The 56,837-nt window shown below is 64.1% G+C and carries 51 protein-coding genes, 1 pseudogene and 1 riboswitch (1 of these 53 only partly in view); of the genes and pseudogenes, 33 read left to right on the top strand and 19 right to left on the bottom strand.

What is annotated here, in order from left to right; all coding sequences use genetic code 11:
* Both FCK22_RS02720 and FCK22_RS02715 read right to left on the bottom strand, forming a co-directional pair.
* Positions 1 to 555, bottom strand: the 5' portion of a protein-coding gene (locus FCK22_RS02720; protein ID WP_067266199.1) for a pirin family protein. The gene continues 357 nt to the left of window position 1, outside the view; the window shows 555 of its 912 coding nt (coding positions 1-555); it begins with the start codon at positions 553 to 555; the stop codon falls past the left edge of the window.
* Between the two features lie 94 nt (positions 556 to 649).
* A complete protein-coding gene (locus FCK22_RS02715) occupies positions 650 to 2,023 on the bottom strand; it encodes an L-serine ammonia-lyase (RefSeq protein WP_067266230.1) in 1,374 nt (457 codons plus the stop codon).
* A 253-nt stretch (positions 2,024 to 2,276) separates the two neighbouring features.
* On the opposite strand from FCK22_RS02715, the gene rpiA reads away from it, so the two are divergent.
* From rpiA to FCK22_RS02685, 6 genes are all read left to right on the top strand, one after another.
* Positions 2,277 to 3,065, top strand: coding sequence for a ribose-5-phosphate isomerase RpiA (gene rpiA, locus FCK22_RS02710; RefSeq protein WP_067266197.1), 789 nt, complete (start codon positions 2,277 to 2,279; stop codon positions 3,063 to 3,065).
* 90 nt (positions 3,066 to 3,155) lie between these two features.
* Positions 3,156 to 4,535 (top strand): glutathione-disulfide reductase, encoded by a 1,380-nt coding sequence (gorA, locus tag FCK22_RS02705; RefSeq protein WP_067266195.1) that lies wholly within the window; start codon positions 3,156 to 3,158, stop codon positions 4,533 to 4,535.
* A 68-nt stretch (positions 4,536 to 4,603) separates the two neighbouring features.
* Positions 4,604 to 5,806 (top strand): FtsH protease activity modulator HflK, encoded by a 1,203-nt coding sequence (gene hflK, locus FCK22_RS02700; RefSeq protein WP_197470940.1) that lies wholly within the window; start codon positions 4,604 to 4,606, stop codon positions 5,804 to 5,806.
* Complete coding sequence (locus FCK22_RS02695) at positions 5,806 to 6,870, top strand: protease modulator HflC (RefSeq protein ID WP_067266193.1); 1,065 nt, start codon at positions 5,806 to 5,808, stop codon at positions 6,868 to 6,870. Before hflK ends, FCK22_RS02695 begins: the two co-directional genes overlap by 1 nt.
* Positions 6,867 to 7,061, top strand: a complete 195-nt coding sequence (locus FCK22_RS02690) for a DUF2065 domain-containing protein (RefSeq protein WP_067266191.1) — start codon at positions 6,867 to 6,869, stop codon at positions 7,059 to 7,061. Before FCK22_RS02695 ends, FCK22_RS02690 begins: the two co-directional genes overlap by 4 nt.
* A gap of 184 nt (positions 7,062 to 7,245) precedes the next feature.
* Complete coding sequence (locus FCK22_RS02685) at positions 7,246 to 8,730, top strand: Do family serine endopeptidase (RefSeq protein WP_067266190.1); 1,485 nt, start codon at positions 7,246 to 7,248, stop codon at positions 8,728 to 8,730.
* Between the two features lie 53 nt (positions 8,731 to 8,783).
* On the opposite strand, the gene FCK22_RS02680 is transcribed toward FCK22_RS02685, so the two are convergent.
* Entirely contained in the window at positions 8,784 to 9,290 is a 507-nt protein-coding gene (locus tag FCK22_RS02680) for a peptidoglycan-binding domain-containing protein (RefSeq protein WP_136720186.1), read from the bottom strand.
* A 211-nt stretch (positions 9,291 to 9,501) separates the two neighbouring features.
* Here FCK22_RS02680 and FCK22_RS02675 point away from each other — a divergent pair, with 211 nt between their 5' ends.
* Together FCK22_RS02675 and FCK22_RS02670 are read left to right on the top strand one after the other, a co-directional pair.
* The gene (locus FCK22_RS02675) at positions 9,502 to 9,825 is read left to right on the top strand and encodes a 2Fe-2S iron-sulfur cluster-binding protein (protein ID WP_067266186.1); all 324 of its coding nucleotides are present in this window, start codon (positions 9,502 to 9,504) and stop codon (positions 9,823 to 9,825) included.
* Complete coding sequence (locus tag FCK22_RS02670) at positions 9,825 to 10,520, top strand: VCBS repeat-containing protein (protein WP_067266183.1); 696 nt, start codon at positions 9,825 to 9,827, stop codon at positions 10,518 to 10,520. Before FCK22_RS02675 ends, FCK22_RS02670 begins: the two co-directional genes overlap by 1 nt.
* Positions 10,521 to 10,554: 34 nt before the next feature.
* Here the strand turns inward: FCK22_RS02670 and purD are convergent, their stop codons facing one another.
* Positions 10,555 to 11,820, bottom strand: coding sequence for a phosphoribosylamine--glycine ligase (gene purD / locus FCK22_RS02665; protein ID WP_067266180.1), 1,266 nt, complete (start codon positions 11,818 to 11,820; stop codon positions 10,555 to 10,557).
* Between the two features lie 70 nt (positions 11,821 to 11,890).
* Here purD and xseA point away from each other — a divergent pair.
* Positions 11,891 to 13,454: pseudogene (gene xseA, locus FCK22_RS02660) on the top strand (exodeoxyribonuclease VII large subunit).
* Positions 13,455 to 13,460: 6 nt separating this feature from the next.
* Here xseA and FCK22_RS02655 read toward each other — a convergent pair.
* Both FCK22_RS02655 and FCK22_RS02650 read right to left on the bottom strand, forming a co-directional pair.
* A complete protein-coding gene (locus FCK22_RS02655) occupies positions 13,461 to 13,850 on the bottom strand; it encodes a hypothetical protein (RefSeq protein ID WP_067266225.1) in 390 nt (129 codons plus the stop codon).
* Between the two features lie 41 nt (positions 13,851 to 13,891).
* Positions 13,892 to 14,893, bottom strand: coding sequence for an alkane 1-monooxygenase (locus tag FCK22_RS02650; RefSeq protein WP_067266175.1), 1,002 nt, complete (start codon positions 14,891 to 14,893; stop codon positions 13,892 to 13,894).
* Between the two features lie 160 nt (positions 14,894 to 15,053).
* Between FCK22_RS02650 and FCK22_RS02645 the strand changes: the two genes are divergently transcribed.
* Both FCK22_RS02645 and ftsY read left to right on the top strand, forming a co-directional pair.
* Complete coding sequence (locus FCK22_RS02645) at positions 15,054 to 16,766, top strand: NAD(P)H-dependent oxidoreductase subunit E (RefSeq protein ID WP_067266172.1); 1,713 nt, start codon at positions 15,054 to 15,056, stop codon at positions 16,764 to 16,766.
* A gap of 94 nt (positions 16,767 to 16,860) precedes the next feature.
* Positions 16,861 to 18,216: a signal recognition particle-docking protein FtsY gene (gene ftsY, locus FCK22_RS02640; protein ID WP_067266222.1), complete on the top strand. Its 1,356-nt coding sequence runs from the start codon at positions 16,861 to 16,863 to the stop codon at positions 18,214 to 18,216.
* A gap of 33 nt (positions 18,217 to 18,249) precedes the next feature.
* Here ftsY and FCK22_RS02635 read toward each other — a convergent pair whose 3' ends face one another.
* Complete coding sequence (locus FCK22_RS02635; RefSeq protein WP_067266169.1) at positions 18,250 to 18,735, bottom strand: MgtC/SapB family protein; 486 nt, start codon at positions 18,733 to 18,735, stop codon at positions 18,250 to 18,252.
* 63 nt (positions 18,736 to 18,798) lie between these two features.
* On the opposite strand from FCK22_RS02635, the gene FCK22_RS02630 reads away from it, so the two are divergent.
* The 7 genes from FCK22_RS02630 to FCK22_RS02605 all read left to right on the top strand — a co-directional run bounded on the left by FCK22_RS02630 (position 18,799) and on the right by FCK22_RS02605 (position 24,875).
* Entirely contained in the window at positions 18,799 to 19,701 is a 903-nt protein-coding gene (locus FCK22_RS02630; protein WP_067266166.1) for a DMT family transporter, read from the top strand.
* A gap of 10 nt (positions 19,702 to 19,711) precedes the next feature.
* The gene (locus tag FCK22_RS02625) at positions 19,712 to 20,317 is read left to right on the top strand and encodes an inner membrane-spanning protein YciB (RefSeq protein ID WP_136720184.1); all 606 of its coding nucleotides are present in this window, start codon (positions 19,712 to 19,714) and stop codon (positions 20,315 to 20,317) included.
* 62 nt (positions 20,318 to 20,379) lie between these two features.
* A riboswitch (SAM riboswitch) is annotated at positions 20,380 to 20,456 on the top strand.
* Positions 20,457 to 20,521: 65 nt separating this feature from the next.
* On the top strand, positions 20,522 to 21,712 hold the full coding sequence (gene metZ, locus FCK22_RS02620) for an O-succinylhomoserine sulfhydrylase (protein ID WP_067262840.1): 1,191 nt from the start codon (positions 20,522 to 20,524) through the stop codon (positions 21,710 to 21,712).
* 77 nt (positions 21,713 to 21,789) lie between these two features.
* The gene (gene folE2 / locus FCK22_RS02615; RefSeq protein WP_067262842.1) at positions 21,790 to 22,881 is read left to right on the top strand and encodes a GTP cyclohydrolase FolE2; all 1,092 of its coding nucleotides are present in this window, start codon (positions 21,790 to 21,792) and stop codon (positions 22,879 to 22,881) included.
* Positions 22,882 to 22,968: 87 nt separating this feature from the next.
* Positions 22,969 to 23,100: a hypothetical protein gene (locus FCK22_RS19535; RefSeq protein WP_269451586.1), complete on the top strand. Its 132-nt coding sequence runs from the start codon at positions 22,969 to 22,971 to the stop codon at positions 23,098 to 23,100.
* Positions 23,097 to 23,345 (top strand): hypothetical protein, encoded by a 249-nt coding sequence (locus FCK22_RS02610; RefSeq protein WP_067262845.1) that lies wholly within the window; start codon positions 23,097 to 23,099, stop codon positions 23,343 to 23,345. The genes FCK22_RS19535 and FCK22_RS02610 overlap by 4 nt, the downstream gene beginning before the upstream one ends.
* 81 nt (positions 23,346 to 23,426) lie before the next feature.
* A complete protein-coding gene (locus FCK22_RS02605; protein ID WP_067262848.1) occupies positions 23,427 to 24,875 on the top strand; it encodes a TrkH family potassium uptake protein in 1,449 nt (482 codons plus the stop codon).
* A gap of 66 nt (positions 24,876 to 24,941) precedes the next feature.
* Here FCK22_RS02605 and FCK22_RS02600 read toward each other — a convergent pair whose 3' ends face one another.
* Positions 24,942 to 26,792, bottom strand: coding sequence for a serine protease (locus tag FCK22_RS02600; RefSeq protein ID WP_136720182.1), 1,851 nt, complete (start codon positions 26,790 to 26,792; stop codon positions 24,942 to 24,944).
* Between the two features lie 155 nt (positions 26,793 to 26,947).
* Here FCK22_RS02600 and FCK22_RS02595 point away from each other — a divergent pair, with 155 nt between their 5' ends.
* The 9 genes from FCK22_RS02595 (at position 26,948) to glmM (ending at position 38,256) form a co-directional block, all read left to right on the top strand.
* Entirely contained in the window at positions 26,948 to 27,895 is a 948-nt protein-coding gene (locus FCK22_RS02595; RefSeq protein WP_067262615.1) for a glycine--tRNA ligase subunit alpha, read from the top strand.
* Positions 27,892 to 28,407, top strand: a complete 516-nt coding sequence (locus tag FCK22_RS02590; protein WP_067262612.1) for a DUF6446 family protein — start codon at positions 27,892 to 27,894, stop codon at positions 28,405 to 28,407. The genes FCK22_RS02595 and FCK22_RS02590 overlap by 4 nt, the downstream gene beginning before the upstream one ends.
* 81 nt (positions 28,408 to 28,488) lie before the next feature.
* Positions 28,489 to 29,304, top strand: coding sequence for a DUF1206 domain-containing protein (locus FCK22_RS02585; RefSeq protein ID WP_067262598.1), 816 nt, complete (start codon positions 28,489 to 28,491; stop codon positions 29,302 to 29,304).
* A 92-nt stretch (positions 29,305 to 29,396) separates the two neighbouring features.
* Positions 29,397 to 31,484 (top strand): glycine--tRNA ligase subunit beta, encoded by a 2,088-nt coding sequence (glyS, locus tag FCK22_RS02580; RefSeq protein WP_136720181.1) that lies wholly within the window; start codon positions 29,397 to 29,399, stop codon positions 31,482 to 31,484.
* Positions 31,485 to 31,558: 74 nt separating this feature from the next.
* Positions 31,559 to 34,096 (top strand): pyruvate, phosphate dikinase, encoded by a 2,538-nt coding sequence (gene ppdK, locus FCK22_RS02575; RefSeq protein ID WP_067262596.1) that lies wholly within the window; start codon positions 31,559 to 31,561, stop codon positions 34,094 to 34,096.
* Between the two features lie 129 nt (positions 34,097 to 34,225).
* On the top strand, positions 34,226 to 34,867 hold the full coding sequence (locus FCK22_RS02570) for a cell wall hydrolase (protein WP_067262593.1): 642 nt from the start codon (positions 34,226 to 34,228) through the stop codon (positions 34,865 to 34,867).
* A 106-nt stretch (positions 34,868 to 34,973) separates the two neighbouring features.
* Entirely contained in the window at positions 34,974 to 35,900 is a 927-nt protein-coding gene (locus FCK22_RS02565; protein ID WP_067262590.1) for a dihydroneopterin aldolase, read from the top strand.
* A complete protein-coding gene (folP, locus tag FCK22_RS02560; RefSeq protein ID WP_136720179.1) occupies positions 35,900 to 36,913 on the top strand; it encodes a dihydropteroate synthase in 1,014 nt (337 codons plus the stop codon). Before FCK22_RS02565 ends, folP begins: the two co-directional genes overlap by 1 nt.
* Positions 36,910 to 38,256 (top strand): phosphoglucosamine mutase, encoded by a 1,347-nt coding sequence (gene glmM / locus FCK22_RS02555; protein ID WP_067262694.1) that lies wholly within the window; start codon positions 36,910 to 36,912, stop codon positions 38,254 to 38,256. The genes folP and glmM overlap by 4 nt, the downstream gene beginning before the upstream one ends.
* A gap of 6 nt (positions 38,257 to 38,262) precedes the next feature.
* On the opposite strand, the gene FCK22_RS02550 is transcribed toward glmM, so the two are convergent.
* Together FCK22_RS02550 and ilvC are read right to left on the bottom strand one after the other, a co-directional pair.
* Positions 38,263 to 39,183, bottom strand: a complete 921-nt coding sequence (locus FCK22_RS02550; protein WP_067262692.1) for a DMT family transporter — start codon at positions 39,181 to 39,183, stop codon at positions 38,263 to 38,265.
* Between the two features lie 76 nt (positions 39,184 to 39,259).
* Positions 39,260 to 40,282, bottom strand: coding sequence for a ketol-acid reductoisomerase (gene ilvC, locus FCK22_RS02545; RefSeq protein WP_067262689.1), 1,023 nt, complete (start codon positions 40,280 to 40,282; stop codon positions 39,260 to 39,262).
* Positions 40,283 to 40,416: 134 nt separating this feature from the next.
* Between ilvC and FCK22_RS02540 the strand changes: the two genes are divergently transcribed.
* The 3 genes from FCK22_RS02540 to FCK22_RS02530 all read left to right on the top strand — a co-directional run bounded on the left by FCK22_RS02540 (position 40,417) and on the right by FCK22_RS02530 (position 42,511).
* On the top strand, positions 40,417 to 40,872 hold the full coding sequence (locus tag FCK22_RS02540) for an Lrp/AsnC family transcriptional regulator (protein WP_067262686.1): 456 nt from the start codon (positions 40,417 to 40,419) through the stop codon (positions 40,870 to 40,872).
* Entirely contained in the window at positions 40,869 to 41,324 is a 456-nt protein-coding gene (locus tag FCK22_RS02535) for an Lrp/AsnC family transcriptional regulator (RefSeq protein ID WP_067262685.1), read from the top strand. The genes FCK22_RS02540 and FCK22_RS02535 overlap by 4 nt, the downstream gene beginning before the upstream one ends.
* Positions 41,325 to 41,386: 62 nt before the next feature.
* Complete coding sequence (locus tag FCK22_RS02530; RefSeq protein ID WP_067262682.1) at positions 41,387 to 42,511, top strand: aminotransferase class V-fold PLP-dependent enzyme; 1,125 nt, start codon at positions 41,387 to 41,389, stop codon at positions 42,509 to 42,511.
* An 18-nt stretch (positions 42,512 to 42,529) separates the two neighbouring features.
* On the opposite strand, the gene FCK22_RS02525 is transcribed toward FCK22_RS02530, so the two are convergent.
* Both FCK22_RS02525 and FCK22_RS02520 read right to left on the bottom strand, forming a co-directional pair.
* A complete protein-coding gene (locus tag FCK22_RS02525) occupies positions 42,530 to 43,729 on the bottom strand; it encodes a UbiH/UbiF family hydroxylase (RefSeq protein WP_067262672.1) in 1,200 nt (399 codons plus the stop codon).
* A complete protein-coding gene (locus tag FCK22_RS02520) occupies positions 43,729 to 44,376 on the bottom strand; it encodes a pyrimidine 5'-nucleotidase (protein ID WP_067262695.1) in 648 nt (215 codons plus the stop codon). The genes FCK22_RS02525 and FCK22_RS02520 overlap by 1 nt, the downstream gene beginning before the upstream one ends.
* A 101-nt stretch (positions 44,377 to 44,477) precedes the next feature.
* Between FCK22_RS02520 and FCK22_RS02515 the strand changes: the two genes are divergently transcribed.
* Complete coding sequence (locus tag FCK22_RS02515) at positions 44,478 to 45,131, top strand: GntR family transcriptional regulator (protein ID WP_067262669.1); 654 nt, start codon at positions 44,478 to 44,480, stop codon at positions 45,129 to 45,131.
* Here the strand turns inward: FCK22_RS02515 and FCK22_RS02510 are convergent.
* Together FCK22_RS02510 and carA are read right to left on the bottom strand one after the other, a co-directional pair.
* Entirely contained in the window at positions 45,082 to 47,025 is a 1,944-nt protein-coding gene (locus tag FCK22_RS02510) for a glycosyltransferase (RefSeq protein WP_067262666.1), read from the bottom strand. The two genes, FCK22_RS02515 and FCK22_RS02510, sit on opposite strands and share 50 nt — an antisense overlap.
* 93 nt (positions 47,026 to 47,118) lie before the next feature.
* The gene (carA, locus tag FCK22_RS02505; RefSeq protein ID WP_067262663.1) at positions 47,119 to 48,279 is read right to left on the bottom strand and encodes a glutamine-hydrolyzing carbamoyl-phosphate synthase small subunit; all 1,161 of its coding nucleotides are present in this window, start codon (positions 48,277 to 48,279) and stop codon (positions 47,119 to 47,121) included.
* 194 nt (positions 48,280 to 48,473) lie between these two features.
* On the opposite strand from carA, the gene FCK22_RS02500 reads away from it, so the two are divergent.
* The gene (locus FCK22_RS02500) at positions 48,474 to 48,932 is read left to right on the top strand and encodes a GatB/YqeY domain-containing protein (RefSeq protein ID WP_067262660.1); all 459 of its coding nucleotides are present in this window, start codon (positions 48,474 to 48,476) and stop codon (positions 48,930 to 48,932) included.
* A 68-nt stretch (positions 48,933 to 49,000) separates the two neighbouring features.
* On the opposite strand, the gene FCK22_RS02495 is transcribed toward FCK22_RS02500, so the two are convergent.
* The 5 genes from FCK22_RS02495 to FCK22_RS02475 all read right to left on the bottom strand — a co-directional run bounded on the left by FCK22_RS02495 (position 49,001) and on the right by FCK22_RS02475 (position 55,543).
* Positions 49,001 to 49,483: a DUF2244 domain-containing protein gene (locus tag FCK22_RS02495; protein ID WP_067262658.1), complete on the bottom strand. Its 483-nt coding sequence runs from the start codon at positions 49,481 to 49,483 to the stop codon at positions 49,001 to 49,003.
* A gap of 79 nt (positions 49,484 to 49,562) precedes the next feature.
* Positions 49,563 to 49,937 carry a VOC family protein gene (locus FCK22_RS02490; protein ID WP_067262656.1) on the bottom strand — a complete coding sequence of 125 codons (375 nt, stop codon included), beginning with the start codon at positions 49,935 to 49,937 and terminating at the stop codon, positions 49,563 to 49,565.
* Between the two features lie 49 nt (positions 49,938 to 49,986).
* A complete protein-coding gene (locus FCK22_RS02485; RefSeq protein ID WP_067262654.1) occupies positions 49,987 to 53,427 on the bottom strand; it encodes a pyruvate carboxylase in 3,441 nt (1,146 codons plus the stop codon).
* A gap of 101 nt (positions 53,428 to 53,528) precedes the next feature.
* Entirely contained in the window at positions 53,529 to 54,677 is a 1,149-nt protein-coding gene (locus FCK22_RS02480) for an alpha-hydroxy acid oxidase (RefSeq protein WP_067262651.1), read from the bottom strand.
* Between the two features lie 92 nt (positions 54,678 to 54,769).
* Complete coding sequence (locus FCK22_RS02475; protein ID WP_067262648.1) at positions 54,770 to 55,543, bottom strand: hypothetical protein; 774 nt, start codon at positions 55,541 to 55,543, stop codon at positions 54,770 to 54,772.
* 194 nt (positions 55,544 to 55,737) lie between these two features.
* On the opposite strand from FCK22_RS02475, the gene FCK22_RS02470 reads away from it, so the two are divergent.
* The coding region (locus FCK22_RS02470; protein ID WP_169306050.1) for a UvrD-helicase domain-containing protein at positions 55,738 to 56,837 on the top strand (1,100 nt) is incomplete at its 3' end.

Raw genomic sequence — 56,837 nt, 5'->3', positions numbered from 1 at the left:
GCCTGCAGGCACGAAGATATCCAGATACTGCGGATCGGCGGCGATGCCGTCGACGGGGCCGCGTTTGCCCCAGAACTCGCCGGTGATGATCTTGACCCTCGTGCCGTCGTCATCGGTCACCACCGGGATCTCGGCGGATTTCATATCCTGATAGCGCGGCGCGGTCATCTTCTGGGCCGAGGGCAGGTTGCCCCAAAGCTGGAAGCCGTGCATCTGCCCCTTGTCGTTCCCGCGCGGCATTTCTTGGTGCAGGATGCCCGATCCGGCGGTCATCCACTGCACGTCGCCCGCGTTCAGATCACCGGTATTGCCGAGCGAATCCGCATGGGCCACGGTCCCTTCGAGCACATAGGTGATCGTCTCGATCCCGCGGTGCGGGTGCCAAGGGAAGCCTTTCTCAAAGTCGCGCGGATGCTCGTTGCGGAAGTCGTCGAACAGCAGAAAGGGGTCAAGCTCCGACGGGTCGTGGAAGCCGAAAGCGCGGTGTAGTTTCACCCCGGCGCCTTCCATCGTGGGCGTGGCGCGGCGGGTTTCCAATGTGGGTCTGAGGGACATGATGCTCTCCTTTGCAGTTGCTCGGAAGATAGGGGGCGGCGGTCACCTCAACAATTGGCCCCGGCGAACGGGGCCTGTGCAAATTTGCGCAGCTTCAGCAATTTGGCACGTTCACCGCCAACCCTCCGAGGGAGGTTTCCTTGTATTTCTCGCTCATGTCCGCGCCGGTCTGGCGCATGGTCTCAATACAGGCATCAAGCGGCACAAGATGCGTGCCGTCGCCGCGCAGCGCCAGAGAGGCCGCCGAGACCGCTTTGATCGCGCCCAAGCCGTTGCGCTCGATACAAGGCACCTGCACCAGCCCTTTCACCGGGTCGCAGGTCATGCCGAGGTGATGCTCCAGCGCGATCTCGGCGGCGTTTTCGATCTGCTGCGGGGTGCCGCCCATCACGGCGCAGAGCCCGGCGGCGGACATGGCGGCGGCGCTGCCGACTTCGGCCTGACAGCCTGCTTCGGCGCCTGAGATCGAGGCGTTGTATTTCACCAGCCCGCCAATCGCGGCGGCGGTGAGCAGGAAGTCTTCGATATGCGCCTCTGACGCGCCGGGGACATGGTCGAGGTAATAGCGCAAGGTCGCCGGCATCACACCTGCGGCCCCGTTGGTCGGCGCGGTCACGACCTGCCCGCCTGCGGCGTTCTCCTCGTTGACGGCCATGGCGTAGACGCTCATCCAATCGTTGATCGTATGCGGGGCGGATTGGTTCTGTCCGCGCTCGGCCATCAGCGCGTCGTAGATGCCCTTGGCGCGGCGTTTCACCTGCAACCCGCCGGGCAGGGTGCCTTCGGAGGTCAGCCCCCGGTCTATGCAGTCGCGCATGACCTGCCACAGCCGTTTCGACCCGGCGCGCAGGTTCTCGGCCCCGCCGCGCGCCTCTTCATTGGCGCGTTTCATGCCTGCGATGGTTTTGCCAGATTTGGCCGACATCTCAAGCATTTCTGCGGCGGACTTGAAGGGGAAGGGCACCGGCGCGCCCTCGTCGGTGTCCTTGCCTGCCGCGAGTTCCTTTTCGGTCATCACGAAGCCGCCGCCGATGGAATAATAGGTCTCGCGTAAGGTTACGTCGCCTTGGGCATCGGTGGCCATCAGCATCATGCCGTTGGCATGGCCCGCAAGCTTGGTGTCGTAGTCAAAGATCATGTCGCGCTCAGGGTCGAAGCGCAGTTCGGGCAGACCGTCGACGCTGATGCGGCGGGTTTGTTTGATCTCTTCCAGCACCTTTTCGGCGGCATCTGCGTCATAGTCCTCGGGCGTGAACCCGGCGAGGCCGAGGATCGTGGCGCGGTCGGTCGCATGGCCGACGCCGGTAAAGGCGAGGCTGCCGTGCAGCGAGGCGCGCAGCCCGGCGAATTGGAAGGGTGATGCGCGCATCTGGTCAAGGAAACGCCCCGCCGCCACCATCGGCCCCATGGTATGCGAAGACGAGGGGCCGATGCCCACTTTGAACATGTCGAAGACCGAAAGAAACATCAGGTGGCGGACCCTTTTATGGTTGCGGGTGGCGGGCGCGGTGGGACGGGTATCGCCCAGACCTTTGGCGCATTGCAAGCGACCTAGGCCCGATCCAACCATTTCCCGCCGCCCCGTGGCGCGCCGAAAGCGACAGGCCGTGCGCTCTGCCCGTCCTGTCGGCGTGCGGCACCGCCAAAAACCGCCGACTTGCCCCTCGCACCCTATGCCAATTCGCCCTATAACGCGGCAAACGCCTGCAAGGGAGTACCCGATGTCCGGAGACCTATCACCGATCGACAAGGCCAAATTCGTGGCCGCGAAACGGGCGTGCGAATTCGTGGAAGACGGGATGCGCGTGGGGCTTGGCACCGGATCGACGGCGGCGTGGCTGGTGCGCTGTCTGGGCGAGATGGTGCGCGACGATGGGCTGCGGATCAAAGGCGTGCCGACCTCCTCGCGCACCGCGCAACTGGCGCGGGATGTGGGGATCGAGGTGATCTCTCTCGATGAGGCGAAATGGCTCGACCTGACGATTGACGGGGCGGATGAATTCGACGGTGACCTGAACCTCATCAAGGGCGGCGGCGGGGCCTTGCTGCAAGAAAAGATCGTGGCGACGGCCAGTGACCAGATGGTCGTGATCGCCGATATCGGCAAAGAGGTGCATCATCTGGGGGCATTCCCCCTGCCGATCGAGGTGATTCCCTTTGGCTGGCAGACCACGCAGGCGCTGGTCGAAGAGACGCTGATCTCGATGGATGTGCTGGGCCAAAGCTCGACCCTGCGGATGAATGGCGAGGTGCCTTTTATCACCGACGAGGGGAACTATATCCTAGACCTGCGGCTGGGGCGCATCGGCAACGCACGGCAATTGGCGCTGGTGCTGAACCAGATGCCCGGTGTGGTGGAAAACGGCCTGTTCATAGATATCTGTGACGCGGTTGTGATCGGTTACGGGGATGGCAGGGTCGAGGTGCGCGACATAAATGAAGGCACCGTGGCGACCGACCGTTTGGAATTCGTCGAGACCGACAACCTGTTTTCCGACCTGAGCGATTAACGCCCACAAAGCGAGACACGCGCGACCCCGCGCAACACCGAAATATGCGCGATCCCGCGCAAGACCCAAAACGACTAAGAGAGGCGCCAAATGGCCAAGAATGAATTCGATTACGACCTGTTTGTCATCGGTGGCGGCTCGGGCGGTGTGCGCGCGGCGCGTGTCGCGGCGGGCGAACATGACGCCAAGGTCGGTCTGGCCGAGGAAGACCGCTATGGCGGGACCTGCGTGATCCGGGGCTGCGTGCCCAAAAAGCTGATGGTCTTCGCCTCGGGCTATGCCGATGTGGTGGATGAGGCGAAATGCTTTGGCTGGGATCTCAAGGCCGGGCCGTTTGACTGGCATGACTTCAAAGGCCGTCTGAATACTGAGTTGGACCGCCTCGAAGGCGTCTATCGCAAGCTTCTGAAGAACTCCGGCGTTGACACATTCGACGCCCGCGCGCGGATCAAGGACCCCCATACCGTGGCCCTGTCCGACGGCACCGAGAAGACCGCGAAACACATCCTCATCGCCAGCGGTGGTCGCCCCGTGCGCCCCGAGATCGAGAATGCGGAACTGGGGCTGGTCTCTGACGATCTGTTCCATCTGGAGAAGCTGCCCAAGTCGATCCTGATCATCGGCGGCGGCTATATCGCCTGTGAATTCGCCTGTATCCTCAACGGTTTGGGTGTCGAGGTGACGCAATACTACCGCGGCGCGCAGATTCTGCGCGGCTTTGACGACGAAGCCCGCGGCATGGTGGCCGAGATGATGCAGGAAAAGGGGATCGACCTGCATTTGGGCACCAACATTCTGGAGATGACGCCCAGCCACGAAGACGGCAGCGGCCCGATGAAGGTCAAGCCGACCAACGGCACCGAAAAGATGTTCGACCAAGTGCTCTTTGCCACGGGCCGTCGCCCGAACAGCGATGACATGGGGCTGGAAGACCTGGGCGTGAAACTGGGCCGCAGCGGTGAGATTGAGGTGGATGAATACAGCCAGACCGCGGTGCCTTCCGTCTATGCCATCGGCGACGTGACCAACCGCATCAACCTCACGCCCGTGGCGATCCGCGAGGGCATGGCCTTTGTCGAGACCGTCTTTGGCGGCAATCCGACGCCGGTAGATCATGATCTGGTGCCTTCGGCGATCTTCACCCAGCCCGAGATGGGCACCGTGGGGCTGAGCGAGGAGGCCGCGCGGGAGGCGGGGCCGATTGAGGTCTATGCGACCTCCTTCAAACCGATGCAGGGCGCTTTTGCGGGCAAGGCCGACCGGGTGCTGATGAAGCTCATCGTCTGCGCCGAGACGCGGGTGGTGCTGGGCTGTCATATCGTCGCACCCAACGCGGGCGAATTGATCCAGATGGTCGGCATCGCGGTCAAGATGGGCGCCACGAAAGAGCAGTTCGACGCCACATGCGCGGTGCACCCGACCATGTCCGAAGAACTGGTGACGATGCGTAATCCGACCCGCACGGCTTGAATATCACGCGAAAGCGTACAATTTTTGGAACGATAGGCCGCATGGGCGGCCCAGAGGGGAACATATCAATGGCAGGAAATTCGCAAGGCCCCTGGGGGGGCGGCGGAGGCGGCAACCGGGGCAACGGCGGAGACCGGGGCAACGACGGGCCGCAGGGGCCACGCGGGCAGGGCGGTGACCGCCCCCAGATGCCCGAGATCGACGATCTGGTGCGCAAGGGGCAAGAGCAGCTGCGCGTCTTGATGGGGGGGCGTGGCGACGACCGGGGCAATGGCACCGGCGGCGGCGGTCGCGGCTCTGGCGGGCCGGGCGTGACACGTTCGACCCTTGGCATCGCGCTTTTGGCCGGTGTGGCGCTTTGGGGCTTCGCCAGCTTCTACACCGTGCGGCCCGAACAGCAGTCGATCGAACTGTTCTTGGGTGAATTTTCCGGCATCGGCACCGAGGGTCTGAACTTTGCCCCATGGCCGCTGGTCACGGCCGAGGTGTTTGACGTCACCACCAACCGCACCGAAGAGTTGGGCGTGCGGCGCGGCGGCGGCGGCAACGAAGGCTTGATGCTGACCACGGACGAGAACATCGTCGACATCGACTTCCAAGTGGTCTGGAACATCAAGAACGCGCGCGACTTCAAATTTTCGCTGCGCGATCCCGAAGCCTCGGTTCGGGCGATCTCGGAATCCGCCATGCGCGAAGTCATCGCGCAATCCGAACTGGCGCCGATCCTCAACCGGGATCGTGGCGCGGTGGCGGATCGGGTGAAGGAGCTGATCCAAAACACCCTCGACAACCGCAATACCGGCATCAACGTGCTGCGTGTCAACGTGAACAAGGTTGACCCGCCCAGCCAGACTGTGCAGGTCACCGACGCCAATGGCAACACGACGACCCAGTCGGTCGTCGATGCCTTCCGCGACGTGCAAGCCGCCGAGCAGGAGCGTGACCGGGTCGAGCGCCAGGCCGACGCCTATGCCAACCGCCGCACCGCCGAGGCACGCGGTGAATCCGCGCAGCTTCTGGAAGCCGCCGAAGGTTACCGCGCCCGCGTCGTGAACGACGCGGTGGGTGAGGCCAGCCGCTTTGAAGCCGTCTTGGAAGAATACCGCAACGCGCCGGATGTGACGCGCAAACGTCTGTATCTTGAGACCATGGAAAAGGTGCTGGGCGACGTGGATAAGGTCATCCTCGAAAACGGCAGCGGCCAAGGTGGGCAGGGCGTCGTTCCCTATCTGCCACTCAATGAATTGCGGCGCGGCGGAGGGTCGAACTGATGCGGAAAACAAGTCTTATCATCCCCATCGTGGTGATCGCCATCGTGGGCATCCTGTCGGCTGTCTTTGTGGTGGACGAGCGCGAGAAGGCGCTGGTGCTGCGTTTCGGCCAGATCAAACAGGTCCGCAACGAGCCGGGCATCGGGTTCAAAGTCCCGCTTTTGGATGAGGTCGTGCGCTACGAAGACCGCATCTTGTCGCTGGAAACCCCGGTGATCGAAGTCACCCCCGCCGATGACCGGCGCCTTGAGATCGACGCCTTCGTGCTCTACCGCATCGACGATATGGTGCAGTACCGGCAAGCTTTGGGTGCGGGCGGTGAACGTCAGGCCGAAAGCGAGATGGGCGGCATCATGGAAAGCCAAATCCGTGCCGTGCTCGGCTCGCAGGGCGTGACATCCAACACCATCCTGTCGCCCGAACGGGCCGACCTGATGGAGCAGATCCGTGTCCGCGCCGATGCCCGCGCGCAGGCGCTTGGCCTCAAGGTGGTGGATGTGCGTCTGCGTCAGACAAACCTGCCCGAGCAGAACTTCGACGCGACCCTGCAACGGATGATCGCCGAGCGTGAGCGTGAAGCGACCGACGAACGCGCCCGTGGCCGCGAAGCCGCGCAGCGTGTCATCGCCCTTGCTGATCGTACCTACGAAGAGATCCTCTCGGAGGCCCGTCGTGACGCGCGGATCATCGAAGGCGAGGCGGACGCTCAGCGGAACAACATCTTCGCGCAGGCCTATGGCAAGGATCAGGAATTCTTTGAATTCTACCGCTCGCTCAGCGCCTATGAGCAGGCTTTGCAGGGGCAGAACTCCACCATGGTGATGTCGCCGGATAGTGAGTTCTTTAACTATCTGCGGTCGGACCGCAGCGCCACGACCTCGGTCGATGCGATTGCACCGCCGCAGAGCCCTGCCGCCGATGCGCCCGCGGCTGAGCCAGCGCCGGAGGCAGATAACGCTGCGGCAGAGGATACGCAGGAGGAGGCTGCCCCCGCGGCCCCCGCCACGCCAGCCCCCGCCGCACCGGAGGCTGAGACAGATCTGCCAGCGGCGCTGGAAGAATGACGCTGGTTCTACTGGCTCTAGGGTCGGTTCTGATTTTCGAGGGGCTGGTGTACGCACTGGCCCCTTCGTTTTTGGAACAGATGCTCGAAATGCTCCGCCGCATCCCTGAGGCCGCGCTGCGCCAGCTTGGCGCGCTGGCGGTGGTGGCCGGGTTGATCTTGGTTTGGCTCGCCTTTCAACTGGGGTTGTGACGCCGCGCGGGCGGGGTGAATCGGCGTCCGTTTTGGCCACGACCTCGCAGGCCGGGGTCGCAAATCGTCACACTCCCACCCGTTGAAATGCCCGTGATCGGCCCCATCTTTGCTGTTGCAGCGCGTCCTTTCGGAATGCACTCTGCCCACGTTGGCAACAACAGGAACAATCAGGAGACGATGAATGCAGGCCAAGGCGGTTTCCCTGTCCACAACAGCACAACACACCCACTGGATGCGAGCGATGGCAATGGGGGTGATGGCGCTGACCCTCCTGATCCTGCAAGCCAGCATGGCGCTGGCCAAACCCGAAAGCCTCGCCCCGCTGGCCGAGAAAATTAGCCCTTCGGTGGTCAATATCACCACCTCTACCACGGTTGAGGGCCGCACCGGGCCGCAGGGCATCGTGCCCGAAGGCTCGCCCTTCGAAGACTTCTTTCGCGAGTTTCAGGACCGCAACAATGGTGAGGGCAACCGGCCCCGCCGTTCCTCGGCCCTTGGCTCGGGTTTCGTGATTTCCGAAGATGGCTATGTGGTGACCAACAATCACGTCATCGAAAGCGCGGATGAGATCACCATCGAATTCTTCTCGGGCGAGGAATTGGTCGCCGAGGTCATCGGCACCGACCCCAAGACTGACATCGCGCTTTTGAAGGTCGAAGCGGACGCGCCGCTGCCCTTCGTCTCTTTCGGTGACAGCAACGCCGCGCGGGTGGGGGACTGGGTGATTGCCATGGGCAACCCGCTCGGGCAGGGCTTTTCGGTCTCGGCTGGCATCGTGTCAGCGCGCAACCGGGCGCTGTCGGGCACCTATGACGATTACATTCAGACCGACGCCGCGATCAACCGCGGCAACTCCGGCGGGCCGCTGTTCAACATGGATGGCGAGGTGATCGGCGTGAACACCGCGATCCTGTCGCCCAACGGCGGCTCCATCGGCATCGGTTTTTCGATGGCGTCGAATGTCGTCACCCGCGTGATTGACCAATTGCAGGAATATGGCGAGACCCGCCGCGGCTGGCTGGGCGTGCGCATTCAGGACGTGACCGATGACGTGGCCGATGCCATGGACCTCAAGAAAGCCGTCGGCGCCCTGATCACCGATGTGCCGGAGGGGCCTGCGCGTGAGGCGGGGCTCAAAACCGGCGACGTGATCAAATCCTTCGACGGTGTCGAAGTGGTCGATACCCGTGGTCTTGTCCGTCAGGTGGGCAACAGCCCCGTGGGTGCGACGGTGCGCGTGACCGTGCTGCGTGACGGCAAGACCCAGACCATCAAGGTCGTACTTGGCCGCCGCGAAGAGGCCGATGGCGCGGTTCCCGACGGTATGGATGACAACGCCGATGAGGGGGCCGAGGTCGAGCCGCAGTCGACCATGCTGATGGGCCTGACCCTGATGCCGCTGACAGACGAGCTGCGCGCGGAACTCGGGGCCGATGACGATATGACCGGCCTTGCCGTAACGGATGTGGATCAAACATCGGAGGCCTTCGAGAAGGGCCTGCGCATGGGCGATATCATCACCGAAGCGGGGCAGGAGCAGGTGTCGACCATTGCCGATCTCGAAGCCCGGATCGCCGCGGCGAAAGAGGCGGGCCGCCGCTCTCTGCTGCTGCTGGTGCGCCGGGGCGGCGACCCGCGCTTTGTGGCGCTGTCATTGGCGGAGTGATCTGCCGTAACGGTTTGGAAGGGCGCCTGCGGGCGCCCTTTTGCGTTACAGGGTCAGCCGTTTTGTCGAGGCACCGCCACAAGTCCAAGCGCCCGTGCCGTGCTCAGCGACAGAACCTCGCTGTTCGGCCCCTGCCGAGCCTGATAGCGTCGAACCGCCGCCCGTGTCGCTTTGTCCATCTCGCCAGTGATTGGCCCCGCGTAAAACCCCCGCGCCTCGAGTGCCCGTTGCAGGCTGCTGTTGAACTCGGGCGTCAGCACGTCGGGGCAGGGGGTTTCGAACCAGTTGTCGACCCGTGCGCGCACGATCTCTTGCCGGGTTTCTGTCTTATAGACGGGCGGTTTGGCGATGCTGCCATCGGGGTTCATCTTGGCCGGGGTCACTTCGACCTGTTCGGTCACCGTCTCAATCACCGCAGGGCTGACCGTGCGGCCCCAGCAGCTTCCCTCCGGCGCGCCTGCGGGGCCGTTGCGGGTGGCCTCTAGCACCCCCGGCTCGGGGCGGGGCGTGGCCGGTGCCGCCGTCTCGCAACCCGTCAAGGCCGCGACGGCCAGCAGCAAAGCGGCGCAGCGCCGCGCGGTTCTGGGGGGGGAGGGGCTGTGTCATGCCGGTCTCTCGGGCTCGCCTGTTGTTCGGGGGGCAGACTAGCGGGATGCGTGGGCCTTGCCCACCGCAATGTCGGGCCCGCCGTGACCTTGCGAAAAGGGGGCTGGAACCGGCTGCCATAGCCCGTTAAACAAGGCCGAACTTTTAGGACGAAAGGGCATCATCATGGCCAAAATCACCTATGTCGAACACTCCGGCACCGAACATGTGGTCGAGGTGGCCAATGGTCTCACCGTCATGGAAGGCGCGCGGGACAATAACATTCCCGGCATCGAAGCCGACTGTGGCGGGGCCTGCGCTTGCTCCACCTGCCATGTCTATGTCGATCCGGCTTGGGCCGAGAAGCTGCCGCCGATGGACGACATGGAAGAAGACATGCTCGACTTCGCCTTCGAGCCCGATCCCGCGCGTTCGCGTCTGACCTGCCAGATCAAGGTCACCGATGCGCTGGACGGTCTGCGCGTGCAGATGCCGGAAAAGCAAATCTGATGCGGGGGATCGGCGCGGCACTGCTGGCGCTGATCGCAACAGATGCGGCGGCGGAGACCATCACCGCCGCGCATTACATCGCGCCCACCGGGCGCTACGCCCATGGCATTCTTGGCGACGCGCTGGAATGGGGCGGCTTGCAGGTCTCTCTGGCAAATGGCGGTGCGCGGCGCTTCCATCTGCCGCGCGACCATGTTTTCGAAGATATCGCCCCCCGGCTGGTGGATGTGACCGGCGATGGCGCGCCCGAGGTTCTGGTGATCGAGACGGACGTGAGCCGCGGCGCGGCGCTGGCGATTTACGGTCCCGAGGGCAAGATCACCGAGACCCCGCATATCGGCCAAAGCAACCGGTGGCTCGCCCCCATAGGTGCCGCCGACCTAGATGGCGATGGCGCTGTCGAGATCGCCTATGTCGACCGGCCCCATCTGGCGCGGGTGCTGCGGGTCTGGCGCTTTGCCGATGGGCGGCTCAGCGAAATTGCACAGATGACGGGGCTGACCAATCACCGCATCGGAGAGCGGCATATCTCAGGCGGTTTGCGCGATTGCGGTGCAGGGCCGGAGATGGTGCTGGCGGATGCCGATTGGGAACGTGTAGTGGGGGTGCGCCTGACAGGCGGGCAGCTTGCACGGCGCGATATCGGCCCCTTTGCGGGGGCCGAGAGCTTTGCCAAGGCGCTGGCCTGTGAATGAGGGGCGGCTGCGGCTCTGGTAGAGCCGCCATCCGTCAGCTCAGCGCGCGCCAGCCGATGTCGCGGCGGCAGAACCCTTCGGGCCATTCGATCCCATCGACCATCGCATAGGCACGCTCTTGCGCCTCGGCCAGCGTGGCCCCGCGTGCGGTGACATTCAGCACCCGCCCACCATTGGCCAAGATCGCCCCGTCCTGCGCCTTGGTGCCCGCGTGGAACACCATATTGGCGCTATCCTCGGGCAGGGCGGAGAGGCCCTTGATCTCGCTGCCCTTTTCATAGTCACCGGGGTAGCCTTTGGCGGCCATCACCACGGTCAGCGCGTGATCTTCGGCCCAGGTCACCTGCATATCGGCCAGCGCGCCCTTTGCGCAGGCCTGCATCAGATCAAAAGCCTGCGCGCCGAGGCGCATCATCAGCACCTGGCACTCCGGGTCGCCGAAACGGACATTGTATTCCACCAGCCGCGGCTGGCCGTCCTTGATCATCAAGCCGGCATAGAGCACGCCCTGATAGGGCATTCCGCGCTTGGCCATCTCGGCCATGCAGGGGCGGATGATCTCATTCAGCGCGCGTTCGGCGATCTCGTCGCTCAGCACCGGGGCGGGGGAATAGGCGCCCATGCCGCCGGTGTTGGGGCCGCTGTCGCCTTCGCCGACCCGCTTGTGGTCTTGGGCCGTGCCGATGGGCAGCACCGTCTCCCCGTCGCAGAGCACGAAGAAAGACGCCTCTTCGCCTTCCATGAACTCTTCGATCACGACCTCGGCACCCGCCTCGCCAAAGGCACCGTCAAACATCTCATCCACGGCGGCCAACGCTTCGGCGTCACTCATGGCGATGATGACACCCTTGCCTGCCGCCAGACCGTCGGCCTTGATCACGATGGGCGCACCTTGCTTTTCGACATAGGCGCGGGCGCTGGCGGCGTCGGTGAAATGGCCATAGCCCGCCGTGGGGGCCGCGCAGGCGTCGCAGATTTCCTTGGTGAAGGCTTTGGAAGCCTCCAGCGCCGCCGCTGCTTTGGAGGGGCCAAAGACATCGAAACCCGCCGCGCGCAGATCGTCGCCCACACCCGCGGCGAGGGGCGCTTCGGGGCCGATGACGACGAAATCGATGTTATTGCCCTCGCAGAAGGCCACAACCGCCGCGCCATCCATGATGTCGAGCTTGGCGCATTGCGCGATGGCGGCGATGCCCGCGTTCCCCGGTGCCACGATCAGCTTGTCGCATTTGGGGTTCTGCATAACCGCCCAAGCAAGTGAATGTTCGCGGCCACCGCTGCCGAGGATCAGGATATTCATGCCGCGCACTCCCTTGGACTTCGTTGCTCCGCGTTCTAAGCTGGGGGGCCCACAGACACAAGGTGCACAGATGGATCTGTTCGACGACCCCGCCCCCGGTGACAACAGCCCCGAATTCACGGTGACCGAGCTTTCGGGCGCGATTAAACGGGTGATCGAGGGGGAGTTCGGCCATGTGCGGATTCGCGGTGAAGTGGGCCGCGTCAGCCGCCCGCGTTCGGGCCATGTCTATCTCGACCTCAAGGATGACCGCTCGGTCATCTCGGGCGTGATCTGGAAAGGCGTGACCGCACGGCTTGAGACCCAGCCCGAAGAGGGGATGGAGGTCATCGCCACCGGGCGCATCACCACCTTTGGCGGGCAGTCGAAATACCAAATCGTCATCGAGGACATCAAACCGGCGGGCATGGGCGCGCTGATGGCGCTGTTGGAGAAACGCAAGGCGGCGCTGGCGGCAGAGGGGCTGTTCGCCCCCGAACGCAAACGCCCGCTGCCCTATCTGCCCGAGATTATCGGCGTTGTGACATCGCCCTCGGGGGCCGTGATCCGTGACATTCTGCACCGGCTGCGGGATCGTTTCCCGCGCAAGGTGCTGGTCTGGCCGGTCGCCGTTCAGGGCGCGAAATGCGCGCCCGAGGTGGTGCGCGCCATCCAAGGGTTCAACCGGCTCACCCCCGGTGGCGCGTTGCCCCGGCCCGAGTTGATCATCGTGGCCCGTGGCGGTGGCTCGGTCGAAGACCTTTGGGGCTTCAACGAGGAAAGCGTCGCCCGCGCGGCGGCAGCCTCGGACATTCCGCTGATCTCTGCCGTGGGGCATGAGACGGACACGACGCTGATCGACTTCGTCTCGGACAAACGCGCGCCCACGCCGACGGCGGCGGCGGAATTGGCGGTGCCGGTGCGGCATGAGCTGGCGGCATGGCTGGAGGGGCAGGGCGCGAGGATGCGTCAGGCGCTGAGCCAAGGGCTGACCCGTCGCAGCCAGCGGATGCGGGATCTGGCGCGGGCCTTGCCCCGGGCCGACACGCTGCTGGAGGGGCCGCGCCAGCGCCTTGATCGCGGGGGGGGAGAAACTGGCCCCCGCGCTGATCGCAGGCGTCCAAGGCCGCCGCGTCAAGCTGGCCGATATGTCAGGCGCTCTGCGCCCCGGCACCCTGCGCCGCCAGTTGGAGGCGGATCGTCAGCGTCTGGCGCAGCTCTCGGCACGGCTCGACCCGGCGTGGCAACGCAATTTGGCCGGGCAACGCGAACGGCTGGCCGCGCGGATTGACCGGTTCCACCCCGAGGTGCTGCACCGCCAAATCCTCCGCCGCCGCGAGCGGTTGGTCGATCGCACACAAACCTTCCGCCCCGAGGTTCTGCGCCGCGACCTGTCGCGCCAAGACCAACGGTTGAAAGAGGTGCTGGCCCGGCTGGCGCGCGCAGGCCGCGCCGATCAGGACCGCCGCCGCCGCCAGATCGACGCGATGGGCCGCACGCTCGGCACGCTCGGCTACCGCGAAACGCTGGCCCGTGGTTTCGCCGTGGTGCGGGGCGACGGTGATGTGGTGACCAGTGCGGAGGCTGCCAAGAAGGCGGCGCATCTGGAGATCGAATTCGCCGACGGTCGCTTGCCGGTCAAAGGCGAGGGCTGAACTGGCCTAGACCCCGACCTCCGGCCCAAGGCACAGCAGCGGCTCGGTCATTTCCCTCGCCTCATAAAGCGCGGTCTCGGTCGGGTCATTCTCGAACCGTGCGACCAGCCCGGTCGGGTTTTCGCTAAAGCTCCAGCATTGCGGGGCGGGGTCGTCTTCGTAGACAAAGCAGATCAGCCCATCGGCCTCATACCAGCGCCCCTCTTTGCAATGGCCATCGAGGAAGGACCACTGCACGCGCCGGTTCTCGCGATAGATTTCCGCCCCATAGGGCGCGCCGGACTGGCCGAAATAGAGCGTCTTGCCTTCCGTATAGGCTTCGAACTCCGCCGCCGACATCTCGGCCAAGGCAGGCAGTGGAAGGAAGGCGCAGATCAGGGCGAAGGCATGTCTCATGCCACCAGCCTGCCAGAAGCCCGCGCCCCGCGCCAGTGGGGTCAGCGCCGATGCCACCGCGCCACGCGCCGGTCCATCATCCGCCGCCAAAGCGGGGGAACGAGGGCAATCACCGCCATCACGGGCAGGGAATAGGGCAGTTTCGGCATATCATGGGTCACTTCCAGCGCCGGGAAGGCGCGGGCGGGGCGCATGTGGTGGTCCGAATGGCGCGGGGCGTTCAGCATCATCGCGGCGGAGTACCATTTGGGCGCGTTCCAACTGTGCTGCGGGCGCATCGGCTCGAACCGGCCATCGGGGCGCTGCTCTCGTCGCAGCCCATAGTGCTGCACATAGTCCGACAGCAGCAGTTGCATCTGCGCATAGGCCGCCAGCCCGATATAGGCGAGCAGCCCGTCGACCCCGCCTAGCAGCAGCGCCGTGAGCAGCGCCAGCGCCGCGCCAGTGAGGTAGAGCACGTAAGGGTGCAACCCTTTCGCCCCCGTCTTGCGCGCCCGCTGCGCGCTGTCGGCCTGCCACCCCGCGCGAAACTCCCCCCAGCTTGCGCTCAGCAGAAACCGCCAGAACCCCATGCCCTTGGGCGCGGAGTTGGGGTCAGCCGGGGTGGCGGCGGCGGGATGATGCACCCGCAGATGGGCCGAGACGTGGTGCCCGTGCAGCAGCGAGATATAGATCGCCGTGCCAATCCGCCGGGGCAGGCGGCGGCGGGCGTGGATCAACTCATGGGCGTTGGAATTGCTGATCTGGCCCAGAAACAGGCCAAGGGCGGCAAAGATCAGGGCGCGGTCCAGCCCCTCAAGATGCGGGGCTGCGCCAATCGCCCAGACCCCGAGCGGCAGCAGCAGGAAATGCGCGGCGGCCAAGGTCAGCGTCAGGGCGCGGCCCGAGCTGTCGGAAAGGCGCAGCGCGCGGCCCAACCGGTCCATAAAGGCCACATGCACCGTGATCGACAACAGCGCCAGCACGGGCCAGACCCCGCCCCAGAGGGCGGCCGCGGCGATCAGCACCGCCGGTGTCAGACTTGCGATCACATACCACAGCATGCGTTTTCCCCTGCGACCCCACGCCAATCGGCTCGGCCCCCGTATTCTGCCCGCCGCAGGGGCCGTGCACAACGCAAACACCCGCGCGATTGTCGCTTTTTGATCGCGCCTAGGGCTTTGGATTTGTTACCAAGGCGGAAAGCAAGGCGGGGGGAGAGACATGGCGCTGGACGATCACGGCAAGGCTGCGGCGGGGGAGCCGCGAAAGGGCGTTTGGAAATCCGGCAAGGGCAAGGGGCGGCATCACCCCAAGGGGCGGCAGTTGGAGGATACGGCGTGGGAGGAGGTCCGCGCGCTGTTGGGCAACCGCCCGCGCGCCCGCGATCTGCTGATCGAGTTTCTGCATCTGATCCAAGACCGCTTTGGCCACCTGTCGGCCGCGCATCTGCGCGCCTTGGCCGAAGAGATGCGCCTGTCGATGGCCGAGGTCTATGAGGTCGCCAGTTTTTACGCCCATTTCGACGTGGTGAAAGAGGGCGAGACCCCGCCGCCCGCGCTGACCATCCGCGTCTGCGATTCGCTGTCTTGCGAGCTGGCCGGGGCGCAGGCGTTAAAAACCGCGTTGGAGGAGGGGTTGGACCCGACCGAAGTGCGCGTGTTGCGCGCGCCCTGCATGGGGCGCTGCGACACGGCGCCGGTGCTGGAACTGGGGCATAACCATATCGACCACGCGACGCCCGAGAAAGTTCTTGCGGCCATTGGCGCCGGAGATACCCATGCCCACCTGCCTGGCTATGAAACTTACGAAACCTACGCGGCATCAGGGGGTTACAACGCGCTGTTGAACCTGCGTCAGGGGGGCGATTGGGAAGCGGTGCAGGAGCAATTGTTGCAGGCTGGGCTGCGCGGCCTTGGTGGGGCTGGTTTCCCCTCGGGCAAGAAATGGGGCTTCGTGCGCGGCAATCCCGGCCCGCGCTATCTGGCGGTGAATGGCGATGAGGGCGAGCCGGGCACCTTCAAGGACCGCTGGTATCTCGAACGCAGGCCGCATCTCTTCCTCGAAGGGATGCTGATCGCCGCTTGGGCGGTGGAGGCGGAGAAAGTCTTTCTCTACATGCGCGACGAATACCCGGCGGTGCTGGAGATCCTGCGCCGTGAGATTGGCGCTCTGGAAGGTGCGGGCCTCATTACGCCCGGCTATGTCGATCTGCGCCGCGGGGCGGGCGCCTATATCTGCGGCGAGGAAAGCGCCATGATCGAAAGCATCGAAGGCAAGCGCGGATTGCCGCGCCACCGCCCGCCCTATGTGGCGCAGGTCGGTGTCTTTGGCCGCCCGACTTTGGTGCATAACGTGGAGACTCTGCATTGGATCGCCCGCATTTGCCGCGAGGGGCCGCAGGTGTTGAATGGGGTCGAAAAGAATGGCCGCAAGGGGCTGCGGAGCTATTCCGTTTCGGGCCGTGTGGCGCGCCCGGGGATGTATCTGCTGCCCGCAGGCTCGACCATCACCGATATCATCGCCTCGGCGGGGGGCATGGCAGAGGGCCATCTGTTCAAAGCCTATCAACCGGGTGGGCCGTCCTCGGGGCTGTTGCCCGCGTCGATGGCGGATCTGCCGTTGGACTTTGACACGTTGCAGCCACATGGGTCTTTCATCGGCTCGGCGGCGGTGGTCGTCCTGTCGGAACACGACAGCGCGCGGGCCGCCGCCCTCAACATGCTGCGGTTTTTCGAGGATGAAAGCTGTGGCCAATGCACGCCCTGCCGGGTCGGCTGTGAAAAGGCGGTGAAGCTGATGCAGGAGGACCGCTGGGACCAAGACCTGCTGGAGGCGTTGTCGACCGCCATGGTCGATGCCTCGATCTGCGGGCTGGGGCAGGCGGCGCCGAACCCGATCCGGCTGGTGATGCAGCATTTCCCCGATGAAATCTGACCTCGCCCCTCCCGGCGGGCTTGATCTGCCCGGGCGCCCTTCCATCTGCGCGGGCAAGCCTATAGATCAAGACGAAACTGCATGGGAGACGCCGATGGCCTTCTTCACGAAGCTCAAGGACCGCTTGTTCAAATCCTCGTCTAAACTCGACGAGGGGTTGGAGGCAATCGTCAGCGATGGCGGAGAGGCGGAGGCCGAAGCGGCCCCCGTGGATGCGGTGATGGACCAGCCCGGCGCGGCCTCTGACGTGATGCCCGACGGGCAGGAGGACAGCGGCCCGATGTTGGCGGCAGAGCGGGAGGCGGCGGAAGAGCCGACCCCCGCGCCTGAACCCGCCCCGGAACCCGAGACGCTCCCAGAACCCGAGCCGCAGCCTGCGCCTGAACCGCAGCCCGAACCGTCTGAGCCCCAGCCGGACCCCAGACCCGCGCAGGACCCCCCCGCCGCTGACCCCGAGCCTGCACCGACCCCGGAGGAAGTTCCCGCGGCGACCGACCTGCGCCAAGCGATGACCCCCGTCGCCCCGGCGCTGGACGAAACCCCAGCCGAGGCCGCCGCCGCCAAACCGGGTCTTCTGGGCCGTCTCATGGGGCGCGGCGCCGCGCAGCCCGTGGTGCGCCGGACGCTGGATGACGAGATGCTCGAACAGCTCGAAGAGCTGCTGATCAGCGCCGACATGGGCGTCGACACGGCGCTGCGGGTCACCGCGAATATGGCCGAGGGGCGCTTTGGCAAAAAACTCTCGGTGGCTGAGATCAAAAAACTGCTCGCCAGCGAAGTCAGCCGGATCATGGAGCCTGTGGCTCGGCCCTTGCCGCTCTATGCCAAGACCCCGCAAGTGGTGCTGGTGGTCGGTGTGAACGGCTCGGGCAAGACGACGACCATCGGCAAATTGGCCTCGCAATTCCGTGCGGCGGGCAAGAAGGTCGTGATCGCCGCAGGGGATACCTTCCGCGCCGCCGCGGTAGAGCAATTGCAGGTCTGGGGCGAACGCGCCAACGTGCCCGTGCTGACCGCGCCCGAGGGCAGCGACCCGGCGAGTCTTGCCTTTGACGCCATGGGCCGCGCGCAGGAAGAGGGGGCCGATCTGTTGCTGATCGACACGGCGGGCCGCTTGCAAAACCGGGGCGACCTGATGGAGGAATTGGCCAAGATCGTCCGCGTCATCCGCAAGAAGGATGAGACCGCGCCGCATAACACCCTATTGGTGCTGGATGCGACGACGGGGCAGAATGCGGTCAATCAGGTGAAGGTCTTTCAGGAGATCTCCGATGTCAGCGGTCTGGTGATGACCAAGCTTGACGGCACCGCCAAGGGTGGCGTGCTGGTGGCGCTGGCGGATCGCTTTGGCCTGCCCATTCATGCCGTGGGCGTGGGCGAGCAGATTGACGATCTGTCGCCCTTTGACCCGGATGAATTCGCCGCCGCCTTGGTGGGCACGGATGGCTGAGAGTACACTGGCCGCCGAAAGTGGCGGCCCTGTTCAGTCATGGGTGCCAAGCTTTCGTTCGATCCAGCGCAGAACGGTCAAAACCAGCACCACGACCCCTGCGGTCAAACAGGCCAGCAGGATTTGTCCCGCGCCGCAGGACAGGCCGATGGCCCCGGCCAGCCACATCGACGCGCCGGTGGTGATGTTGCGCACCTCTCCGTTCGAGGTGAAAATGATCCCCGCCGCGAGGAAGGCGACGCCTGCGGTCACCGCCTCGATGAGGCGCAATGGATCGAAGCGCATCTGGTCGCCATCGCCGAACTCCAGACTGCCAAGCTCTTGCCCGATGATGATGAAGAGACAGGCGGCGATGGCCACCATGATATGGGTCCGCAGCCCCGCAGGCTTGTCGCGCCGTTCGCGCTCATACCCGACGACCCCCGCCAGAAAGGCGGCCATCAGCAGCCGCGCCGCGGCGACGGTGACCGGCACTTTGGAAAAACTGTGGGTAAGATCGGCGATCAGGCTTTCAAACATGGAAATTCCGTTGGTGATAAAGGCTTTGAAGTATAAACCTCTCGCCGCGGTGGTGGTTCCGCGATGACCGATTGGATCCTGTCGATCGAAGGCACCCCCGCGGGCCACACCGCGGCCCTGTGGCTGGCGCTTTCCGCAGCCTTCCTGCACGCGGTTTTCGGCGCGCTGCAAAAGGGGCGGCATGATCCGTGGCTCACGCGCGGGGCGATCGATGTCTCTTATGGCGTGATGGCGGCCCCCTTTGCGCTTTTCGTCGTGCCTTGGCCCGAGCCGCATATGTGGGTGATCTTCCTCGGCGCTTTCGTGATCCATGTGATCTACAAGCTGTTGCAGGCATGGGCCTATACCAAGGGCGCCTATACGGTGGTCTACCCGGTGGTGCGCGGCACGGGGCCGCTCTTTGCCGTGGTCGGCGCCTATCTGATCTTTGGTGAGCGGTTCAACGCGGTGCAATGGCTTGGCGTGGCAGTGCTGCTAAGCGGTATCTTCGGCCTTGCTCTTTATAACCTGCGCAATCTGGTCGCCGCGCGCGATACGCTGCACGCAGCGCTCGGGCTGGCGGTGCTGACGGGCTTGTTCGTGGCGCTTTACACCACATATGACGCATACGGCATCCGCGCCACGGCGGATCCTTTCACCTTCCTTGCATGGTTTTTCATGATCGACGGGTTGGTGATGCCGGTGATCGCATGGCGGCGCTGGCACGCGATGGAGAACCCACCCGAGGTGGCGCCGCTGATGCTGCGCGGCTTTATCGGCGGGATCATCGCTTTTGCGAGTTTCGGGTCGGTCATGCTGGCCACGCGGCTCGACAAGGTGGGCGAGGCGGCGGTGCTGCGCGAGACCTCGACCGTCTTTGCCGCGCTGATCGGGGTGCTGGTGCTGAAAGAAACCGTCGGCCCGCGCCGCATCGCGCTGATGGCGCTGATCGCAGCCGGGGCGGTGATTGTTGAAATAGGCGGCTAAAGGAACAGGCATGTCAGAACCAAGAGAGATCAACCCAATGTTGCGGGCAGGCTTGGAATACGGGCCGGTCTTGGCCTTCCTTGTGGCCTATCTGTGGCTCAAGGATAACACCTACACCTTCGGCGGGACGGAGTATGACGGCTTTATCGTCGTCACCGCGATGTTCGTGCCGCTGCTGGTGCTCTCGACCGGCGCGCTTTGGGCGCTGACGGGCAAGCTGAGCCGGATGCAGGTCGCCACCGTGGTGCTGGTGGTGATTTTCGGCGGGCTCTCGGTCTGGCTGAACGATGACCGCTTCTTCAAAATGAAGCCGACGCTGATCTATGTGCTTTTCGGCGGCCTTCTGGCCGTCGGCCTGCTGCGCGGGCAATCCTACCTGAAATACGTCATGGAAGAGATGATGCCCCTGCGCGATGAGGGCTGGATGCTGCTGACCAAACGGCTGATGTATTTCTTCTTTGGTCTGGCGCTGGCGAATGAGGTGATCTGGCGGTTCTTCTCGACCGACACATGGGTCTACTTCAAAACTTTCGGCCTGACAGCGGCGATTTTCGTTTTCTTCATGGCGCAGGGCAAGCTGTTCGAAGCCTACGGCGAAAAGAAAGACCATGGCTGATCCGCTCAAATTTAACGAAGGCCCCGCGCGAAACTGTTGACCTGTAGCGTCGCGCGGCGTAATCCACCCCGCGTGGCGATTTGTTACCGGATTGTGGGCCACGTTAAACATGCCGCTAAAAGGTCAGGATGAAAGACCCCTTTCGCTTGGCCGCGTCTGGGGTTTTTTTTATGCCCGCGAGGTCGGGCCGGAAGGATGAGATAGATGAGCAACGACCGTCACGCGCGCACCCAAGCGATCCACGCAGGCACCCGCCGCAGCCAATATGGCGAGGTGAGCGAAGCGATCTACCTGACCCAAGGTTTCGTCTATGACAGCGCCGAACAAGCCGAGGCGCGTTTCGAAGAGATCGGCCCGGATGAGTTCATCTATGCCCGCTATGGCAACCCCACGGTGGCCATGTTCGAGGACCGCATCGCCACGCTAGAAGGGGCCGAGGATGCCTTTGCCACCGCCAGCGGCATGGCGGCGGTCTCGGGCGCGCTGATTTCGATGCTGAAGGCGGGCGATCATGTCGTCTCGGCCCGGGCGCTATTCGGGTCTTGTATCTATGTGCTGGAAGAGATCCTTGGCCGCTACGGGGTGGAGGTCACTTTCGTCGACGGCAGCGACCTCTCCGCTTGGGAGGCCGCGATCCGCGAGGACACCCGCGCGGTGTTTTTTGAATCCGTGGCCAACCCCACGCTTGAGGTGATCGACATTGAGGCCGTGGCCAAGCTCGCCCATGCCAAGGGCGCGCTGGTTGTGGTCGACAATGTCTTTGCCACGCCGGTCTTTTCGCGCGCGATCTCGCAGGGCGCGGATGTGGTGGTCTATTCCGCGACCAAACATATCGATGGGCAGGGCCGTGCGCTTGGCGGTGTGGTGCTGGGCAGCCGCGAGTTCATCCGCGGCACGCTTGAGCCTTACATGAAACACACCGGCGGCTCGATGAGCCCCTTCACGGCTTGGATCATGCTCAAAGGGTTGGAGACCATTGACCTGCGGGTGCGGGCGCAGGCGGCCAGCGCACAGGAATTGGCCGAGGCGCTGGAAGGTCACGCGGCCTTGGCGCGGGTGCTTTACCCGGGCCTTGCGGGCCATGCGCAGAACGCACTGGCGATGCGCCAGATGGGGGCAGGGGGCACGGTGCTGTCCATTGACCTCAAGGGCGGCAAGGCGGCGGCTTTCGCATTCCTGAATGCGTTGCAGGTGGGCGTGATCTCAAACAACCTTGGCGACGCCAAGACCATCGTCACCCATCCGGCCACCACCACCCACCAGCGTCTGCCGCAGGACACCAAAGATCTTTTGGGCATCACGCCGGGGCTGGTGCGGATCAGCGTGGGGCTGGAATATAGCGGCGATCTCAAGGCCGATCTGCTGCAAGCCTTGGATGCGGCGGCGCAAGCCTGACCTGATGTGTCGCGGGCGCGGTGGCATTTTGGCCCCGCGCATCATACATTGAGAGCGACAGACCGGAGGGCCGCGCAATGAACATCGTGACTGAGATGTCCGAGACACCGGACCGGGAGGCGGCGCAATCCGCGCTCGCCACGCTGCGCGCTTGGGCCGAAACGGCCACCCCGGCCGAGATTGCGGCGCTGGACCCGGCGATGGCGCGGATGCTGGCCCCCACCGAATATCCCGCCCTTAGCCGCGCCTATCCCGAAGATTTCACAGCGGGCGACAACTACCGCGCCAGCCTGCCGGATCTGCAAAACGGCCCCTCCAGCCTGATCCGCGGCGCGCAGCAGTTGATCCAGCATGTCGGCATCTCAAACTTTCGCCTGCCGATCCGCTATCGCAGCCGCGAGGGCGGGGATCTGCGGCTTGAGACCTCGGTCACCGGTACGGTCTCGCTCGATGCGGAGAAGAAGGGCATCAACATGTCCCGCATCATGCGCAGCTTCTACCGCCATGCCGAGGCGACCTTTAGCTTTGAGGTGATCGAAGCGGCGCTGGACGACTACAAGGCCGATCTTGAGAGCTTGGATGCCCGGATTCAGATGCGCTTTTCCTTCCCGATGAAGATCGGCAGCCTGCGCTCGGGCCTCACCGGCTATCAGTATTACGACATCGCGCTGGAGTTGGTGGAACAGAACGGCGAGCGCAAGAAGATCGTGCATCTCGACTATGTCTATTCCAGCACCTGCCCCTGTTCGCTGGAACTGAGCGAACACGCGCGTCAGACCCGCGGGCAATTGGCGACGCCGCATTCGCAGCGCTCCGTCGCGCGGGTATCGGTCGAGACGCGGGACGAGGGCGATTGCCTGTGGTTCGAAGACCTGATCGAGATTTGCCGCCGCGCCGTGCCGACCGAGACGCAGGTCATGGTCAAACGCGAAGACGAACAGGCGTTCGCCGAGCTTAACGCCGCCAATCCGATCTTTGTCGAGGATGCCGCGCGGCTGTTTTGCGAACAGCTTTTGGCCGATGGCCGGGTGGGCGATTTCCGCATCGTCGCCAGCCATCAAGAAAGCCTGCACAGCCACGATGCGATCAGCGTGCTGACCCAAGGCGAGACTTTTGCCGCGCAGAGCATCGACCCCAAGCTTTTCAACACCCTCTTTCACGTCGGCTGACCCCGCACGGCGCGGCAATCGCGCATTGGTTGTTCGCAGCCCGCGCCGCGCCCCTTTGCGGGGCATTTCGCCTGTCTTAGCGCGGAAATGGCGAATATCGCCCTGTCAGCCCTGCAAGTCCCGACCAGCGGCTATGCGAAAACGTCGGTTCTGCTGCGGCGCAGCATTGCCTATTTAGCGGTCATCGAAATACTGGAAATTGCAAAGGCAATCAGATGACCTACCAGAGCACTGCTCACCCCGCCCACTCCGTCTCTCCCCTCGAAGGGCTGCGGCGCGCCGGCGCCGGTCTGCGCCGCTTTTTCGCGGGGATCGGCCATGGCATCATGATGGGCTCCACCGCCCAACGCCGTTTTGAGCAGGTCCAAGGCCTGCAAGCGAAAAGCGACGAAGAACTGGCCGCCATGGGCATCAAACGTGACGACATCGTTCACCACGTTTTCAAAGACCTCTACTACATCTAAGACGACACGGACCGGGGCCAAATCGCGCCCCGGTCCCGTCTCGGCTTGACAGCGACGAGCGGCCAAGCCAACGCTGCGCGCATGTTGGATATACGACCTGTCGGATATGTCGTGGGCCTTTTGGTGGCCGTGCTCGGCCTTGCCATGATCATCCCGATCTTGGTCGATCTGGCCGAAGGCCGGGGCCAATGGTGGGTCTTTGTCGAAAGCGCGCTGATCACGACGCTGGGCGGCGGTATGATCGCCCTCGCCAGCGCCAATGGAGTCCGCGAAGGGCTCACCATTCAACAGACATTCATGCTGACCACTGGCGTCTGGCTGATGCTGCCGCTCTTCGGGGCTTTGCCCTTCGTGCTGGGCGCGACCGAGGCCAGCGTGACCGACGCGATGTTCGAGGCGATGTCGGGGCTGACGACCACCGGGGCCACGGTGCTGACCGGGTTGGAAGACCTGCCCAAAGGTCTGCTGATCTGGCGTGGGATCCTGCAATGGCTGGGTGGCATTGGTATCGTCGTTGTCGCCATGGTCTTCCTGCCTGAGCTGCGGGTCGGTGGTATGCAGATCTTCAAATCCGAATCCTTCGACACTTTCGGGAAAATCCTGCCCCGCGCGGGGCAGATCGCGACGCAGATTTCGGTGATCTACCTCTGGCTCACGCTGGCCTGCATGCTGAGCTATCTGGCCCTTGGGATGTCTACCTTCGACGCGACGGTGCATGCGCTGACAACGGTCTCGACGGGTGGTTTTTCTAACTACGACGCCTCCTTCAGCACCTTTTCCGGCCCCGCCGAATATGTCGCCGTGATTTTCATGATCCTCGCCGCGCTGCCCTTCGTGCGCTATGTGCAGCTGATCAACGGCAACCCCGTGGCCCTGCACCGCGACCCGCAGGTGCGCGGCTTTTTCATGACGATGACCTTTCTGGTGGTGATCGTCTTTTTCGTTCTGCGCAGCGGCACGACCTATGAATCCGAGCGGGTTTTGCGCGAAGCGCTGTTCAACATCACCTCGATCATCTCGGGCACCGGTTATGCCTCGGCGGACTATATGCAATGGGGCAGCTTTGCCGTGGCGCTGTTCTTTTTCATCGGTCTGATCGGCGGCTGCGCGGGCTCGACCACCTGTTCGATCAAAATCTTCCGCTATCAACTGCTCTTTGCGTCGATCCGCGCGCAGCTACGGCGGATCCGTTCGCCCCACGGTGTGTTTACCCCGCGCTACGACGGCCGCCCGGTGGGGGCGGACGTGCTAAGCTCGGTGATGTCCTTCTTCATGTTCTTCGTCGTATCGCTTGGCCTGATCTCGGTCGCGCTGAGCCTGACGGGGTTGGATTTCGTCACCTCCGTCTCGGGGGCGGCGGCGGCGCTGGCGAACATCGGCCCGGGATTGGGAGAGATCATCGGCCCGGCGGGGAACTTCAGCAGCCTTAATGACACGGCGAAGTGGATATTGATCATCGCCATGTGGATCGGGCGGCTGGAACTGATGGCGGTCTACGTCATGTTCACCGCCAAGTTCTGGCGCGCTTGAAGCGCGAAAGGGCGGCGCCGATGGCACCGCCCTTTGTCTTTGTCGCTAGGGGCTGAGCCCCCCGCGTTATTCCCAGCAGCTGACCAAGACGGTCATGCCCTGCGCGCGCAGCGTCAGGTCGCGCGGCGCGATCGGGCCTGTGGCCCCCTGCGCCTGTTTGCTGCCCAGCCCGGCATCCTGCGCTGCCTTGAGGATCACATCACCATCAAGGGCAAAGCTCACGTCTTCGGGCAGTTTGCGGTCCGCTTCCGTCTGGGGAAGCAACATGCCCACGACGTGGCCATTCTCATCAAAGACCGGACCCCCGGCATCGCCAGGCTGGGCCTTGACCGAGAGGCGCTTGAGGGTCTCATCTCCGTTCAGGCCCTTGAGGTCCGACAGCGCGCCAAAGGTCAGTGTCGCGGCACTCAGCACGCCCTCGTAGGAGTAGCCCGCGACGGAGATTTCCGATTGCAGGCGCGGGGCCGCGTTGCTGAATTCGGCCACGGCCAGCGGGGCGAGGCGGCTTTCGGGTTTGAGCAGGGCTAGGCCGCGCGCCTCATCGGTGGCGACCACCGTGGCATCGGTATCGGCGTCCAGTGTCACCCGCCCGCAAGAGCCCACGACTTCGCTGGTGGTGACGACCGCGCCATTGCCATCGATGAAAAAGCCGCTGCGGGCGATCTTGGGCTGGCGGATTTGCAGGCCGGCGACCAGATCAATCGCCTGCGCGTCGCTGTTGCCTGCGGCAGCATCGAGCACGCCGGGCAGACGCGTGAGGCTTTTCGACATCTCGGCCACCACGCGGCGGCGGCGGTCTTCGTCCCCGGCGGGCCAGATCAGCGTGAAGCCCTTGATCTGACCGTTCTCCAACGAGACCTGCGTCTGGCTGATGATGCTGCCGTTTTCGCCGATCAGCTCAAAGGAATTGCGCTTGCGCTCGCGCGGGCCATCCAAGGGGACGATCTCAAGCGTTTGCATGATGTCATAAAGGCCATAGAGCGTATCTTGATTGCCCGGCTGGCTGATCAACAAGACCCGCGCGCCGATGTTGCCGCTGCTGTCGTAATGGGCAAAGGGCGGCTCGTAGCGGGCGAAGTCGACTTCGGCGGTGGGCATCATGATCTCGATCCCGGCCTTCTCGTCGCGCACCAGTTGCAAGCCCAGCCCGTCGAGCACGGCGTTATACTGCGCCATTAGCGCGGCGCGCTGGCGGGTGGTCAGCACACCGGTCTGCTCATAGCTGTTGGCGCCTTGCCAGGCGCGCATGGAGGCACGGGTGCCGCGGCCAAAGGCACCGTCAATCGCGGCGTCGTAAAAGCCCGCCCATTGCAGGGCGATTTGCAGGTCTTTGCGCTCCTGCGCCGAAAGGGCGCGTTCCGAGCGGCGCGCCTCTGCTGGGGTCTCATCCGGTTCGGGCGGGGTGGGGGCCGGGGCGGTCTCGGCCTCTGCGGCTTCGGTTTCACCCTCCGTCGCTGCGGGATCAAGCGGGGTTGTCGTGACATCGGGGGTGGTGCTGCCCGCGGCGGCTTCCTCTGGCGCAACGCCATCCACGCCCACGGGTGCGTCGATCACGCCGGTTTCCAGAACGTTGTCACCCACGGGCCAGAACTGCTGCTGGAACCGGCTGGATTGCTGGATGAAGCTGTCGCGCGGCACCAGACCGTCGCGCACATAGCTGCGCAGCACCAGTTCCGCATCCTCGCGCCGGTAGGGGCCTACGGCGATGCCGTACCAGCCGCCGCCCAAGGCAAAGCCATTCACGTCATCCAACAGGGTCTCATAGGCGCGCGCCCGATCCGTGGCCTCGGCCAAGGACGGCTGCGCCTCGATCTGAACCCAAACGACATCCTCTGCCGATTGCGCCCGCGCAAGGCCCGCCCAGGTCAGGCTCAGGGCCAAGAAGATCGCCACGGGGGCACGTAGAATTCGCTTCATCGTCACTCAACTCTCGCAAAACCAAATCCGAGCCAGATTACGCCGGAAAGCGGCGCGAATGCCATGCCAAAGGGGGCGAAATTCTGATAAAGCTGTGATTGACCCCCATGGTTTGCAGACGTAGGAAAGGCGCGCATCATTAAGGGGCAATCACCATGTCTGACGCAGCGCAGAAACCACGCTCTTTCCAAGAGATCATCCTTGCTTTGCAGAGCTATTGGGCGCGGCAGGGCTGCGCGGTGCTGCAACCCTACGACATGGAAGTGGGCGCGGGCACCTTTCACCCGGCCACCACGCTGCGCAGCCTTGGCACGCAGCCTTGGGCCGCGGCCTATGTTCAGCCCTCGCGCCGCCCCACCGATGGGCGCTATGGTGAGAACCCGAACCGTTTGCAGCACTACTACCAGTATCAGGTGCTGATCAAACCCAGCCCGCCGAACCTGCAGGAGCTGTACCTCGGCTCGCTTCAGGCCATCGGCATCGACATGGCGCTGCATGACATCCGCTTTGTCGAGGACGATTGGGAAAGCCCGACGCTCGGCGCTTGGGGTCTGGGTTGGGAAGTCTGGTGCGACGGCATGGAAGTGTCGCAGTTCACCTATTTCCAGCAGGTCGGCGGGCATGACTGCCACCCCGTCTCGGGTGAGCTGACCTACGGGCTGGAGCGTCTGGCGATGTATGTGCTGGGTGTCGATCACGTCATGGACATGCCCTTCAACAGCCCCGACGCGCCGATCCCGCTGACCTACGGCGATGTGTTCAAACAGACCGAAGAGGAATTCGCGCGCTGGAACTTCGATACGGCCAATACCGAGGTGCTGCTCGATCAGTTCAATGAGGCTGAGGCGCATTGCAAATACATCCTCGAACAGCCCGCCGAGGACCCCAAGACCGGCAAGCGCATCGTCATGGCGCATCCGGCCTATGACCAATGCATCAAGGCGAGCCATATCTTTAACCTGCTGGATGCCCGCGGCGTGATCTCGGTCACCGAGCGGCAGGCCTATATCGGGCGGGTGCGGGCGCTGGCCAAGCAATGCGCGGATGCCTTCGTGCAGACCCGTGCGGGCGGCTGGACGCCCGAGGCGGACAGCGCGGCATGAGCGGGAAGATTGTTGGCATCGTGATCCTCGTCTCCGCAGTGATCGCCGGTGCGGCGCTCTATTACCTTCAGATCTACGGCTTTTACCATGATGTGCCCGAGGCCAAGGTTGAACTCGTCTCTCTGACGACGGAGGAGCCGGAGGAGATCGCGGCGGAGAACCTACAGGCCATCGACGCCGACAGTTCCCCGATCCGGTTTCGCGCCTGTTTCGAGCATGACATCAGCCTCGCCATGGCGACCGAGACCTATGAGATCACCGAGCATACCGATCCGCGCAACGCGCCGGGCTGGTTCGATTGTTTCGACGCCCCCGCCATCGCGGCTGAGATCGAGGCGGGCAGCGCGCTGACCTTCCTCGGCGGCAAAAACGTGCACTACGGCGTCGATCGGATCGTGGCGCTGACCGACGACGGGCGCGGCTATATCTGGCATGAGCTGAACGACTGTGGTGAGAAGTCCTATGACGGCACCGTGGTGGGTGAGGCCTGCCCGGAACGCCCCGCCGACTGATCTTATCGCCGCGCGCGGCCCCTTTCGGCGGAACCTTTTGCCGCTGCCGAACGCTTGTCCCCACATAGAACGGGGGCGAAAATGTCAGAGAAAACACATGAGGGGCTGAAATGGGTGATGCGCGCAGGCTATGGCGCGCGCGGGGTGATCTATACGATCATCGGCGCGCTGGCGCTTTTGGCCGCCCTGAAACGCACCCAAGCCTCGGGTACGAAAGACGCCCTCGCGGCGCTGCGGGATGAGCCCTATGGCATCCCCGCGCTCTTTGCCATCGGCATCGGGCTGCTGGCCTATCTGGTCTGGCGGGTCGCCGCGGGCGTGAAGGATGTCGAAGACCACGGCACTGACGCCAAGGGGCTGATCGCGCGGCTGGGGCAGATCACGACCGGGCTGATCCACGGCGGTATCGGCGTCTCGGTTCTCGCTCTGGCGATGAGCGGCAAGAACTCCGGCGGCAGTTCTGCGCAGGACTGGACGCAAAAGCTGATGGCCATGCCCGCCGGGCGCTATATCGTGGCCGCGGGGGCGCTGATCCTGCTGGGCGCGGGGATTTACTACGCCTACAAAGGGCTGAGCGGGAAGTATAAGGGCCATCTGGCGCGCACCCATTTCACCGAAAGCATCGACCCCATCGTGAAGATTGGCCTTGTCATCTATGGCGGCATTCTCGCGCTCGTCGCCTTTTCGCTGGGCTATGCGGCGCTCACGGCTAACCCCGAACAGGCGGGCGGTCTGGGCGAGGCGTTGCAAGACCTGCGCGGCATGGCCTTTGGGCGCTTCCTTCTGGGCGGTGCCGGGCTGGGGCTCATCGGTTTCGCGGTCTATAACTTCGTCGAAGCGGGCTACCGCGTGGTGCCAAAATTCTCCGACCCGGATATCCGCACCTTGTTGGATTAAACGCGGGGCGGGGGGCTAGACCCTCCGCCTAGCACTCGTTATCCAAGCCCCCGATGAGACGCCGCCGTCGCGGCAAGAATTGGGGGCCGCCCGTGCCAGATCTGCTGATTGAACTTTTTTCCGAAGAAATTCCCGCGCGGATGCAGAAACGCGCGGGCGAAGACCTGCAAAAGCTGGTGACCAACGGTTTGGTCGAGGCCGGTCTGACCTATGGCTCCGCTGCCGTCTTCACCACGCCGCGCCGCCTGACGCTCGCGCTTGGCGACATGCTCGCCGCCAGCCCGCGACAGGTTGAGGAACGCAAGGGCCCCAAGGCTGACGCGCCCGAGAAAGCCGTCGAAGGTTTCCTCCGCGGCGCGGGTCTGACCCGCGACCAGCTTGAGGAGCGCGACACGCCCAAGGGCAAGGTGCTCTTCGCCAAGATCGAGAAGCCGGGCCGCCCCGCCGCCGAGATCGTGGCCGAGGTGCTGGAGCAGACCATCCGCAATTTCCCCTGGCCAAAGTCCATGCGGTGGGGCAGTGGTAGCCTGAAATGGGTCCGCCCGCTGCATTCCATCCTCTGCGTGATCAGCGATGGGGCCGGGGCCGAGGTGGTGCCGCTGACCATCGACGGGATCACCGCCGGGAACACCACGCGCGGGCACCGTTTCCTCGCCCCCGACGAGATCGAAGTCGCGGGTTTCGAGGATTATCAGGACAAGCTCAGCCGCGCCTTTGTCGTGCTCGACCCCGCGACGCGGGCCGATACGATTTGGCATGATGCCACCAACATGGCCTTCGCCGCCGGGCTGGAAGTGGTTGAGGACGCAGGGCTTCTGGCCGAGGTCGCGGGCCTGGTGGAATACCCCGTCGTGCTGATGGGCCGCATCGGCGAGGATTTCCTCGGCCTGCCGCCGGAGGTGCTGCAAACCTCGATGAAAGAGCATCAGAAGTTCTTCTCGGTCCGCAACCCGAAGTCGGGGCAGATCGAGCGGTTCGTCACCGTCGCCAACCGCACCACCGCCGACGAGGGCGCCACGATCCTTGCGGGCAACGAAAAGGTGCTGGGCGCGCGGCTGTCGGATGCCAAGTTCTTCTGGGACAACGACTTGCGCAGCGTCACCACCGGCGCGGGCATGGAGACTTGGGTCAAGGCGCTGGAAAACGTGACCTTCCATAACAAGCTCGGCACCCAGGCCGAGTTGATCGACCGCATGGCGACCCTCTCGCGCGAATTGGCGCCGCTGGTCGGTGCTGACGCCGATGAGGCCGAAAAGGCTGCCCGCGTCGCTAAGGCCGACCTCAGCTCCGAGATGGTCTATGAATTCCCCGAGTTGCAGGGCCTGATGGGCAGCTACTACGCGCGCAGGGCGGGGATGTCGGATGCCGTCGCAGACGCCGCCAAAGACCACTACGCGCCGCTGGGACCGTCCGACGACGTGCCGACCGCGCCAGTGTCGATTGCCGTGGCTTTGGCCGAGAAGATCGACAAGTTGACCGGGTTCTGGGCCATCGACGAGAAGCCGACCGGTAGCAAGGACCCCTTCGCGCTGCGTCGTGCGGCCTTGGGTGTGATCCGGATTTTGGTGGAGAATGATGTGTCGCTGTCACTGAACGACGTACTGGGCCAAAGCGCCGAGATCGTCGGCGACCGTGACGCGGGCCGGGCTGACACTGCCGACATTCTGGGCTTCATCCACGACCGCCTCAAAGTCTACCTGCGCGACCAAGGCATCCGTCACGACGTCATCGACGCCTGCATCGCCATGGACGGCAGCGACGACCTCACCCTGCTGGTCAAACGCGCCCGTGCCCTGTCGGAAACGCTCAAAACCGACGATGGCGAAAACCTGATCCAAGGCTTCAAACGCGCCAACAACATCCTCAGCCAAGCCGAAGAGGCCGATGGCGTGGAATACTCCTTTGGCGCCGATCCGAAGTTTGCCGAGACGGAGGCCGAAAAAGACCTCTTCGCCGCACTCGACAAGGCAGAGGCCAAGATCACCCCGGCAATGGCGGCGCAGGATTTCTCGACCGCGATGGCGGCCATGGCCGAATTGCGCGGGCCGATCGATGCCTTCTTCGAGGCGGTGCAGGTCAACGCCGAGAACCCCACGGTGCGGCGCAACCGGCTTAATCTGCTGAGCCGCATCCGCACGATCTGTAGCGCCGTGGCGGACTTGACCAAACTGGACGGTTGACCCCAGAGGGGGCGAGATCCCTTGCCCCTTCTGCCTCAACCCCTATGCTGCACCGGAACGATTAAGGTGCCGCAGTGCAGAACGACCCCCATACCACGCTGGTGACCCCCACCGCGCCGATTGCCAATACCACCCACGGCGGGCGGGCCAAATGTTTGCAACGTCTCGTGCGGCTCGACCTGCCGGTGCCGCGCACCATCGCGCTGTCCTTTGACGCGGTGCAGCAGATCGCGCGGGGGCAGATGCCCGACGTGCAGGCGGTGGTCGATCAGTTCCCGAAGGGTGCGCTGCTTTGCGTGCGGCCCTCCAGCCAAGACCCCGATTGGGGCGGGCCGGGGGCGGTGCTGAACATCGGGATCAATGACGCGCTCTTTGAAAGCTACGCCGGCACCATTGGCGAAGGGCCAGCGGCGGCGCTTTATTCGCGTTTCGTGCAGTCCTACGCGGTCAATGTGGCCCGTCTCGACCCGGATATGTTCGACGATGTGAACGGCGATGGCCGCGCGGCGCTGATGGAATCCCTGCGCGCCTATGAGGCCGAGACCGAAGAGCGTTTCCCCCAAGACCCGGCGACGCAATTGGCGGCGGTGCTGCGCTCCATGGCGCGGGCGTGGAACGGCACCTCGGCGCGGCTGCTGCGGCAGGCCAAGGGCGCGCCTGCGGATGCGGGGCTGGGGCTGGTGGTGCAGGAAATGGCCTTTGGCGTGGGGCAGGGGCAATGCGGCTCGGGCGTGTTGCAACTGGTCGATAGCGACACCGGCCTGCCGCAGATCACCGGGCGCTATCTGAGCCAGAGCCAAGGGCGCGATGCGCTCGAAGGCGATGCGGCGGCGATGTATCTCACCCGTGATCCGCGCGGGCAATCGCTCGAAGAATTGGTGCCCGAAGCTTTTGCGGAGTTGAAGGATCACGCGGCGCTGATGCGCAAGAGGCTGCGGGCCGAGATGCAGGTCGAGTTTGTGATCGATCAGGGCAAGCTGCATATCTTGGACGGTGTGAAGGTCGCGCGTTCTTCTCGGGCTGCCGTGCGCATCGCCGTGGCGCTGGCCGATGAGGGGATCATCAGCCGCGAGGAAGCGCTGATGCGGGTACAGCCGCGCACGCTGTCGGAACTGCTGCACCGCCAAGTCGACCCAAGCGCCAAGCGTGACGTGATCGGGCGCGGCATCGCCGCCAGCCCCGGGGCGGCCACGGGGCGGATCGTCTTTTCCGCCAGCGACGCGCAGGCAAGTGCTGCACGCGGGGAGCCTTGCATCCTCGTCCGGCGTGAGACCTCGCCCGAGGATATTCGCGGCATGCATGCCGCCGCCGCCGTGCTGACCGAACGCGGCGGCATCACCAGCCATGCGGCGGTGATCGGGCGCGGCATGGGGCTGCCTTGCGTGGTCGGCGCTTCGAACATGCGCTTTGTGGTGACCCAACGGCAGATCATCGCCCCCGACGGGCGGGTCTTTGTCGAAGGCGACCAAGTTACCGTCGATGGCTCCACCGGGCAGGTGCTGGCGGGGGCGGCCAAGATGCAGGAGGCCGCGCTCGACGATACCTTCAACCGGCTGATGGGCTGGGCCGAGGACGTGGCTGATATTGGCATTCGCGCCAATGCCGACACGCCGACCGATGCCCAGACCGCGCGCAACTTCAACGCCCATGGCATCGGCCTGTGCCGGACCGAGCATATGTTCTTCGAGCCGGGCCGCCTCACCGTGATGCGCGAGATGATCTTTGCCGAAAGCGGCGAGGACCGCCGCGCCGTGCTCGAACGTCTGCTGCCCATGCAGCGCGAGGATTTCACCCAGCTTTTCCGCATCATGCAGGGCCAGCCGGTCTGCATCCGCTTGTTCGACCCGCCGCTGCATGAGTTCTTGCCCTCCGACAAAGCCGGGCAGCGCGAATTGGCCGAGGCGCTTGGCCTGCAAATGTCCGACGTGACGCGCCGCGTGGCGGCGATGACGGAGTATAACCCGATGCTGGGCCTGCGCGGCGTGCGGCTCGGGGTCACGGTGCCCGAGATCTACGAAATGCAGGCCCGTGCGATCTTTGAAGCGACCATTGAGGCCAGCCGCGATGGCGAGCCGGTGGTGCCCGAGATCATGATCCCGCTGGTCAGCGCTCGCCGCGAGGTGGAACTGGTTAAGGCCAGCGTCGATGCCGTGGCCGCCGCCGTGCGCAGCGAGCGTGACGCGAGCTTTACCTACCGCCTTGGCGTCATGGTGGAGACCCCGCGCGCCTGTCTGCGCGCCGATGATATCGCGCCGCATTGCGCCTTCCTCAGCTTCGGGACCAACGACCTGACGCAGATGACCTACGGACTCTCGCGCGATGATGCGGGCCGCTTCATGTCGAACTACGTCCAGCAGGGGGTCTATCCAGAGGATCCCTTCCATGTGCTTGACACCGATGGGGTCGGCGAATTGCTGCAACTCGGGGCGGAAAGAGGGCGCAAGGCGCAGCCCGGAATCACCCTTTCCATCTGTGGGGAGCATGGCGGCAACCCCGAATCCATCGCCTTTTGCCGCGAATCGGGGTTCGATTATGTTTCCTGCTCGCCATTTCGCGTGCCAGTTGCACGTCTGGCCGCCGCCCAACTCGCCATTGCCCACAAGATCGGGTAGGGGCGGCGGGCTCCAGCCCAATTTATACCATAATTCGGCGAGTTTCTGCACATAACGTCTGGTTGGGTTTACCGCCGGGAACCTTTTGGCTATCCGCCCCGCAGCCCTAACAATGATGCGAGGCGCATAATGCGTTTTATCCGGTCGATCTCTTTTGCTCTTTCCATGGCGCTGTGCAGCAGCCCGCTGGCGGTTCAGGCCAGCTCTGAAAGTGCGAGCGATCTTGCGCAGATTGAAATTCAAGGTCTGAAGTCCGCCGGTGCGGCGCGGCTTCAGGAGATGGTCGCACAGCCCGTGTCGGCCAGCGAGACAGATGTGAAATTCTCCACGGCTTGGATCGACAGCCAGCCCAAGGCCGAAGGCAACGCTGAGTTGCAGTGCCTTGCCGAAGCGCTCTATTTCGAGGCACGTGGCGAGACGGTCAAAGGCCAGTTCGCCGTGGCCGAAGTGATCATGAACCGCGTGAAATCCGCCCGTTTCCCCGGCACGCTTTGCGGCGTGATCAACCAAGGGACCGGGCGCAAGTATCAGTGCCAGTTCACCTACACCTGCGACGGCCACAAAGAGGTCATCAATGAGCCGCGCGCTTTTGCCCGTGTCTCGAAAGTCGCGCGTGCGATCATCGACGGCAGCGCGCCGAAGCTGACCAATGGCGCGACCCACTATCACACCACTGCCGTGAACCCCAATTGGGCGCGGGTCTATACCAAGACCGCGCGGATCGGGCAGCACCTCTTCTATCGCCACACATGGAAGACCGCCTCGAACTGAGGGGCGGGATGTGCCTTCGGGTGCTGGCCTGCCGCCGGTGGGCCTGCTAAATGTGCATCGAAGCGCCCCCGGTGGGGCCATTACCCTGATCCGATAGGCGCTGCCGATGTCCGACGACGAAATTCGACTTGCCTTTGCCCACCCTTCCGAGCGGGCAGAGACGATGGCCGGCCCCGAGCCGCGTGATCGTATCTCACTGCGCGATCACATCGTCGAGGTTGAGATCGGTGCCTTTCAGGCCGAGCGGGACGTGACCCAGCGGGTCTGCTTTAACGTGGTGGTCGAGGTGGCCCCCCTGACGGGTGTGGTGGACGACGATGTCGACCGTATCCTGTCTTACGACCGCGTGACCGAAGCCATCGCCGCCGAGCTTGCCGCCGAACGGCTCAACCTTTTGGAAACGCTGGCCGAACGGGTCGCCGACCGTATCCTGATCGAGCCGCAAGCGATGCGGGTCTTCGTGCGGATCGAAAAGCTCGACCGGGGCCCCGGTGCCCTTGGGGTCGAGATCGTCCGCGCGCGGGAGGAGGCGGCAGCGCAGGACGCGGACCAAAAGACCCCGCAGCCGCGCGTGGTTTACCTTTCCAATGCGGCGATTGCCTCGACGCGTTTGCCGGGATGGCTGGATCAATTTGAAGCGGCGGCGGAGCCGGTGATCCTTTGCGTCGGACCTTCCGACATCCCCGCGCCACAGGCCGAAGATGAAAAGGCGCAGCGCCACATCGACCTCTTGGCAATCGAACAGAACGCTTGGATGCTTTTGGCCCGTGATCCGCGCTGCGCGGTGGTCGGCAGCCGGACGGAGTTGGACTGGGCCATGAAGAACGGCCAGATCAGCATCTGGGCGCCTGCGCGGATCGTGCTCGACGCAGTGGACGGCCCCGCCGCCCCGCCAAGCGCAGCACCCGCTTTGGCCGCTTGGTTCGCCGAGAGTTCATCGGCCTGCGAATTGGTGCTGATTGGCGCGGAGCGGCCCGAGGGCGCGAAACTGCCGCTACGCCTACTTGACGTCGACCGCGCGGAGATCCTGTGATGACCGACTACCACCGCCCCTTGGTTCAAATCGGCCCCGCGCGGCCCGAAGCTGCGCTGACCCTCGCGGGCGGTTGGGGCTGGTTCACCCATGTTGAAGTCCTGTCGCGCGGGCAGACGCCGCGCGTGATCCCGGCAGATGCGCTCCCCTCCGCCGCGCGAGATGCATTGACCGCGCCGCGCCCGGCCATTGCGGGGTTGAGTTTCGACCGCCCCCGCGTGATGGGCATCCTCAATGCCACGCCTGACAGTTTCTCAGACGGGGGCCGCCATGCCGACCCGAAGGTCGCGGTTGCGGCGGGGGCGGCGATGCGGGCGGCGGGGGTCGATATGCTCGACATTGGCGGGGAATCCACACGCCCCGGAGCGGAGACCGTGCCGGAGGACGAAGAAATCGCGCGTGTTCGGCCGGTGATCGAAGGGCTGCGGGCGGCCGGGGAGGGGGCGATCAGCATCGACACCCGCAAGGCTGCCGTGGCCGAAGCCGCCGTGGCGGCGGGGGCGGATCTGGTCAATGACGTGGCAGGGCTGACCTTCGACCCGGCGCTTGCGCCCTTCTGCGCGGCGCGGGGGCTGCCGGTCTGTGTGATGCATGCCCAAGGCGACCCGGCCACGATGCAACGCGACCCGCGCTATGATGACGTGCTGCTCGACGTCTATGACTATCTGGCCGAACGCATCGCGGCGCTTGAGGCACAGGGCATCCCGCGCGCAAATATCATCGCCGATCCGGGCATCGGCTTTGGCAAGACGCTGGAGCACAACCTTGCGCTGCTCGCGCGGCTGAGCCTGTTCCACAGCCTCGGGGTGCCGATCTTGCTCGGCGCGTCGCGCAAACGTTTCATCGGCACGATCGGCGGCGGCGCGGCGGGGGAAGATCGCGCGCCCGGCTCCATCGCGGTGGCCCTGGCGGCGCTGAACCACGGGGTCCAAGTCTTGCGTGTCCACGATGTGGCGCAAACCATTCAATCCATTTTACTTTATCGTTCGGCACTGGCAGGTAAAGAGATATGACAAAGCTCTTTGGTACAGACGGCGTGCGCGGCACCGCCAATATTTACCCCATGACCGCCGACATGGCGCTGCGCATCGGTGCCGCCGTCGGGCGCTATTTCCGGCGTGAGAAACGCGGCGTGCACCGTGTGGTCATCGGCAAAGACACGCGCCTGTCAGGCTATATGTTCGAGAACGCGCTGACCGCGGGCCTCACCAGCACCGGCATGAACGTGTTGTTGCTGGGGCCGGTGCCGACACCGGCGGTGGGGCTTTTGACGCGCTCCATGCGGGCCGATCTGGGGGTAATGATCTCGGCCAGTCACAACCCGGCCAGCGACAATGGCATCAAGTTCTTCGGCCCGGATGGGTTCAAACTCTCCGATCAGGTCGAGCAGGAAATCGAAGCGCTGGTCGCCGAAGGGGTCGAGCCATCGGCGCCGGATCAGATTGGCCGGGCCAAGCGCATCGACGACAGCCGCTTTCGCTATATCGAACGGGTCAAATCCTCTTTCCCGCGGCAGATGCGTCTTGATGGGTTGAAGGTGGTGATCGACTGCGCCCATGGCGCGGCCTATCACGTGGCGCCGATGGCGCTGTGGGAATTGGGCGCGAATGTGATTCCCGTGGGCGTGGACCCGAACGGGTTCAACATCAACGATGGCTGCGGTTCCACCCAGCCGCAATCGGCGGCGGAGGCCGTGGTGGCCAATGGTGCCGATGTGGGCATCTGCCTTGATGGCGACGCCGACCGGGTGATCCTGATCGATCAGAATGGCCGCATCGGCGACGGCGATCAGTTCATGGCGCTGATGGCCGCGCGTTGGGCCGAAGAGGAGCGTCTTGCGGGCAAGGCGCTCGTCGCCACGGTGATGAGCAATCTGGGGCTGGAGCGTTTCCTGAACGACCGCGGCGTGCGGCTGGAGCGGACCGGCGTCGGCGACCGCTATGTGGTGGAGCGGATGCGCGAAGGGGGCTTCAACCTCGGGGGGGAGCAGTCGGGCCATATCGTGATGACCGACTACGCGACCACGGGCGACGGGTTGATGGCTGGGATGCAGTTTCTGGCCGAGATGGTCCGCTCGGGCAAGCCTGCCTCAGAACTGCTCTACCAATTCGACCCGGTGCCGCAGCTGCTGAAAAACGTGCGCTTCTCTGCCGGGCAGACCCCGCTGGAAGACGCGCAGGTCAAAGCCGCCATCGCGCAGGCCGAAGCCGATCTGGCGCAGGGCGGGCGGCTGTTGATCCGAAAATCGGGCACGGAACCCTTGGTGCGCGTCATGGCCGAACATGAGGACGCGGCACTGATGGAGCGTGCCGTCGACAGCGTGGTCGAGGCGGTGAATACGGCGGTGGGCAGCTAAGCTGTTCTACCCGCGCTGGAACAACCGTTTCAGCGCGCCGTATTGGCTGAGCCCGACCCCCGCAAGGATCAGCGCCATCGCGTAAAGCAGCGACATCGGCAGCGGCTCTGACAGGACCAGCGCGCCCAGCAGGACCGACCAGACCGGCACTTGGTAGTTCACCAGTGACATGAAGACCGGCCCCGCGGTGCGCACCACATAGACCCGCAAAAACGCCGCGCCCGCGGTGGGGATGAGGCCGAGAAAGGCCAGCACGGCCAGTATCTTGGGCGCGGGCAGGGGCGGCGGCCCCTCGCTGAGGAAGGCTGCGGGCAACATGACCACGGCACCGATCAGCATCAGCACCGTCCCCAGCCCAATTGGATCCACAGAAGGCAGCCGCCGCATGAGGATCGAGCTGACCGCATAGCAAGAGGCCGCGGCGACGCAGGCCATCCGCCCCGCCGTTTCCATCGCAGCGCCGGTGCTTTCAAACGCCTGCCCGCCGATCAACACGACGACGCCGATAAAACCGATGACAAAGCCGCCGACCTTGCGCGGGGTCATGCGCTCCCCCGGCAACAGGAAATGGGCCATGGGTAGGACGATCAGTGCCACGGAAGCCATGGTCACCCCGGCAAAGCCCGAGGTCACATATTGCTGCCCCCATGCGAGCAGCGAAAAGGGCAGGGCCGAGCTGATGATGCCGATGGTCACCAGCACGAGGATGTCGGAGGCAGAGGGGCGTGCGGTGAAAAGCGCGAACCCCCGCAGGGCCCAGAGCGCCAGCATCACCACCGCCGCCAACCCGATCCGTGAGGCGGCGAGCCAGAAAGGCGTGATCCCGGTGAGCGCCACTTCGGTAAAGAGGAAGGTGCCCCCCCAGACAAACCCCAAAAGGGCGATCAGCAGCCAGCTTGTCAGCGTGATTTGGGGCGTGGTGTTCATCGGGGCTCCGGCGTAAAGGCAAAGACCCCGGCGCGAGGCCAGGGTCGATGTCGTCTTATCTTTGGGGAGATTTGGCTCAGTTCTTGGCCTTGTCCACCATCTTGCCTGCGGAAATCCACGGCATCATCTCGCGCAGCTTTTCGCCGACCTGTTCGATGCGGTGCTCGTCATTGATGCGACGGGTCGCTTTGAACGAAGGCTGGCCCACGGCGTTTTCCTGCATGAAGTCACGCACGAATTTGCCGTTCTGGATGTCAGTCAGCACATCTTTCATGCGCTTCTTGGTCTCGTCGTAAGGCAGGATGCGAGGCCCGGAGACATATTCGCCGTATTCCGCGGTGTTCGAGATCGAGTAGTTCATGTTGGCGATGCCGCCTTCGTAGATCAGGTCGACGATCAGCTTCACCTCGTGCAGACATTCGAAATAGGCCATCTCGGGGGCGTAGCCCGCCTCGACCAGTGTCTCAAAGCCCATGCGGATCAGTTCGACCAGACCACCGCAGAGCACGGCCTGCTCGCCGAAGAGGTCGGTTTCGCATTCCTCGCGGAAGTTGGTCTCGATGATGCCGGAGCGGCCACCGCCGATGGCGGAGCAATAGGAGAGGCCGATTTCCAGCGCTTTGCCTGAGGCGTCTTTGTCCACAGCCACAAGGCAGGGCACGCCGCCGCCTTTGGTGTATTCGCCGCGCACGGTGTGGCCGGGGCCTTTGGGGGCCATCATGATCACGTCGACGCCTTCTTTCGGCTCGATCAGGCCGAAGTGGACGTTCAGACCGTGGGCGAAGGCGATGGCGGCACCCTCGCGGATGTTGTCATGCACGTATTTCTTGTAAGTTTCGGCCTGAAGTTCATCGGGCATGGTGAACATGATCAGGTCGGCCCAAGCGGCGGCTTCGGCGATGCCCATGACCTTGAGGCCTTCGCCCTCGGCCTTGGCGGCGGAAGCGGAGCCTCCGCGCAGAGCGACGACAAGGTTTTTGGCACCCGAGTCGCGCAGGTTCAGCGCATGGGCGTGGCCTTGGGAGCCGTAGCCGAGGATCGCCACCTTCTTGTCCTTGATGAGGTTCACGTCGCAGTCGCGGTCGTAGTAAACGCGCATGATCTTGTCCTTTGGTTTGTCTCGTTCTGGGTCTCACCATAGCGAAGTTGTGCTTAGTGGCCATTGTCATCGCAGAGGTATTTGTGAAAGGATGAAGATAGTTATTCGTGGTATCGCTCTAAAACGGAAAAATCATGCTTGATGATCTGGATCGCCGTATTCTGCGCTATTGGCAGGCGGAGCCGAGTCTCAGCCCCGGGGAATTGGCGGAGCGCTGCAATATCACCTCCGGCAAAGCGGCGCGGCGGATTGCGCGGCTGCAAGATCAGGTGATCGTGCAGGGCAGCGGGGTGGTGATCGATTGGGCGGCGCTTGGCTATGCTTTGGAAGTGTCCTTGCGGGTGACCTTGGATAAGACGCAGGCCAATGCTTTTGATGTCTTCATGGCCGAGGCGCGGCAGGTGCCTGAGGTGATCGAGTTGCAGACCTTTTTGGGGCGGGTTGATCTGCGGCTGTCGATCATTGCGCGGGACATGGGGCATTATCAGCAGATTTACCGCAGTCGCATCCTGACCCTGCCGCATATCGCTGAGATCGAGGCGCTGATGCATGTGGCGCGGATCAAGACGCAGGAGGGGCTGCCGCTGTGATCGAGCTTGATGACATTGACCGCGCTTTGCTGCGGGCGCTGGCGCGGGACGCCAATCAAAGTGCCAGTGCCTTGGGGCGCCGCTTGGGTCTGTCGCAGCCTGCGACATGGCGGCGGATCAAACGGCTGGAGGAGGGCGGCGCGATTGCCGGGCGGCGGTTGCGCTTGAATGCCGAGGCTTTGGGCTTTGGCGTTACGGTGTTTCTGGGGATCAAGCTGGCCACGCGCGGGCGGGTCAGTTTGGAGGATTTCGAGCGGGCGGTTTCGGCCATTCCCGAGGTGCAGACGGTGGAGCATGTTTTGGGGTTGTTCGACTATCGTCTGCGGGTCGTGGCGCGGGATTTGCCGGACTTCGAGCGTGTGCTCAGGCGGCGGATCATGACCTTGCCCGGCGCGGGGGAGGTGGAGGCCAATGTGCTGTTGAGCGAAGAGCGCCTGCCGGGGCCGCTTTAGCCGCATTTGCCTTTTGCCGTGGCGGGCCATATGCCTTTGCTTCGAATGATGGAGGAAGAACAATGGCATTGCTCGACACGGTAGACCCTTCGGGGCTTGATGAATTCAGCGTGGTCTTTACCGACCGGTCGCTCAACCACATGTCGGCGGAGTTTCAGCAGGTCATGCGCGACCTCTCGACCTGGCTGGGTGAGGTGTATAACGCCGATGCCGTGGCGCTGGTGCCCGGTGGCGGCACCTATGCGATGGAGGCCGTGGCGCGGCAGTTCGCACGGGGGCAGGATGTGCTGGTGGTGCGCAACGGCTGGTTCTCTTACCGCTGGAGCCAGATCATCGAAAGTGCCGATCTGACCAATAGCGCCGAGGTGATGAAGGCACGGATGCAGGGCAACGCCAGCCCCGCGCCCTTTGCGCCCGCCCCGATTGACGAGGTCACCGCCGCGATCCGCGCGCAGAAGCCGCAGGTGGTGTTCGCGCCGCATGTGGAGACAAGCTCGGGCATGATCCTGCCGGATGACTATATCAAGGAAATGGCCAGGGCGGCCCATGAGGTGGGCGCGCTGATGGTGCTTGATTGCATCGCCTCGGGCTGTGTCTGGGTGGATATGAAGGCGCTTGGGGTCGATGTGCTGATCTCGGCCCCGCAGAAGGGGTGGAGTGCCTCGCCCTCGGCCGGTTTGGTGATGATGTCGGCGCGGGCCGAGGCGCGGCTGACTGAGACCACTTCGGACAGTTTTGCTATCGATCTGCGCAAATGGCGCGACATCATGAAGGCCTATGAGGCGGGCGGCCATGCCTATCACGCGACCATGCCGACGGACGCGCTGCGCGTGTTCCGCGATACGGTGAAAGAGACGCGGGACTATGGGTTCGACCGGCTGAAAGAGGCGCAGTGGCGTTTGGGCGAGGCGGTGCGTCAGGCCTTGGCCGACCGCGGTGTAACCTCAGTCGCCGCAGAGGGGTTCGCCGCGCCGGGGGTGGTCGTGTGCTATACTGCTGATCCCGATGTGCAAAACGGCAAAGCTTTCGCCGCCCATGGCATGCAGATCGCCGCCGGTGTGCCGTTGCAGGTGGGGGAGCCCGATGATTTCCGCACCTTCCGTCTGGGGCTGTTCGGGCTGGACAAGCTCTATGATGTCGACGCGACCGTGGCGCGGCTGACGGCGGTGTTGGACGAGGTTCTGTAAGACCTTCTGCGCCGCGGTTCAGCGGCGCAGGCCCAGCCCCATTTGCATCAGCATCTTGCGCACCGGGGGCAGGGCGTAGAGCGCGTTGAGCCCCGCCGCGCGCGCGTCCCGGGCAAGCGGGCTGCTGGCTTGGCTGGCGCGGTTCAACAGGTCGATGCCTCGGACCCTGAGCGCGATATCGGGGTGGCGGGCCTTGTGATAGGCCTCAAGCATCTCGGCATCGCCGAGGCGTTCTGGCGCGGCGCGGGCGAGTTCCAGCAGGGTCGCCATATCGGTCAGCGACATGTTCAACCCCTGCGCGCCAATGGGGGGCAGCACATGGGCGGCTTCCGCCACGAGAGCCAGCCGTTCGGCAGAAAGCCGTTTGGCCTCTTGGCTGATGATCGGCCAGAGGGCGCGGGGGCTGGCGAGGGTGAGCGGGCCGAAGAGATTGGCCGACCGCGCGGTCGCCTCGGCCTCGAAAGCAGCGGGGTCAAGCGTGGCGCGGGCTTGGGTTGCGGGCCCATCGTCCATCCAGACCACGGCGGAACAGGGCATGCCGTCGCGATCTGGCAGGGGCACGAGGGTGAAGGGCCCGCCCGAACGGTGTACCTCGGTCGAGACATTCTCATGCGGGATCGGGTGGGTCACGCAGAAGGCTAGCGCCTTTTGCCCGTAGCGGCGGGTGGTGACCTCGATCCCCGCAGCCTCGCGCATCGGGCTGTTGCGCCCGTCGGCGGCGATCACGAGCCGGGTTCTGATCCGGCTGCCATCGCTCAGCCCGACACGCGCTTCGCTTTGGCGGGTGAAAAGCGTGGTGGTGCCGGTGCCGGGGCGGAAATCGACCTGGGGCAACTCGTTCAGCCGGGTCAGGATTTCGCGCCGCAGCAGCCAATTGGGAAAGTTCCAGCCGAAGGGTGCGTCAGAGATATCGGCGGCGTCGAACTCGCGGGTCACCCGCGGCGTCGGGTCTTCGCCGCCCGCATCGACGATCCGCATGATTTGCAGGGCGGCGGCATGGGGGGCAAGACGGTCCCAAAGACCGGCGTCCTCCAGCAGGCGCCGCGCCGGTTGCAGCAGCGCGGTGGAGCGCATGTCGGCCCCCTTGGCGGCGCCATCGGTGACCGGCGGGGTGGGGTCGACGCAGATCACATCGAAGCCGGCCGCGCCAAAGGCCGCCGCCGCGGTCAGCCCGGCGATGCCGCCGCCGGAAATCAGGATATCGCAATCGAAGGTCATCAGCCCGCCACCCGTGTTAAAAATTCGCAAAGGTCTTGCGTATGGTAGTGGATGTGATCGCCTTCGCCACGTTCCGGGGCCACATGCACCGTGCGCATCCCCAGAGCGTGGGGCGCGGCGAGGTTGCGCGGATCATCCTCAAACATGGCGGCAGAGGCGGTCTGGAACCCGTCGATGCCAAAGACCTTGTCATAAGCGGCGGCTTCGGGCTTGGGCAGAAAATCGGCGTGTTCGACACCATAGACCGCGTCGAAAAGCCCCGAAAGGCCGCAGGCCTCAAGCACCCGTTCGGCGTAGGGCGCACAGCCGTTGGTGTAGACGATCCGTCGCCCCGGCAGCACGCGAATGGCCTGAGCGAGCAGCGGGTCGGGGGTGAGCCGATCCATCGGAATGTCATGCACCTCAGTCAGGTAGGGGCCGGGGTCGACACCGTGTTCGCGCATCAAGCCGGCCAGCGTGGTGCCATAGGTCTGCCAATAATGCTGGCGCAGGTGGTTGGCTTCGGCCCGGTCGACCTTGATCGCGCGCATCACCCAATCGACCATACGCGCTTCGATCAGGTCGAAAAGCCGCGCCTCGGGCGGATAGAGCGTCTGGTCAAGGTCGAAGACCCAGGTGGTGACATGAGAAAAAGCATCGCGCGGCATGGCGCAGAGGTAGGCCGAGACGCGCAGCCGCGCAAGCCCTGCCGGGTTGCGCAAATGGTCGCGGTGAGTAAGGTGGCGCAACTTTCAAGGACTGATAGCTGATGCCCGACCCCAAAACCGGCCCGACCGACGCCTATTCGATGATTCTGGAGGCCATCGACATTGGCACCTATCGCCCCGGTGACCGCTTGGTGGAGAGCGAATTGGCCGAGCGTTTTGGCGTCTCACGAACGCCGATCCGTGAGGCATTACAACGGCTTGAGACGCAGTCTCTGCTCATGCGCGATGGGCGTAGCCTGATCGTGGCCTCGCTGGATCACAACCAGATGGCCGAGCTTTACGTCGTCCGGGGCGAGCTGGAGGGGTTGGCCGCGCGTCTGGCCGCGCGCCATGCCACCGCCGAGGAGGTGCGCGTGCTGCGCGAGATGGTGGATGCCGACAACGCGCTGGCGGGCAATCCCAACGCGCTGGCACGGGCCAACAAACGGTTTCACAAGCAGATCCATCTGGCGTCGCACAACCGCTATTTGGTCCAGCAGCTTGACCTCGTGCATCGCTCCATGGCCCTGATGGCGACCTCATCCCTCGCGGTTGAGGGGCGCGGGGAGATTGCGCAGGCCGAACATAACCGCATCGTGCAGATGATCGAAGCCCGCGATGAGGATGGCGCGGATGAGGCGCTGCGCACGCATATCTCCGTCGCCTTCATGACCCGGTTGAAGCAGGAAGCTGCCCGGCGCGAGGATGATTTTTGAGCCTGTTGCGGGGTTTTACATAGCGCGGCAGAGTGTGGCCATGGGCGGTTTTGTCCCAGAAATGTGGGCTGCGATAGAGCTCAAACAGCGCTTTGGCGGCGGCCAAGGCGCCTAATGCGAAGTAGAGCGGGCAGGTGATGACCCAAGGCAGCAGATGCCGTTGACCCCGGTTTGAGACCGCGATGGTGGCGGCGCAGAAGTTCAGCATTTCCGACAGAATGAACAGCGCGAAGATCGCCGTCAGGACGGGTGGCGCAAGCCAGTCCGTGACCGGGTGATACAGCCCGAAAAAACTCAGCCACAGAGACCAGATAAGGGGCGCGAGGGCGAATTGCGAGACCGTGGCGAGAAATATCGCCTGCACGCCGATGAACCGCAGGGGGCCGAGGTCTTTCAGCAGGGCGCGTGGGCTTTGCATATGGACCGCCCAAGTGATGAGATATCCCTTCAGCCAACGGGATCGTTGCCGCACCCAAGGCCAAGGGCGGCAATTCGCCTCTTCATAAGTGGTGGTGCGCATCAGTTCGGTCACATAGCCGCGCCGCGCCAGCCGGAGACCCAGATCGGCATCCTCGGTCACGTTGTGGGCGTCCCAAGCGCCGAGCCGTTCAAGGATGTCGCGCCGGAAAAACAGCGTGGTGCCGCCCAGCGGGACGACCAGCCCCAGCCGGGCCACGCCCGGTAGGATCACCCGCCACCATGTCGCATATTCGATCGAAAAACAGCGGGCCATCCAATTGCCGCGGCTGTTGTAGAAATCCAGAACCCCCTGCAAACAAGCTGTATTTTCGGGGGCGTTGTGAAAGCGGGTGACGATCTGTTCGATCTGGTCCGGCTCCGGCGCATCCTCGGCATCCCAAACGCCGATGATGCTGCCGCGGCAGAAATCGAGTGCGTAGTTCAGGGCGCGGGGTTTGGTCTTGAGCGCCCCGGCATCGGGCACTTCGATCACGCTGATCCATGGCGGCAAGGAAGTGCGTGCGATGGTCTCACGGGTGAGCTTATCGCTCGCTTCGAGGACCAGAACCACCTCCAGCAGCGATTTGGGGTAGGTGAGCCGCGAAAGCCGCGCGATCAGCGCCTGCGCGATCTCTTCCTCATGCAGCAAGGGCACGATGACCGAGACACGGGGCAGGCGAAATCCCTTAATCTCTGCGGCATTCGGCGGCGACCGAGGGGGCTTGGGCCAGGTGAGAGAGGCCCAAAGGGCCGCAGCCTTGAGCCCGCTGGTCAGCAGCAGCGTCAGCGCGCCGCAGAGGAGAGCGAGGGTAAGAACGGCGGAGGGGAAGAACATCAGTAGCGCAAAGAGCGACAGCAAAACAGCTCGCAGCGCAAACCGTCGCTGCCAGCTGCGCACCCCCCAGTTCCGACAGCTTTCGGCATCCGCGACGCGGGTAACGGCATGTTCCGCGAGTTCCGCCGCATAGAGCCTGCCGATCTGGGTTCGCACCTCCCGGGGGTCGGCGACGACCAACACCAAAGTTTTCCCCCGCTCCCCCAAAGCCTTGCAAAGGTGAGGAAACTCCGCGGGGCGACCGCTGGCCACGAAAAGCCGGTCCCCCAATTCCAGCCATGGCACGGCCTCGAATTGCAGGCATAAATGCGCGGGTATCCGAGCCGCAAGCCGTTGATCGCAGGGGCTGCGGGTCAAGTCGACAGGTTGGGCGCCATACTGCCGGGCAAGGGCTTTGACGATGTCATCGGGGGCGACCAAGCCTTCGGTGGCCAGAACTTCGCCCAAGGGGGCGTCGATGCGGCGCTGTAGGTCCAGCCCGTGCAGCAGATCGCGCGGGCCGATGACCCCTGCGGCGATCAAATGTTGGCCCAACCGCATCCGGCGGGCGGGCGCGGTGGCCATCCGCGGCGCTGAGAGTTTCAGGCGAAGGTTGCTCATTCCGTGCCCCGTCGAGGTTCCGGAATGAGACTGGCAGGCGACCGTTAATCGAGAGTTAAAAGTCGCCTGTGCAATCAGTGCATGTAGAAAATTTTACGCGCTGCGCTCGGCCATCGCTTCGCTGAAGCGTTCGAACAGGTAGTAGCTGTCTTGCGGGCCGGGGCTGGCTTCGGGGTGGTGCTGGACGGACCAGATCGGGCGGCCATCGACGCGGATGCCGCAGTTCGACCCGTCAAAGAGCGAGACATGCGTCTCGCGCACGCCCTCGGGCAGGGACTGCCCGTCGACGGCGAAACCGTGGTTCATCGAGGTGATCTCGACCTTGCCGGTGTCGTAATCCTTGACCGGGTGGTTGGCGCCGTGGTGGCCGTGGCTCATCTTAACGGTGGTTGCGCCAAGCGCCAGCGCAAGCATCTGGTGGCCAAGGCAAATGCCAAAGACCGGCAGATCGGTTTTGTCCAGAACCTCGCGGATCATCGGCACGGCATAGGCGCCCGTCGCCGCCGGATCGCCCGGACCGTTGGAGAGGAAGACGCCATCGGGCTCATGGGCCATGATGTCCTCATAGGTCGCGGTGGCGGGCAGAACGGTGACATCGCAGCCCGCAGAGGCGAGGCAGCGCAGGATGTTGCGTTTCGCGCCATAGTCTACGGCGACGACCTTGTGCTTGGCTTCGGTCTGGGGCGCGTAGCCGTCGGGCCATGCCCACCGCATCTCATTCCAGCGATAGGTCTGGGCGCAGGTCACGTCCTTGGCCAGATCCATCCCTTCGAGCCCGGCAAAATCGCGCGCGGCGGCGACCAGCGCTTCGATGTCGAAGTTGCCATCCGGGTCATGGGCGAGGGCGGCGTGCGGCGCACCTTGCTGGCGGATTGCGCGGGTCAAGCGGCGGGTGTCGACACCGCCGATGGCGATGCGCCCGCGCGACGCCAGCCAATCCGACAGCGGCTGAATGTTGCGCCAGCTGCTGGGCGTGGTGGGCATCCATTTGACGACCATGCCCGCAGCGACCGGATCGCCGGTCTCATCATCTTCGGGGTTGGTGCCGACATTGCCGATATGCGGGAAGGTGAAGGTCACGATCTGGCCCGCATAGGACGGGTCGGTCATGATCTCTTGGTAGCCGGTCATCGCGGTGTTGAAACACAACTCCGCCACGGTCTGGCCGGTCGCGCCAAACCCCATGCCGTAGAAAATCGATCCATCCGCAAGGGCAAGGCAGGCGGTTGGGCGTGGGCGAGCGGGCGCGGACATGGGGCAGTCTCCGGGCAGAAAGGGGCGGGTAAACGGGTGGCAACCTAATCCCGCGCGGGCGCGGGGTCAATAGGCGGAGAGAAATGAGATATCGTTTCAGAACAGGGGTTTACCTATGGTCGCCCCCCATTGCTCCGCAGCGAGAGAGCCGCTAAGCTGCGACCCTTGGATTTAGCGAAACACAGGAAACCACCATGTCATTGCGGATGCGCATCTCGGATGCTTTGAAACAGGCCATGAAAGACAAGGCGGCGGACCGGCTTTCGACGCTGCGGCTGATCAATGCCGCGATCAAGGACAAGGACATCGCCGCCCGGGCCAACGGCAAGGATGAGGGCGTGTCGGATGCCGAGGTGCTGGGCATCCTCAGCAAAATGGCCAAACAGCGTCAGGAATCGGCGCGCGCCTATGAAGAGGGCGGACGGCTGGACCTTGCGGAGCGCGAGCGCGAAGAGGTCGAGGTGATCGAAGAATTCCTGCCAAGGCAGCTCAGCGTCACCGAAACCGCCGCCGCCGTGGATAAGGCCGTGGCCGATGTGGGCGCGACTTCGATCCGCGATATGGGCAAGGTCATGGGGCTGTTGAAAGAGCGGTATACCGGCCAGATGGATTTTGGCGCGGTGGGCCCGGTTATCAAAGACCGCCTGAGCTGAGCCGCGGTTGAGTTAAAAACCAGAGGGCTGGGCCGCAAGGTCTGGCCCTTTTCGGTGTCTGGCCCTGTTCAGTTCCGCAGATGCCGTGCCAGATCGTCGTAGAGCGCGATGCGCTCTTCTTCGCTGAGGAAGGCACCGATCTCAACCTCGCGGCCTTCGCCGCGTAGGGTGACGTAATGCGGCACGGGGCCGTCATCGTCGTATTTCTTCACTTGGGTCCAATAGCGGTTACAGTCCCAATCCTTGACCTCGCCCTTGGCGGTGGTGTGCACCAGCCGCGCCGTGGTGTCGTCGAGGGTCAGCACCTCTTCGATCTGGCGGGCGCGGTGATTGTGTTGCAAGGCCCAATAGACCGCCCCCAAGGCCAGAAGCACGAAGGGCAGCAGCCCCCAGAGCAGGGCGGTGCCGAGCATGGCGAAAAGCGGAATCATAGCCAGCGTAAATGTGGCCAGCATAAAGGCCGCAAAACCGCGCGCAGGCAGGGATTGATGCGGCCAAAGGCGCATCTGCTGCGGATTGGCGCGGGGCGGGGTGGTCCATTCGTAGGGCATGGGATCGCTCAGGCTCAGTCAAAAGCCAAGATAGCGGTGGGCCGGGCAATGGCAATGCGGCGCGGAGCCGCGGGAGGGGTCAATCGCCCAGCAAATCCCAGCGGTTTCCGAAAGGATCGCCAAAAACGGCCACTTTGCCATAGGGCTCATGACGCGGTTCTTCTTCGAAGGTCACGCCCGCAGCGGTCAGGCGGTCAAACTCCGCCGCGAAATCCTCGACCTTCAAGAACAGCCAAACACGGCCCGCGCCCTGATTGCCGATGGCGGCGCGCTGCGCCTCTCCGTCCGCGCGGGCCAGAACGAACCCCGTCTCAGCGCCCGGCGGGGTGACCCGGACCCAGCGTTTGCGGCCTTGCTCGACGTCCTCAGTCAGTTCGAACCCCATGACGCCGCAGTAAAAGGCGATGCCGGCGTCATAGTCGGGGACGATCAGGGTTATCGCAGAGAGGTGCATCGGCTCGCTCCTTGTGGGGGCGCGGCAAGGGGCCGCGCCCGGAGGTGATTTACTCTAACTCGACGAGCAGGTCTTTCGCATCGATCTGGCCACCGGCCTGCACATGCACGGCCTTTACCACCGCGTCGCGCTCCGCGTGAAGGCCGGTCTCCATCTTCATCGCTTCGATGGTCAGGATCAGGTCGCCCGCTTTGACCTGCTGGCCCGCCTTCACCCCAACGGAGGCCACGACCCCCGGCATCGGCGCGCCGATGTGGTCGGGATTGCCCGCCTCGGCCTTGGGGCGCTGCACGGTGGCATCCTTGACCAACCGGTTCGCCACGCGGATCACCCGCGGCTGGCCGTTGAGTTCAAAGAAGACCTTCACCTCGCCATCCTCACCGGCCTCAGATTCGGCCTGAAGGCGGATTTCCAAGGTTTTGCCGGGGTCGATCTCGGCTGAGATCTCCGCCCCCGGCTCCATGCCGTAGAAGAAGGTATGCGTGGGCAGGGTGCGCACCGGGCCATAGACGCGGTGGCGGCCCATGTAGTCGAGGAACACCTTGGGATACATCAGATAGCCGCAGAGGTCTTCGTCGTCGATCTGCATGCCGTCCAACTGCTCGGAAAGCTCTTTGCGCACGGCCTCTAGATCGACGGGCGCCAGATGTTTGCCGGGGCGTTCGGTGTTCGGCGTCTCGCCTTTCAGCACCTTCTTGACGATGCCCGCCGGGAAGCCATTCGGCGGCTGGCCGAGGTTGCCGCGCATCATGTCGATCACGCTGTCGGGGAAGGAGACATCGACATTCGGGTCTTCGACCTGCGCCCGGGTCAGCCCTTGGGAGACCATCATCAACGCCATGTCGCCCACCACTTTGGACGAAGGCGTGACCTTCACGATATCGCCGAACATTTGGTTCACGTCCGCATAGGTGCGCGCCACCTCGGGCCAGCGGTCTTCCAGCCCCATAGAGGCGGCCTGCGCCTTGAGGTTCGTGAACTGCCCGCCGGGCATTTCGTGCAGGTAAACCTCGGAGGAGGGCGCCTGCATGCCGGTCTCAAAGGCCGCGTAATGGCCACGCACTTCTTCCCAGTAATCAGAGATTTCGCGCACGGCTTTCATGTCAATCCCGGTGTCGCGGTCGGTATGTTGCAGGGCCGAAACCACGGTGCCGAGCGTCGCCTGAGACGTGTTGCCCGAAAGCGCATCCATCGCGCAGTCGACCGCATCGACGCCCGCCTCAGAGGCGGCGAGGATGGTGGCCGTGGCACTGCCCGCCGTGTCATGGGTGTGGAAATGGATCGGCAGGCCAACCTCGGATTTCAACGCTTTGACCAGCGCGCGGGCCTGAGCGGGTTTCAACAGGCCTGCCATGTCTTTCAGCCCCAGCACATGCGCGCCGGCGGCTTTCAGATCCTTGCCCATGTTGACGTAATACTGAAGGTCGTATTTCGCCCGGTCCGGGTCAAAGATGTCGCCCGTGTAGCAGATCGTGCCCTCGCAAATCTTGCCGGATTCTACGACCGCATCCATCGCCACGCGCATGTTCTCAACCCAGTTGAGACTGTCGAACACGCGGAACACATCGACGCCGGTATTGGCCGCCGTGGCCACGAATTTCTGCACCACGTTGTCGGGGTAATTGGTATAGCCCACCCCGTTGGAGGCGCGCAGCAGCATTTGGGTCATCACATTGGGCAGGGCCGCGCGCAGGTCGCGCAGGCGTTGCCACGGGCATTCCTGCAAGAAGCGATAGGCCACATCGAAGGTCGCCCCGCCCCAGCATTCGACCGAGAAGAGCTGCGGCAGATTGGCGGCATAGGCGGGGGCCACCTTGATCATATCGAGGCTGCGCATCCGCGTGGCCAAGAGCGACTGATGCGCATCGCGCATGGTGGTGTCGGTGATGAGCAGTTGACGCTGTTGGCCCATCCACTCGGCCACCGCCTCGGGGCCCTTTTGTTCTAATAGGTTACGCGTGCCCATCTGCGGCTCGCCGCGCAGCACGGGCGGCTTGGGGTCGCGGACATGGGCGGCGGGCAGGGCATGGCCCTTGGTCTCTGGATGGCCGTTGACGGTGATGTCGGCGATATAGGTCAGCACCTTGGTCGCGCGGTCGCGGCGTTGCTCGAACTGAAACAGCTCGGGCGTCTCGTCGATGAATTTGGTGGTGTATTCGTTGCTCAGAAACGTTGGATGTTTTAGCAGGTTCTCGACGAAGGCGATGTTGGTGCTGACCCCGCGCACCCGGAATTCGCGCAGGGCGCGGTCCATCCGGGCGATGGCCATCTCGGGCGTCGGCGCCTTGGCGGTGACCTTGGTCAGCAGGCTGTCGTAATAGCGCGTGATGACCCCGCCCGCATAGGCCGTGCCGCCATCGAGCCGGATGCCCATGCCGGTGGCCGAGCGGTAGGCGGTGATACGGCCATAGTCGGGGATGAAATTGTTCTGCGGGTCTTCGGTGGTGACGCGGGTTTGTAGGGCGTGACCGGTGAGGGTGATGTCCTCCTGCCGTGCCTTGCCCGTCGCCTCAGCCAGCGGTTTGCCCTCGGCAATGAGGATCTGGGCGCGAACGATGTCGATGCCGGTGACTTCTTCGGTGACGGTATGTTCGACCTGTACGCGGGGGTTCACCTCGATGAAGTAGAAATTGCCGGTTTCCATATCCATCAGGAATTCGACGGTGCCCGCGCACTCATAGTTCACATGGGCGCAGATTTTGCGGCCCAATTCGCAGATCTCGGCGCGTTGGTCCTCGCTCAGATAGGGGGCGGGGGCGCGTTCGACGACCTTTTGGTTGCGGCGCTGGACCGAGCAGTCGCGTTCGTAAAGGTGGTAAATGTCGCCCTGTTTGTCGCCGAGGATCTGCACTTCGACATGGCGGGCGCGCAGGATCATCTTCTCCAGATAGCCCTCGCCATTGCCAAAAGCGGCTTCGGCCTCGCGGCGCCCTTCGCGCACTTTCTCTTCCAGTTCCTTTTCGGACATGATCGGCCGCATCCCGCGCCCGCCGCCGCCCCAAGAGGCTTTGAGCATCAGCGGATAGCCGACCTCGGCCGCCTCGGCGCGGATCGCATCCATGTCTTCGCCCAGCACTTCGGTGGCGGGGATGACCGGCACGCCCGCCGCCATCGCGACGCGGCGGGCAGAGGCTTTGTCCCCCAAGGCGCGCATCGTTTCGGCCCGCGGGCCGATGAAGGTGATGCCGTTCTTCTCGCAGGCATCGACGAATTCCGGGTTTTCCGACAGCAGGCCATAGCCCGGGTGGATGGCATCGGCGCCCGCCGCCTTGGCCACGCGGATCATCTCGTCAATGCTGAGATAGGCGGCGACGGGGCCGAGACCTTCACCGATGCGATAGGCCTCATCCGCTTTGAAACGGTGCAGGCCCAGCTTGTCCTCTTCGGCGTAGACCGCGACCGTTTTCTTGCCCATCTCATTGGCGGCGCGCATGATGCGGATCGCGATCTCACCACGGTTCGCGATCAGGATCTTTTTAAAATCGGTCACTGGCTGGTCTCCCCTGCTGGTTTTAAAGGCAGCTTAGGGATGCTGCGGTGCAGCGCAAGAGGGCTGTGGCCGTCTTTGTCACATTTCTGCAAGCTTTCCGATCAGAGCGGCGACAGATCAAAGGGGGGAGGGAGGTCGCGCAGGTTCCGCGCGCCCAGCTGTCCCATATTGGCGGTCAGGTCGCGGGCAAGCACATCGATCAGGTGATCGACCCCGCGCGGCCCAAGGGCGGCGAGGGCAAAGTGGAAGGCCCGGCCCAGCATGACGAAATCCGCGCCGAGCGCGAAGGCGCGCAGGATATCAAGGCCCGATTCCACGCCGCTGTCAAAGATCACCGGCAGTTTCGTGGCGGCACGAATGGCGGGCAGCGCCTCGGCGCTGGCGGGGGCCGCGTCGAACTGGCGGCCAGCGTGGTTCGAGACCCAGATCGCATCGGCCCCGGCCGTTTCCATCTCTGTGGCGTCTTCGGGGCGCAGCACGCCTTTGATCACCAGCGGCCCTTCCCAGTGATCGCGCAGCCAATGCAAATAGTCCCAATCGGGCGCGGTGCGCAGCAGATAGCCCACATGCGCGGTCGGCGGCAGGTTCGCGGTGGCCGTGCCTTCGGTGTATTTGTCGAGCATTTTCATATGTGGCAGACCCCGACGGGCCATGCCCATTGCCCAAGCCGGGCGCATCGCGACCTGCGCCATCAGTCTTGGGGTCAATTTGGGCGGGCTGGTCAGGCCAGAACGGGTCTGCCGCTCACGGCGCGAGGCGACCGGCACGTCGACGGTCAGGACCAAAGTCGTGAAACCCGCAGCCTTGGCCCGCGCCAGCATATCGGTCCGAATTTCCGGGTCGCGCGGGGGGTAGAGCTGGAACCAACCATGCGCGCCCAGATGGGGCGCTACATCTTCCGGGCAGGTCGCGGCCACGGTGGACAGGCCAAAAGGAATGCAGGCGCGATCCGCCGCGCGGGCAAGATGGGCTTCGGCATCGGGCCAGATCAGGCCGGACATGCCCAAGGGGGACATGCCGAAGGGCAGGGGGAGTTTTCGCCCCATCAGATCGACGCTGAGGTCAGGTGTGAATTCGCCGTGCAACACCGAGGGCATCAGCCCAACGCGGTCTAGGGCCGCGCGGTTGCGGTGTTTGGTGGCCTCCGTCCCGGTGGCGGAATCAAGGTATTCCCAAACGAATTTAGGCAGGCGCGACTGCGCGCGGCTGCGAAGGTCCGAAAGGGCGGGGTAGGTTGCATGTAGGTCCATGGCGGCATTTGCGCCAAAGGGTTACGGATTGTCCAGATGGTGCGGCTGCGTCGGGGGTGAGGGTGCTTCCGTCCGGGTAGGGCGCCGAGGCGCTACTGCCGAAAAACGGACCGGGCAAGGGGGGCGGCCTCGCTTACCTTGCGGCCCGGCGGTGTGGGTAGGTTGTCCGCCATATCCACAAGCGCCGCGATGGCTGCTTCGATTTCGTCGCCTTCGCTGGCGGCGGTGCCTTCCATGTCGATCAGGTGAACGGTAGGATTGGCCTCGGCGTCCAGCCGTTCCTGCGCGATCGAGCGTAGCTCTTGCATGGTGCTGTCGATGGCGCGGCAGAGCCCGGCCAGCATCCCCGCCGATCCGGTAAGCTTCGCCGGATCGATCAGCCCCTTTTCGGCGGCATCCAGCACCGTCGAGATTTGTTCAAGTTTGAACGAGGATGTCGCCGCGAAATAGCGGACATCTTCAAAAGCGAGGGTATCGCGGTTGTCCCGCTGCACCCGCTCCACAACGATGGCGCTGCCCACCACCCGGTCAAGACCGCGGTAGGATTGCACATGATGCAATGTGGTGTCCCAAATCAGCGGCCCGCGCGGCATATGCAGCATCTCGCGATAGCGGATTTGCCCCGCGTTCGAGACGCAGCGCGCATAGCGTTCATTGACGGCCTCAGCCTCTTCATGGGGCATGAAACTGTGTAGGGGGCGGTTTATCACCTCACTCATCACCATGCCGCTATGCGCCTCATGGGCGGTGTTAAGAGCCAAAAGCTCGAAATGCCCGCTGTCAGCGTTCAATTCCGCAATGAACATCGGCAGTTTGAACCGGTCAATCTCTCGGCGCAGTACCGAAGTATCATCGTTTCTGAACATGAGCGGTTCCTCTCGTTTATCGTTGTGTCAGCACATTGCCGCCAAAGCATTATCAACGGGTAAAGATTTCCCCCGCATTTTAAATTCACCCAGTTTTGTCCGTAGTGGCGCCAAATCGGGACTTGAATATCTTTCGAAGGAACATTTGAGGAACGTCTCTTTATCTCGTACCCCGGACGCGCTAGATTGCGGGCATGAGTGATTTTGACGAAATGGACGCCTTTGAGGGCGCCTCCCTGTCCGCCCGCGCCATGGCCGCGCGTCCGCAGCCTTATCTGGAGGGGTTGAATCCCGCCCAACGGGCCGCGGTCGAGACGTTGGATGGCCCCGTGCTGATGCTTGCCGGGGCGGGCACAGGCAAAACGCGGGCGTTGACGGCGCGAATCGTGCATCTGCTCAACACCGGGCGCGCGCGCCCGCATGAGGTTCTGGCGGTCACCTTCACCAACAAGGCCGCGCGGGAGATGAAAACCCGCGTAGGCCAGATGCTGGGCCAGCAGGTTGAGGGGATGCCATGGCTCGGCACCTTTCACGCGATTTGCGTCAAGCTGCTGCGGCGGCATGCGGAATTGGTGGGGCTGAAAAGCAATTTCACGATTCTCGATACGGATGACCAGCTGCGCCTGCTCAAACAATTGGTCGCCGCCGAAGGGATCGACGACAAGCGCTGGCCCGCGCGGATGCTGGCGGGGATCATCGACGGCTGGAAAAACCGCGCGTTGACCCCGGACAAGATCCCGAGTGCGGATGCCGGGGCATACAACCACCGCGGGCCGGAAATTTACGCGCAATATCAACGCCGTCTGATCGAATTGAATGCGACCGATTTCGGCGATCTGCTGCTCCATATGGTGACGATTTTCCAGGCGCACCCGGATGTGTTGGCGCAGTATCAGCGTTGGTTCAAATACATCCTCGTTGACGAATATCAGGATACCAACGTGGCCCAATACCTGTGGCTGCGGCTCTTGGCACAGGGGCACAAGAACATCTGCTGCGTGGGTGACGATGATCAGTCGATCTATGGCTGGCGCGGGGCTGAAGTGGGCAACATCCTGCGGTTTGAAACGGATTTCCCCGGCGCTCATGTGGTCAAGCTTGAGCAGAATTACCGCTCGACCCCGCATATCCTCGCCGCCGCCTCGGGCGTGATCGCGGGAAATGAGGGGCGCTTGGGCAAGACTCTCTGGACCGAAGAGACCGAGGGCGAAAAGGTCCGCCTCATCGGCCATTGGGATGGCGAGGAAGAGGCCCGTTGGATCGGGGATGAGATCGAATCCGCGCAGCGCGGCAC

The organism is Sulfitobacter sp. 15WGC, from assembly GCF_005068605.1.
In the GTDB taxonomy this organism is placed as follows: Bacteria; Pseudomonadota; Alphaproteobacteria; order Rhodobacterales; family Rhodobacteraceae; genus Sulfitobacter; species Sulfitobacter faviae.
The sequence above is the reverse complement of the archived record's forward strand: the minus strand, read 5'-3'. Positions and strand labels throughout refer to the sequence as shown.

Coding starts and splice junctions, on each gene's coding strand:
- FCK22_RS02715 (WP_067266230.1), bottom strand. CDS start 2,023: ATGTTTCTTTCGGTCTTCGACATGTTCAAAGTGGGCATCGGCCCCTCG.
- rpiA (WP_067266197.1), top strand. CDS start 2,277: ATGTCCGGAGACCTATCACCGATCGACAAGGCCAAATTCGTGGCCGCG.
- gorA (WP_067266195.1), top strand. CDS start 3,156: ATGGCCAAGAATGAATTCGATTACGACCTGTTTGTCATCGGTGGCGGC.
- hflK (WP_197470940.1), top strand. CDS start 4,604: ATGGCAGGAAATTCGCAAGGCCCCTGGGGGGGCGGCGGAGGCGGCAAC.
- FCK22_RS02695 (WP_067266193.1), top strand. CDS start 5,806: ATGCGGAAAACAAGTCTTATCATCCCCATCGTGGTGATCGCCATCGTG.
- FCK22_RS02690 (WP_067266191.1), top strand. CDS start 6,867: ATGACGCTGGTTCTACTGGCTCTAGGGTCGGTTCTGATTTTCGAGGGG.
- FCK22_RS02685 (WP_067266190.1), top strand. CDS start 7,246: ATGCAGGCCAAGGCGGTTTCCCTGTCCACAACAGCACAACACACCCAC.
- FCK22_RS02675 (WP_067266186.1), top strand. CDS start 9,502: ATGGCCAAAATCACCTATGTCGAACACTCCGGCACCGAACATGTGGTC.
- FCK22_RS02670 (WP_067266183.1), top strand. CDS start 9,825: ATGCGGGGGATCGGCGCGGCACTGCTGGCGCTGATCGCAACAGATGCG.
- purD (WP_067266180.1), bottom strand. CDS start 11,820: ATGAATATCCTGATCCTCGGCAGCGGTGGCCGCGAACATTCACTTGCT.
- FCK22_RS02655 (WP_067266225.1), bottom strand. CDS start 13,850: ATGAGACATGCCTTCGCCCTGATCTGCGCCTTCCTTCCACTGCCTGCC.
- FCK22_RS02650 (WP_067266175.1), bottom strand. CDS start 14,893: ATGCTGTGGTATGTGATCGCAAGTCTGACACCGGCGGTGCTGATCGCC.
- FCK22_RS02645 (WP_067266172.1), top strand. CDS start 15,054: ATGGCGCTGGACGATCACGGCAAGGCTGCGGCGGGGGAGCCGCGAAAG.
- ftsY (WP_067266222.1), top strand. CDS start 16,861: ATGGCCTTCTTCACGAAGCTCAAGGACCGCTTGTTCAAATCCTCGTCT.
- FCK22_RS02635 (WP_067266169.1), bottom strand. CDS start 18,735: ATGTTTGAAAGCCTGATCGCCGATCTTACCCACAGTTTTTCCAAAGTG.
- FCK22_RS02630 (WP_067266166.1), top strand. CDS start 18,799: ATGACCGATTGGATCCTGTCGATCGAAGGCACCCCCGCGGGCCACACC.
- FCK22_RS02625 (WP_136720184.1), top strand. CDS start 19,712: ATGTCAGAACCAAGAGAGATCAACCCAATGTTGCGGGCAGGCTTGGAA.
- metZ (WP_067262840.1), top strand. CDS start 20,522: ATGAGCAACGACCGTCACGCGCGCACCCAAGCGATCCACGCAGGCACC.
- folE2 (WP_067262842.1), top strand. CDS start 21,790: ATGAACATCGTGACTGAGATGTCCGAGACACCGGACCGGGAGGCGGCG.
- FCK22_RS19535 (WP_269451586.1), top strand. CDS start 22,969: ATGGCGAATATCGCCCTGTCAGCCCTGCAAGTCCCGACCAGCGGCTAT.
- FCK22_RS02610 (WP_067262845.1), top strand. CDS start 23,097: ATGACCTACCAGAGCACTGCTCACCCCGCCCACTCCGTCTCTCCCCTC.
- FCK22_RS02605 (WP_067262848.1), top strand. CDS start 23,427: ATGTTGGATATACGACCTGTCGGATATGTCGTGGGCCTTTTGGTGGCC.
- FCK22_RS02600 (WP_136720182.1), bottom strand. CDS start 26,792: ATGAAGCGAATTCTACGTGCCCCCGTGGCGATCTTCTTGGCCCTGAGC.
- FCK22_RS02595 (WP_067262615.1), top strand. CDS start 26,948: ATGTCTGACGCAGCGCAGAAACCACGCTCTTTCCAAGAGATCATCCTT.
- FCK22_RS02590 (WP_067262612.1), top strand. CDS start 27,892: ATGAGCGGGAAGATTGTTGGCATCGTGATCCTCGTCTCCGCAGTGATC.
- FCK22_RS02585 (WP_067262598.1), top strand. CDS start 28,489: ATGTCAGAGAAAACACATGAGGGGCTGAAATGGGTGATGCGCGCAGGC.
- FCK22_RS02570 (WP_067262593.1), top strand. CDS start 34,226: ATGCGTTTTATCCGGTCGATCTCTTTTGCTCTTTCCATGGCGCTGTGC.
- FCK22_RS02565 (WP_067262590.1), top strand. CDS start 34,974: ATGTCCGACGACGAAATTCGACTTGCCTTTGCCCACCCTTCCGAGCGG.
- folP (WP_136720179.1), top strand. CDS start 35,900: ATGACCGACTACCACCGCCCCTTGGTTCAAATCGGCCCCGCGCGGCCC.
- glmM (WP_067262694.1), top strand. CDS start 36,910: ATGACAAAGCTCTTTGGTACAGACGGCGTGCGCGGCACCGCCAATATT.
- FCK22_RS02550 (WP_067262692.1), bottom strand. CDS start 39,183: ATGAACACCACGCCCCAAATCACGCTGACAAGCTGGCTGCTGATCGCC.
- ilvC (WP_067262689.1), bottom strand. CDS start 40,282: ATGCGCGTTTACTACGACCGCGACTGCGACGTGAACCTCATCAAGGAC.
- FCK22_RS02540 (WP_067262686.1), top strand. CDS start 40,417: ATGCTTGATGATCTGGATCGCCGTATTCTGCGCTATTGGCAGGCGGAG.
- FCK22_RS02530 (WP_067262682.1), top strand. CDS start 41,387: ATGGCATTGCTCGACACGGTAGACCCTTCGGGGCTTGATGAATTCAGC.
- FCK22_RS02525 (WP_067262672.1), bottom strand. CDS start 43,729: ATGACCTTCGATTGCGATATCCTGATTTCCGGCGGCGGCATCGCCGGG.
- FCK22_RS02520 (WP_067262695.1), bottom strand. CDS start 44,376: ATGCCGCGCGATGCTTTTTCTCATGTCACCACCTGGGTCTTCGACCTT.
- FCK22_RS02515 (WP_067262669.1), top strand. CDS start 44,478: ATGCCCGACCCCAAAACCGGCCCGACCGACGCCTATTCGATGATTCTG.
- FCK22_RS02510 (WP_067262666.1), bottom strand. CDS start 47,025: ATGAGCAACCTTCGCCTGAAACTCTCAGCGCCGCGGATGGCCACCGCG.
- carA (WP_067262663.1), bottom strand. CDS start 48,279: ATGTCCGCGCCCGCTCGCCCACGCCCAACCGCCTGCCTTGCCCTTGCG.
- FCK22_RS02500 (WP_067262660.1), top strand. CDS start 48,474: ATGTCATTGCGGATGCGCATCTCGGATGCTTTGAAACAGGCCATGAAA.
- FCK22_RS02495 (WP_067262658.1), bottom strand. CDS start 49,483: ATGCCCTACGAATGGACCACCCCGCCCCGCGCCAATCCGCAGCAGATG.
- FCK22_RS02490 (WP_067262656.1), bottom strand. CDS start 49,937: ATGCACCTCTCTGCGATAACCCTGATCGTCCCCGACTATGACGCCGGC.
- FCK22_RS02480 (WP_067262651.1), bottom strand. CDS start 54,677: ATGGACCTACATGCAACCTACCCCGCCCTTTCGGACCTTCGCAGCCGC.
- FCK22_RS02475 (WP_067262648.1), bottom strand. CDS start 55,543: ATGTTCAGAAACGATGATACTTCGGTACTGCGCCGAGAGATTGACCGG.